The sequence below is a fragment of the Streptomyces sp. NPDC050560 genome (assembly GCF_044457285.1).
Lineage (GTDB): Bacteria > Actinomycetota > Actinomycetes > Streptomycetales > Streptomycetaceae > Streptomyces.
In genome coordinates, this window is record NZ_JBITGT010000009.1 from 279832 (window position 1) to 334918 (window position 55087).

Below are 55087 nucleotides of genomic sequence, written 5' to 3' on the forward strand. Positions count from 1 at the left end.
CCAGTCCGGCATGTGGTACGCGCAGGCGCTCGACCCGCTGAGCCCCGCGCAGAACACCGCGGAATGCCTGGAGATGGACGGGCCGCTCGACCCCGGTGTCTTCGGGGCCGCGCTGCGGCGGGTGGCCGAGGAGGCCGAGACGCTGCGGGTGCGGTTCGAGGACACCCCGGGGGGCCCGCGCCAGTACGTCGTGCCGGGCGCCGCCGCGCCGCTCACGGTGCTCGACCTGCGGGATTCCCGTGACCCGGCCGCCGAGGCCGACGCGTGGATGCGCCAGGACCTGGCGCTGCCCCGGGACCTGACGTCGGGTCAGCTCGTCGGGCAGGCGCTGCTGCGGACCGCGGACGAGCGGTGGCTGTGGTACCAGCGTGTCCACCATCTGGCCATCGACGGCTTCGGCTACTCGCTGCTCGTGCGCCGCACCGCCGAGGTGTACTCGGCGCTCGTACGGGGTCGGGAGCCGGGCCCGAGCGGCTTCGGGACGCTCGCCGAACTGGTCGCGCAGGACGCCGAGTACCGTGCCTCCGACGCGTTCGCGGCCGACCGGGAGCACTGGTCGCGGCTGCTCGCCGACCGGCCCGGGGCGCCGCACCTCGCCGGGCGCGGCGCACTGCCCTCCCGTACGTTCCTGCGCCGCACTGCGTACCTCGGCCCCCGTACCACCGAGGCCCTGCGGGAGCTGGCCGGGCGGTTGCGCGCCACCTGGCCCGAGGTGCTGGTCGCCGCGCAGGCCCTCTACACCTCACGGGCCGCGGGGCGCCGCGACGTGGTGCTCGGGCTGCCGATGATGGGCCGCATGGGGTCGGCGGCGCTGCGGGTGCCTGGCATGGTGATGAACGTGCTGCCGCTGCGGCTCGACGTGCGCCCCGGCGCGACCTTCGCCCGGCTGGTGCGGCAGGTGGTGCTCGGCGTCCGCGAGGTCCGCCGCCACCAGCGGTACCGCTACGAGGACATCCGCCGTGACCTGGGGCTCCTCGGCGAGCACCGCGCCCTGGTGGGGCCGCTCGTCAACACCATGCCCTTCGACTACGGGGCGGACTTCGCGGGCGTCCCTGCCAGGGCCCGCAACCTGTCGGCGGGTCCCGTGGAGGATCTGACCGTCAACGTCTACGACCGCGCCGACGGCCGGGGGCTGCGCGTCGACCACGACGGCAACCCGGCGCTGTACTCCGCGGACGACCTCGCCGCGCACCAGGAACGCTTCCTGCACCTGCTCGGGCGGCTCGCCGACGGCGACCCCGGGGCGCCGCTGGCCGCCCTCGGCATCGCCACCCCGGACGAACGGGCGCTGGTCGTCGGGGAGTTCAACCGCACCGGGCGCGAGCTGCCGCACACCACGCTGGTCGGCCCGATCGAGTCACGCGCCGCCCGCAGCCCCGGGGCGCCCGCCGTGGTGTGGGGCGACACCACCCTCACGTACCGGGAGCTGAGCGACCGCGCCAACCGCCTCGCCCGGCACCTCGCGACGCTCGGCGCGGGGCCAGGCGCGGTGGTGGCGGTGTCGGTGCCCAGGTCGGCCGACCTGGTGGTGGCGCTGCTCGCGGTGGTCAAGTCGGGCGCCGCCTATCTGCCCCTCGACCCCGACTACCCGGCGGAGCGCCTTGCGTACATGCTCGGTGACGCCGCCCCGGTGTGCGCCGTCACCGACCGCACGGGCCGGCTCCCCGACACCGCGGGCGTGCCGCTTGTGGTGCTCGACGGGCTCGACGTCAGCGCCTGTCTGCGGGTCGACCCGCCGCGCGCGCTCACCCCCGCGCACCCGGCGTACGTCATCTACACCTCGGGTTCGACGGGGCGACCCAAGGGGGTCGTCGTCTCGCACGGGGCGATCGACAACCGGCTGCGCTGGATGCAGGACCGGTACGGACTGGAGCCGGGGGAACGGGTGTTGCAGAAGACCCCGTCGTCGTTCGACGTGTCGGTGTGGGAGTTCTTCTGGCCGCTGCGGGTGGGCGCCACCCTGGTCGTGGCGGAGCCCGGCGGCCACCGCGACCCCGACTACCTGGTCCGGGTGATCCGCGAACAGGCCGTGACCGTCTGCCACTTCGTGCCGTCGATGCTCCAGGTGTTCCTGGCCGCCGAGGGCGTGGCCGGGTGCACGGGTCTGCTGCGGGTGTTCTGTAGCGGCGAGGCGCTGCCGCGCGAGACCGCGACCGCCTTCGCGCGCGCCCTGCCGGGGGTGGAGCTGCACAACCTCTACGGGCCGACCGAGGCCGCCGTCGACGTCACCCACCACACCTGCGCGGCGGACGGCACGGGCCCGGTGCCGATCGGGCGGCCGGTGTGGAACACCCGTCTCCATGTGCTGGACGCGGCGCTCCAGCCGTGCCCGCCCGGTGTCGCGGGCGAGCTGTACCTCGCGGGCCGCCAGCTCGCCGACGGGTATCTGGGCCGCCCCGAACTGACCGCGGCCCGCTTTGTCGCCGACCCGTTCGGCCCGCCGGGCTCGCGCATGTACCGCACGGGCGACCTGGCCAGGTGGACGCGGGACGGCGAGGTGGAGTACCTGGGACGTACCGACTTCCAGGTCAAGCTGCGCGGCCAGCGCATCGAACTCGGCGAGGTCGAGGCGGCGTTGGCGGCGTGCGCCGGGGTCGAGGGGGCGTGCGCGGTGGTCCGCGAGGACGGCGGGCAGCAGCGCCTCGTCGGGTATGTCACGGGCGGCGCCGACCCGGCGGCGATACGGACCGCGGTGGCCGGGGAACTGCCCGAGCACATGGTGCCCGCTGCGGTGGTGGCGCTCGGAGAGTTCCCGCTGAGCCCCAGCGGCAAGCTGGACCGTGGGGCGCTGCCCGCCCCGGTGTTCGCGGGCTCCGGCGCCGGGCGCGCCCCTGCCCCCCGCGAGGCGGCGCTCGCCCGGCTCTTCGCCGACGTGCTCGGCGTGCCGGGGGCAGGCCCCGACGACTCCTTCTTCGACCTCGGCGGCACCTCGCTGCTCGCGGTGCGTCTGGTGGCGCGGGTGCGCGAGGAGACGGGCGCGGAGCTGACCATAGGCTCCCTCTTCGAGTCGCCGACACCGGCCGCCCTCGCCGCGCGGACGCGGGGCACGGGCCCCGGCGGGGCGGACGCGCTCGACGTGGTGCTGCCGCTGCGCCGCGGCGGGCGTGCGGTGCCGCTGTTCGTGTTCCACCCGGCGGGCGGCATCGCCTGGTGCTACGCGGGCCTCACGGCCAGGCTCGGCCCGGGGCAGCCGGTGTACGGACTCCAGGCACGGGGCCTGGTGCGTGACGAGCCGCTGCCCGCGACCCTGGAGGAGGAGGCCGCCGACTATGTGGCGCGGCTACGCGCGCTGCGTCCGCACGGCCCCTACCGGCTGGCGGGCTGGTCGGTGGGCGGGGTGCTGGCGCACCATGCGGCCGTCCTGCTCCAGGAGGCGGGCGAGGAGGTCGACCTGCTGGCACTGCTCGACGCCTTCCCCTCCGAGCAGTGGCGGGAGCGGCCCGCGCCCGAGGAGGGCGACGCGCTCACCGCGGTCCTCAGGATGGCGGGCTTCGAGCGGACCGTGGAGGAGGACCGCGCCGGAGTCCTCAGAACGCTGCGCGCCGCGGGCAGTCCGCTCGCCGGGCTGCCGGAGCGCACCCTCTCCCGGATCGTCGACATCGTGCCCAACCACGCCCGGGTGATGCGCGAGCACCGTCACCGGGTGTTCCGCGGCGACATGCTCTTCTTCACCGCCGCGGCGCCGCGCGCCGAGGACTGGCTCACCCGGGAGGCGTGGCACGCCCATGTGCGCGGGGAGGTCGTCAACCACGATCTGGACTGCACCCACCCGGCGATGCTGCGCGACGCCAACCTCGACCGGATCGCCGCCGTACTGGCAGCCAGGCTCGGGGAGTTGGACGGATGACGGCGGGTCAGGGCCCCTTCGAACCGGACCCGGCGGGCGGCGACGGGGCGGACGGCGGCACCCATCTGGTGCTGGTGAACGCGGCGGGCCTGCTCTCCCTGTGGCCGGTGTGGCGGGCGGTGCCCGACGGCTGGACGGTCCGCTCGGGGCCCGCGCCGTACGACACGTGCGCGGCGGCGGTGGGATCGGCCCCTGGGGTGTGAACCCGGTGAACCACGTCGTCGTCCCCGGAGCGCGCCAGGACAGCGGGCAGCCGACGGACACCGCCCCTCCCCGCCCGCTCCCGGCCGCCGTGGCGGGTCGTGCCCGACTGCCCGCTCGTACCGGTGCGTTGTGGCGAGTGCCACACAGGAGAGCCCGGAAAAGTTAGGTAAGGCTAAGCTAAGTTGACGTTGTTCGCGCCTCACTCCGAGACGCCTGGAGCCAAGGAGACTGACGAGACATGACCTCACCCACCCGCTCCCCCCACCGGATCATCGCGACCGCCGTCGCCCTCGCCGCGGGCACCGCGCTCGTCCTGACCGGCACCGCGACGGCGAACGCGACACCGAGAACGCAGGCCGACGTGTCGGTGCCGGTCACCGCGGGCCTCTACCAGTCGTCGTACTCCGCGCGGAACGACGTCCTGTGGGCCACCGCCTCGGCCGGCCGTGGCGCGGAGGCCACCTCCTCGCTCCTGAAGCTCGACCCGAAGACGCTCAAGGTCGAGGACGCGTACACCCCGCCCGTGACCGACCCGGACACCGGCGCCCTCGAATCCGTCTACGGCGTGGCCGTGGACGACGAGCACAACACGGTGTGGACCACCAACACCACCGACGACTCGGTGGCCGTCTACAGCCAGAAGACCGGCGCGCACCTGGCCACGCTGCCGGACGTGGCGCACGCCCGCGAGGTCGTCGTCGACGAGGTCCACAACACCGCGTGGGCCAGCGGTTTCGGCGACGGCACGATCGTCGGCTTCGACACGAAGACGTTCAAGGAGAAGAAGCGCGTCACGGTCGACGACTCGCAGCCCACGGGGCTCGCCGTCAACCGCCTCACCGGCACCGTCTACGCGACCGACCTGGGCGGCGACCGGATCATCGCCCTGTCGCCCTGGTCCAAGAGCCCGCGCCTCATCCCGACCGGCGAAGGACCGATCTCCATCGCGCTGTCCGCGACCGGTCTTACCGCCTACACCGCCGACCAGTCCGGCGGCACCCTCTCCGAGGTCAACCTGCTGACCGGCAAGGTCGCCAGGACCGTCCCCACCGGCGAGGGCCCGCTCTCCGTCGCCACCGACGCGGGCTCGGGACGGGTCCTGGTCGCCAACCGCACCGCCGCCACCGTCTCCGTGGTCGACCCCTGGAAGGGCAAGGTCGTCAAGACCATCACCACCGGCGCCAACCCCAACCACGTGGAGACCGCGCACGGCGTCGCGTACATCGCCGCCAAGTCCGCGGCCGGTCCCGCCGGCGAGGACACCATCCAGCGTGTCAACCTCCGCTGACACTCCCCACACCGCCGCCCCAGGCCCCTCCCCGGCCCTGGGGCGGCTCCCGTCTCGGCGGCACACCCCCGGCCGCGCCGGGCGCACCGCGCACCGGGGCCCGCACCCTCACCCTTCGGGGAGCCGTGGCGGTGCGGGCCGCAGCCCGTCGAGGGTGAGGTCGAGAAGGCGTTCCGCCTGGTCACGCTGCTCGGGCCGCGCAGAGGTGAGGGCGATGCCGGCGAGGGCGGCGAACATGTCGGCCGCCCGGATGTCGGAGCGCAGGGCACCGGCGGCCGTGCCCGCCGCCATCAGCGTCGAGATGGCGTCCTGGATCATGTCGCGGCTGTGGCCGTAGGGGTCGCCCCCCGAGGCGACGACGGCCCGCAGGGCGTCCGCCATGCCGAGCTTGGCGGTGGCGTAGTCGACGAAACGGCCCATCCAGGCCCGCAGCGCCTCCCGTGGCGGCAGCGCCGCCAGCAGGTCGGGCACGGCGTCGCACAGCCGCGCCACCTCGTTGCGGTAGGCCGCCTCGATCAGGATCTCGCGGGTCGGGAAGTTGCGGTAGAGCGTGCCGGTTCCCACGCCCGCCTCCCGCGCGATCCGTTCGAAGTGGGCGTCAAGGCCCTCGTCGCTGAACACCCGCACCGCGGCGGCCAGGATCTTCTCCCGGTTGCGCCGCGCGTCGGCCCTCAGCGGGCGTTCCGTCTCCCGTGCCATCGAACGGCTCGCTCCCTCGTCCCCGTTTGCTAAGTGGAGGCGCACCCACTTACGGTGGGGTCAACCGGCGGCGCCTCCACTTCCACTGTAGACGGCCGACGCGCTGCGCCCTTTTTCACTTTCGGAGGATCTCATGTCGGGAATCGAAGGCAAGGTCGTCGTGATCACGGGGGCCAGTAGCGGGATCGGCGAGGCGACCGCGCTGCTGCTGGCCGGGCGGGGCGCGAAGGTGGTGCTCGGCGCGCGTCGCCCTGAGCGCCTTGAGGCGCTGGCCGCCCGTATCGGGGAGGCGGGCGGCGAGGCCGTCCACGCGCGCACGGACGTGCGGCGCAGGGCGGACCTGTCGCGCCTGGTCGGGCTGGCCCGCGAGCGGTACGGCAGGGTCGACGTCCTCGTCAGCAACGCCGGGGTCGGGCTGATCTCCCCGCTCGACGAACTGCGGGTCGAGGACTGGGAGGAGATGATCGACGTCAATCTCAAGGGGGTCCTGTACGGAATCGCCGCGGCGCTGCCCGTCTTCCGGGAGCAGGGCTCCGGGCACTTCGTGCACACCGTGTCGACGGCGGGGCTGCGCGTGGTGCCGAGCCAGGCGGTGTACGCCGGGACCAAGAACGCGGTCCGCACGCTCTCCGAGGGCCTGCGCCAGGAGGCCGGTGACAGCCTGCGCGTCACGGTCGTCTCGCCGGGTGTCACCCGCACGGAGTTCACGGACGCCATGGCTCCGGAGATGAAGGCCCAGATCCTCGACAGCATGGGCGACATCGCGATGCCGCCCGAGGCGGTCGCCCGCGCCATCGCCTTCGCCGTCGAGCAGCCGTCGGGCGTCGACGTGGGCGACATCGTCGTCCGGCCCACGGCGCAGGGCTGAGCCGTGGCCGCGGGGCCGTCGGCAGGTGGTGCGGGGCGCCCGCTTCAGGCGGTGAACACGGCGTTGCGGCGCAGTTGTGCCGCACACCAACGGAAGTGCCCGTCCCGCTCGTCGAGGCCGAAGAGGTCGTACGTGGTCAGGGCGTACGCGGCCCGGTAGGCGGTGAGAGTCGTCGGCGGGTACGCGAGTTCCCTGGCGAAGAGCGCGGTGAGTTCCGCGGTGTGCTCCTCGGCGTACGGCCCGTACATGTCCCAGACGGCGGCGGTGACGGCGGCCTCGAAGGCGGGGTCGCCCGCGGTCGTGCAGAAGCCGAAGTCGAGCACCGCGACGGGCCGTCCCGACGTGTCGACATGGATGTTGGGCGGGACGAGGTCCCCGTGGACCGCCGTCACCGGAGCGTCGGGGAGTGCGCGCAGCGCCCTGCGCGTGCGGGCGACCCCCGCCTCGAAATCGGGCACGCGGGCGGCCAGGGCGGTGCCGTGCCGGGCCGCCGCCCGGCCGACCAGGGCGGCGAGCGCGTCGCGGAAGCAGTCGTGGTCCCGCCACAGCGGACGGTCGTCGCCCTGGACGGTCAGCCGGCGCATGGCGTCGGTGCCGGGCACGGAGGCCAGGCCCCGCAGGACGCCAAGGAGCGCGTCGCTGTGCCGGGTGGGCAGTTCCCGCTCGTGGTCCGTGTGCGCGAAGTCGCCCCCCATCGGCTGTCCCGGCAGCTCACGCTCGTACGTGACCAGGACGCCCCCGTGGTCCTCGACGTCGAGGATCTCCGGGGTGGCGAAGGGCAGCGGGTGCCGCGCCAGGTCCGCGTACACCCGGCGGGTCAGATCGAGGTCGGCAGGCGGCCGACCGCTCCAGACCTTGGCGGCCCGCCCCTCCCCGAGCCCGTAGACGACGCCTTCGACACCGGCGCCGATACGGCGGACCCCCGTATGCCCGCGTCCGGCGAAGTACGCGGGCCAGGGGTCGGAGGGCGGTGTTTTCTCCTCCGGGATGTTCTCCATCCGCGTATTAGACCAGCGGCCGCGGCGGTGCCCACCACGGTTTTCCCGGCGGCCCGTGGTGCGCCGCGTACGGCCGGGGAATCGTGATCGGGTGCTCGTCCTCTCCCGGGTCAGAAGCCCTGGTCGGTGGGGCGGATCACGATCTCGTTGATGGCGCGGCGGCGCGGGCTGGTGGCGATGTAGGCGACCGCGTCGGCGATGTCCTCGGGGTGGAGCTTCTCGACACCGTCGAAGCGCTGGTTCTCCACCTCCTGGGCGTGTTCCTGCTGGTGGCCGAAGAGTTCGGTGTCCACCGCGCCCGGTTCGACAACGGAGAAGCGCAGGTTGTGGGCCGCGTACTCCTGGCGCCACGCCTCGGTGGCGGCGGTGACGCCGAACTTGGTGGCGTTGTAGACCGCGACCGTCGGGGCGGCGTAACGGCCGGCCACCGAACTGATGTTGATCACATCGGCGACCCGGCGTTCCGCGCTCCCCGCGGCGTCGAGCAGATGCGGCAGGGCGGCCTTGACCACGTACATCACGCCCTTGACGTTGACGTCGACCATCTGGTCCCACTCGTCGAGGCGGGCCCGCAGCGAGTCGCCGTTGAGCATGACGCCCGCGGCGTTCACCACGATGTCGAGGCGGCCGAGGCGCTCGACGATCTCGGCCACCGCGGCAGCGGCGGCGTCCGCATCTGTGACATCGGCGGAGACGACCAGCGCCCGGCCGCCCTGGTCGGCGACGAGGTCCGCCAACTCCTCCACCCGCTCCTTGCGCCGGGCGACGAGCGCGACGGTCGCGCCCTCCTCGGCGAGCCTGAGGGCCGTCGCCCGGCCGATGCCGCTGCTGGCGCCGGTGACGAGCGCCACAGTGGACTGCAATGTACTGGCCATATCTCTGCCCTCCTCGGGCATAGTCGCTGCTCACCCTCAATGTGTGAAGGCTCTTACTTTCCTTAATGTAAGAGGGCTCTAGCAGTAAGTCAAACGTCGACGCCGGGTGGACGATGGGAGGTGGCCGGGCCGCCGTGGCAGGATGTAAGATGTCTCTTACATTGAGGGAGAGGGGACGCAGCCGTGCCGAAGCGCAGCACGTACCACCACGGCGATCTGAAGGCCACCCTGGTCTCGACCGCGCTACGGCTGATCGCCGAAGAGGGGATCGCCGCGCTCTCCGTGGCGGAGGTGGCCCGTCGCGCCGGTGTGAGCACCGCGGCTCCCTACCGCCACTTCGCCAGTAAACAGGCGCTGCTCATCGCCTGCGCCATCGCCGCGGCGGGGACCCTCACCGAGCAGATGACGCGCGCCCAGGAAGAGTTGCCACACCACGAGGACGGGTCGGCCGATCCCGTCGAGGCCACGGCGGTGTCGGCGGCCGCCTACGCCCGGTTCGCCGCCGAGAACGGCTCGGGGCTCGACCTGATCTTCGCCCCCGAGTTGCAGAACGCCGGGGACACGGACCTGCTGCAAGCCGGGCGCGGCGTGATGGACGCCCTTCTCCCCTCGGCGCTTGAGGTCACGGGCGGGCACGCGCGCGACGCGCTTGAGCTGCTTGAGCGGCAGATCGCCGCGGCCCACGGCTACGCCGCGCTGCTGCGCAGCGGCTTCCTCAGCCGCCGCCACCCGACGATCGACGACGTCGCCTCCCACGCGGCGGCCATCGCCAGGAGCCTGGCCCGTGAAGCACGGCAGGCTGCACGGGCGGACCGGCAGGGCTGACACTACGGGGCGGTTGACACCACGGGACGGTTGCCTTCGGGCCGCACCCCTGTCGCGCCCGCGAGTTCCGGTAGCCCGCGTTGCCCCTCCGCGCCGGGCTCCGCGCCTGCCCTTATGCCCGCGGGTCCGTCCCCTCGGCCGGTGCCGTGCCGCCCTCCTCCGACCCCTCGTCCACCGCGTAGCCGGGTACGGAGGGCCAGCGCACGGTCAGGACGACCGACTCCTCCTCCGCGATCCAGGAGTGGTCGACCCCGCGCCCCCACACCACGTAGTCGCCCTGGTGCGCCAGGAGGACGCTGCGGCCGGGGAGTTCGACGCGGAAGCGGCCGCTGACGAGGACGAGCAGGGCCGTACGCTCCTCGCCCTCCACCCACCGTGCCCGCGTGTCGCCGCGCGGGTGGACACCCCACTTGACCTCCACGGCCGCGCTGTGGCGCGGATCTCCCGGGTCCTTGAAGTGGCCGAGGAGCCACCCCCGGTCGAGTGCCGCGTCCCGGCCCGCGTTGCCCACGTACACGCTGTCGTCCACGGGCGGGACTCTAGAGGGTCGACCGGGGGATCTGCGCGAGGGCGCGACGCCCGCCGTGCCCCGGTGGGGGGCGTGTGCGGTGGCGGGGGTCGCGCCCTGGTGGGCTGAAGGGCCGGGCGGCCGTGTCTAGTTCTCGACCTCGTACTGGCCCGTCACGCGGAAGTACCGCAGCGCCTCGGGGGAGCCGTCGTCGAGGGCCGCGTTGGCGGCGGCGCGCAGGGCGGGGGTGATGTCCGGGTCGGCGAGCATGCGGGCGATGTAGACGGCGTCGTCCTCCGCCTGGGCGAGCCGGTACCCGGTCTGCCGGAAGGCCCGTGCCGCTTCCGGGGTGTTGGCGTCGAGAGCTTCGTTGACCCCCGCGATGACCGCCCTGTCACCGGCCTGCGTCGCCAGATAGAGCAGACGGGAGATCGCGACCCGGTCGTCCTCGAACTGGGCCTTCGCGTACCCCGTCTCCAGGAACGCCCGCGCCGCTTCCGGGGTGTTGGCGTCAAGGGCTTCGTTGACCCCCGCGATGACGGCTCTGTCACCCGCCTGCGTCGCCAGATGGAGCAGACGGAAGAGTGCGACCCGGTCGTCCTCGAACTGGGCTGCCGTGAAACCGGTCTTCAGGAACGTACGCATGTCCTCCACGGTGCCGTCGAGGGCCCTGTTGGCCTCCCGGACGACCGCCACACCGTCGTTCTCCGCGAGGATGTCGGCTATCGCGGCGCGCAGTTCGGCCTCCGTCATCTCGTCCACCGGCTTGTCGGACGACGCCGCAGCCGAGGCCGCGGCCCTGGGCGGTGCCGAGGGGCCGGCGGCGAACGCCGGGGCGCTGAGCAGCAGCGCGGGCGTGAGTGCGGTGGCGGCGACGAACAGCGCGGCGCGGGTCGGTCTCATGAGTGTGTGCCTCCAGGGGCGTACAGCGGGCGAGACGGCTCTCACCTCTCGTGCACCAGAAATACATACTTTATCCACAGGGTGGCCCTGTTCCCACCCTCAACTCTCCCCACCCGCGCCCCGCGACACCCTGCGGCACCTCGGAAGACTCCGGCGGGGCCGGCTCAGGAGCGGGCCGCCGTGGCGGGCGACGCCCCTTCAGGAGCCGGGGCCCGAGCGGGAGCCGACACGGGGACGGCCGGGGCTGCGGGGGTACGGTCGGCGGTGGTGGCGCCCTCCTCGGCCGCGCCGCCCGCCGCTCCCCAGGAGATGTCGGGCAGCCGTATCTCGTAGCCGAGGCGTCGGCTCAGGGAGCGGCACACCGGGACCAGCAGGGCGACGGCGAGCACCGCCAGCGCCTCGGTGGCCACACCGCGCGGCGCGAGGAACGCGGCGGCGGCGAGGATGGCGGCCGCCAGGCCCAGTTGGGCCCCGACACCGGCCAGTTGGACACCGAGCGGCCTGCGTGCCTCCTCTTCCTGTCCCCCGTCGGCCGCCGACGTCAGCAGCGCCGGGTCCACGAAGCCGAGCCCGTCGCGGGAAGGCCGGGGGCGGCAGCTATAGCGCAGGGCGCTGGATATCAGCTCCGCCAGCGCGCGCCGGGTGGCCTGCGCCTTCTCGCGGTCGTCCTCGGCGAAGTTCAGCTCATGGTTTCCGCGGAGGATGTTGCGCACCAGGAGGTCCGTCAGCTCCGCCGAGGCGCGCGACGATCGCGCCCCCGCCTCGCGCGACTCGTGCCGTGCCTGGTCGCGCAGGGCGCGGCAGAGGCGGTTGAGCGCGTACGCGCGCGCTTCGAGTCTGGTCTTCTTGCCCGTGACACCCTCGCCGAGCAGCAGGGTCTCGACGGCGGCCACGGCACGCATCGCCGCGGTGCCGGAGGCGTCGGAGCGGCGGACACCCCAGTCGTCGAGGATCGCGGGCAGCGCGGAGGGCAGTATGAGCGCCACCGTCGCGAGGAACCAGACGCCCATCTCCGCGGGCTCCGGGCCCGACCGCGTCTCCAGTCGACAGACGGCCGCGATGATGGCCGCCACCACGCTCCCTACCGGAACCGACAGCAGCAGCGACGCGAAGGTACCGCCCACGGTCCGCCACCGTATCCGCTCGGCCAGGCTCTCGCGGTCCGGCAGATGCCGCGGTGCGACGCCGGCTTCCGACAGCGCCGCCAGCACGCGCCCGGCACGGCGGGCCGCGCGTCGGCGGCCGATGAGCCTCAGCAGGGGCATCCTGCCGACGATGCTCCCGGGCACCCTCGACCGTGTCGTCCCCAGGGCATACACCATCACCCCGGCGAGCGCCCAGCACTCGAACCAGAGGGACGCCACCGTCAGAAACTCGGTCCTGGTCATGGCGCACACTCTGCCAGCCACCACTGACAATCCGCCCTGACCTGGGGCGATCCCGCCCCCACGGCACCGCCGGGTGCAACACCCCGGGATCGCCGCCGTTTTGCTCCGGGCCGCCTCACGGCCCCGGCCCGGCTATGTGACGGTGAACTGGCACCAGACGGTCTTCGTGTACGGGGTTTTGGAGTACACCCCCCAGTGGTCCGACAGCGCCTGCACGATCAGCAGTCCGCGCCCCGAGTCCGCGAGCGGTTTCGCCTCCGGCGCGGCGCCGGGGGTCGCGGGGCGCGCCTCGGGGCAGGCGTCGGTGACCTCGATACGCAGCGTGCGGGCGTCGTCGAGCAGCACCATTCCCAGGCGGAAGTCCCGCCCGGGAACCCGCCCGTGCGTGACCGCGTTGGCGGCCAGTTCCCCGACGAGGTGACCTGCGGTCCGCGAGGGCCGCGCGTCGTGGGGCCAGCCCCAGACGGCGAGTTGCCGCACGGCGAGATGCCGCACGAGACGGGCCGCTTTGCGGGTGCCGGGCAGTTGGACGGTGAAGGTTCCTTCGGAATCGGTGAGCATGGCGTCGCTGCGTCCTGTGAAGGCAGTGGGGGGAGGTGCAATCTCCGTGTTCATGCGACTCAGCGTCGCCCGAGATGAGTACCTTCCTGCGACGGAGCGCAAGTACCTGGCGAGAATGTACGGGCTCGCAAGGATTCTGTACTGGTGGGAAAGCGCAACGCCTTGCCTCTTTCCGGCGTTGAGTCAGGAACGACAGGAGGAGGTGCCATGGGAATGGGAGGACCAATCCCGCCCACATGGGACGACGATGAGGACGTGTCGCCGGTGCTCCGTATGGCGGGCAGAATCATCAAGACATGGCGCGACCGGGCGGGACTCACTCAGTCTCAGCTCGGTGATCGGATCGGCTACAGCTACGAGCAGGTTGCTTCCGTCGAACAGGGGCGCCGGGCCCCGAAGGAGGACTTTCTGACCGCTGCGGACGACGTTCTGCGGGCCGAGGGAACGATCAGTGCCCTGACGGAGGATGTGGACAAGGCCAAGTATCCGAAGAAGGTCCGCGACCTTGCCAAATGGGAGGGACGCTCCGTGGAGATCCGCGCCTATACCAACACCACTCTCAACGGCCTTCTGCAAACACCGGACTACGCGCGGGCCGTACTTGAGGCTCGAATGCCCCGTTACGAAGACGCGGAAGTGGAGAACCTGTTGGCCATGCGCATGGCCAGACAGCGGATCATCGACCCGGCCAAGGCCACGCCGATCTTCCACTTCGTGCAGGACGAGATGTCGTTGCGGCACCTCATCGGCGGAAGAGACGTCATGCGGGCACAGCTCGAACACGTGCTGGAGGTGGTGCGCCTCAAGAACGTGGACGTCCAAGTCCTCCCCATGACCATCGAAGACCATCCTGGGCTGGATGGCCCTTTCAAACTCATGCGTCTGCAAGGCGGCGACGTCCTGGCGTACAACGAAGTCCAACGCACTCACCGACTGGTCTCCGATCTCTATGAGATCCGCATGCTGGAGATCTGCTACGGGGCGATCCGGAGCAACGCTCTCCCCGTGAAAGAGTCAGTAGCCTTGATCGAGAATGTCGTTGCAGACCTCTGAGGCAGCTCCCCGACGCACAGGCAGGCAGACGATGATCACCGACCAACAGCTCGACTGGCACAAGAGCAGCCACAGCGGCGGGGAAGGCGCGGACTGCGTAGAGGTGGCCCACACCCCCGTGACCACCCGCGTCCGCGACTCCAAGAACCGGTGCGGTTCCCAACTCGCCTTTCACGCCCACCCCTGGCACACCTTCCTCCGGCACCTGAAGCCCTGAGGCAGTCACGCCGGGCGGGGGGTTTCACGTCAGGCCCGACAGGATCACGTCGATGGCCCGGGAGAGCGTCCGCGGAGGCGTCCTCATCGTCGCCGTTACCTGGGCCAGGCCCCGGATCAGCAGGTACACCTCCTCCACCGTCGCCGAAGGCCGTACCACCCCGGCCTGCTGCGCCCTGCGCAACGCCTCGCCGACCGCGTCCTTGAGGCGGTCCGAGGCGGCGGTGGCGCTCGTCGGCAGGCCCTGGCCGTCCGAAAGCCTCGCGGCGAGCGTCAGTTTCGTGGCGCCCGTCTCGATCATCGTCCGTACGAGCGTGCGCCAGGCCGTGGCCGGGTCGGTCTCGGCGGCCAGGGTGTGGGCCCGCTCGGTGAGCTGGTCGAAATGGCGCAGCAGCGCGGCCTCGATCAGTTCTTCCTTGGTCGGGAAGTGCCGGAAGACCGTCGCGATGCCGACACCGGCCCGCCGGGCCACCTCCTCGGTCGAACCGGCCGCGCCCTGCGCGCCGAAGACCGCCTCCGCCTCGGCCAGGATGCGCTCCCGGTTCTCGCGTGCGTCCTGTCGCATCCCGGACAGCAGCCCCCTTCTTCCCGTTCGGCTCCGGCACCGACTTTAACCGAAGTCCGGACTTCGTTACGCTGAACGGAGTCCAGACTTCGTTTGTTCAGGGGGAAGCCATGCCGTCACGACCGTCCGCACCCGCCGACGTCGTCCGCGCCGTCGCCGCCGGGGTCAGCCGCCTCGTCAGCGCCGACCTCACCGAGCGGGAACGGGAGGACCAGCTCGACCGGCTCGCCGGCTACTACGCCGAGCGGACCGATGTCAGGCACCCCTTCGCGCCCACCGGGGACACCCCGCTGCGCACCCGCGCCGAGCTGCGCGGGCACTTCGCGGACGCGCCGGGCGCGGCGCGCGGGGTCGAGCGGTTCGAGCCCGTGGGGCAGGTGCACGAGACCGGGGACCCGGAGGTCGTCGTGTACGAGTTCCGCTATGTGGGGTCGGCGGGCGGCGCCCCGTTCTCCGTACCGTGTGTGTTCGTGGTGCGGGTGCGGGACGGGCTGATCGTCGAGTCGCGCGACTACGGCGACCATGTGGGCATGGCGCGCGCCTTCGGCAGGCTCGGCGACCTGGCCGCCGCGCTGGCGGCCGACTCCGCGTCGGCGCGGTCGCGTTGAGACGGTTGCCGGGGTGCGGGCGTCGGCACCGGGGGGCCGTCAGTGCTCGTGCCGGACGGCGTCGCCGGGGGGCCTGCGGAGTCCGGCCACCAGGAGGGTGACCACGTCCTCGGCCTCGGCCCGCCAGTCGGGGCGGTCGCGGGCCGCGCCGATACCGTGCAGCGCCATCATGACGGCACCGGCGCCCACGTCGTCGCGGACGGTGCCGTCCGCCACGGCGGCCGCGACCAGGTCCCCGACGGTGCGCTCCAGCGCCCTGCTGCCCTCGGCGAGGGCGTCGGAGCCGGCGGCCATCAGTGCGGCCAGCGTCCTGGCGAGGCCCTGGTGGGCGTGCATGTGGTCGACCATGCCCCGCAGGAACGCCGCAAGCGCCTCGTCGGGAGGCAGCGTGTCCCGCAGCCGTCCCGCGCGGTCGCGCAGGGTGGCGATCTCCTCGTCGTAGACCGCCGCGGCCAGCGCCTCCCGGGTGGGGAAGTGGCGGTACAGGGTGCCCGTGCCGACACCGGCCAGGCGGGCGAAGTCGTCGAAGCGCAGGTCGTAGTCGCCGGTCTCGAAGACCTCCCGGGCCGTGGCGATCAGGGCGTCGCGGTTGCGCCGGGCGTCGGCGCGCAGCGGCTTTGCGGCGGTCATGCACTACCTCCCGTTGACAAACGGAAACCATCTCCATATTTTTGGCAAGTGGAGACGATCTCCAGTTCCACAGTATCGCAGAGAGGTGTGCCATCAAGATCCTGATGTTCGGCCGCGGCGTGATCGCCACCGTGTACGGCTGGGCCCTGGAACGGGCCGGGCACGACGTCGAGTTCTATGTACGCCCGGGCCGCGCGGCGGCGTACGGGGAGGCGGTGGGCCTCGATCTGCTCGACACGCGCCGCCGGGTGCGGGGGCGGCGCGTCGTGGAGAAGTGGCCGGTGCGCTTCCGGGAGGAGTTGGAGGCCGGACACGGCTACGACCTGATCGTGCTGAGCGTGCAGCACCACCGGCTCGCCGCGGCGGCCGAGTTCCTGGCGCCGCACGTGGGCGCGGCCACTGTGCTGGTCTTCGGCAACGTGTGGGACGAGCCCCTGGACGCGGTCGGCGCCCTCCCCCGCGACCAGGTCGCCTGGGGCTTTCCGCAGGCGGGCGGCGGCTTCGGCGAGGACGGGGTGCTCCATGGGGCCGTGCTGCCCTCGGTCGTCTTCGGCACCTTCGGGCGGCCCCCGACCGAGCACGAGCGCGCGGTGCGCCGGGTGTTCCGCGAGGCCGGGTTCCGGCCGCGGGAGCAGCGCGACTTCCGCGGCTGGCTGTGGCTCCACTTCGTGGCGGGGGCCGGTCTGAACTCGCGGGGGCTGCGGCGGGGGTCGTTGGCCACGCTGGCGGGGGCGAGGGGCGACCTGCGCGAGGCGCTGCTGACCGGCCGTGAGCTGCTGCCGCTCGTCGCGGCGCGCGGGGTGGACCTACGGCGCCATCGGGCCAGTGTGCTCGCGTTCCACGCGCCCGCCTGGCTGACCGCCCCCGCCCTGGCCTGGCTGACCGTGCACTTCGCCCCGGTGCGGACGCTGTTCGCGGCGCAGTCCGACCCCGGGGCGGAGGAGCCCCGTGAGATCTGCCGGGACACCCTGGCGGAGGCGCGGCGGCGGGGCGTGCCGGTGCCCCGGCTTGAGGCGGCGGAACGGCACTTCGCCCGCTGAGAACAGGCCGACCGCTCCCCCTTCACTGAGCACTGCCTGACCACTCCCCTCCGCGGAAAACGGCCGAGCACTCCCCCTGCCCCTCCTCTCCCCCGGTCGCACCGGGTTCGTTCGGCGGGGCTCAGTCAAGCCGGGCCGCCACCGCCGCGCTGTCCCTGACGTGGGTGACGGCAGCGGTTCCTCAACTCTCCTCGTCCGACAGGGAACCCAGCAGGATCGCCAGCAGTTCGTCCGGGGCGTCCCGCATGATGTTGTGGCGGGAGTCCAGGGGGTGCACGTGCCAGGCCGGGTCGTCCTTCAGCCGACGGTACGTGGGCTCGAACGGCGAACCGGTGGGCCAGTCGGTGGCGTAGACGTAGTCGCGGCGGCGGAACCGGCCGGGATCACCGGTCAGCCGCACCGGCTGGGTGAGCGAGGCGAGCGGGTGGGGGGTGGCGCGCGGGTCGAAGAACGGGAGCGGTCTGACGCCGTGTCCCGTCTCGTCGACGTCCTGGTACCAGGCGCGCTGCTCGTCGTTGGTCATCCGCCAGCAGGAGTCGCCGTCGGCGGGCACGAACGCGTCGAGGTAGACCAGTGAGTCGACGCGTTCGGGCACCCGGTCGGCGACCGCGCTGATCACCGTGCCGCCGTAGCTGTGGCCGACCAGTACCGCGTTCTCGATGCGTTCGGTGGTCAGATGGGCGACGACGTCCTGGATGTGGGTGTCCAGGTTGACTCCGGCGTGCCGCAGGTGTGCGCGTTCGCCGAGCCCGGTCAGGGTGAGCGGGCGGGCGTCGTGTCCGTGTCGGCGCAGCCGCTCGCACACGTCGTCGAAGCACCAGCCGCCGTGGCAGGCGCCGGGGATGAGGACGAAGGTGGCCATGTCAGTCTCTCCTGGGTGCGTCGGCGGTGGTGGTTCGCCGGTAGTCGTCGGTGATCCTGGCGAGTTCCGGTCCTGACCGTATGTGCCAGGTGCGCTGCATTCCGCGGCCCGCGTCCACGATCGCCGCCGTGGCGGTACGCCGTGCCTGTTCGTAGCGGGCGAGGCCGCCCGGCAGGTCGCGGAAGAGTTCGTCGGCGAGCACGCGGGCGTCGATGACCGCCTGGGACGCGCCGTTGGCGCCGACCGGGTACATGGGGTGGGCGGCGTCGCCGAGCAGGGTGACCCGGCCGGTGCCCCAGTCCGGCAGCGGGTCGCGGTCGACCATGGGGTATTCGAGGAGCCGCGTGTGGTGCCCGATGAGGGCGGGCACGTCCAGCCAGCCCAGGTCCCAGTCCCCGAAGTGGGCCAGCACCTCGTCGACGTCGCCCGGCTGGTTCCCGTTGGCGTCGCCCGGCAGCGGGCCGCCAGGGGCGGTCTGCACCTGGGCCACCCAGTTCACCGTGGTGGGGCCGATCGGGTAGGCGATCAGTTCCGTGCCCGGGGCGCCGCGTGCGATCACCATGGACCGGCCGGTCAGGAACGGCCCGGTCTCGGTGACCCCGCGCCACATCCGCACCCCGGACCAGAGCAGCGGGTCGGGGCCCGGGTGCAGCGCGCGGCGCACCGCCGAGTGGAGCCCGTCGGCGCCGATGAGCGCGTCGCCGGTCAGCTCCCCGCCGGGCACCCGGACCACGACCCGGCCGGGGTCCTGGTCGAAGCCGAGCAGGGGGGTGCCGGTGCGTACCGCGTCGGGGCCGAGCCGGTCGCGTACCGCGTCCAGCAGGAGCAGTTGCAGTTTGCCGCGGTGGAGGGAGTACTGCGGCCATGCGTACCCGGCGGCCAGGCCGCGCGGCTCGGTGTGGAGGATGGCGCCGGTGCGGTCGCAGTACACGTTCTCCGCGGTGGCGACGCCGATCCGGGCCAGGTCCTCGCCGAGGCCGAGGTCGATCAGCTCGCGTACGGCGTGCGGCTGGACGTTGATCCCGACGCCGAGCGGCCGCAGGTCGCGCACGCTCTCCAGCACCGTCGAGGCGATACCGGCGGAGTGCAGGGCCAGGGCCGCGGTCAGGCCGCCGATCCCGGCCCCCGCGATGATCACGGTCACCGTGCGCCCCGCGGTTCCGCCCGGTCACCCGCGCCGGTCCTGGGGCAGTGGGCCCGCCACCGGGCCCCGGCCCCGACCGCCGGGCAGTCGTCGGCGCCGTCCGGGGCCGGTCCTTCGAGGTCGTCGAGGGTACGGACCGGTTCCCGGTCGGCGGTGGTCGGTGCGCTCATGGCGGGCTCCTCTCTCCTGGCACCCTCCACTCTGCGCCGATCCGATCTAGAAGGCCAAGAAATAGTTGGTCTAGTGACTAGAATTTCTGGTTATGGAACTGCGTCAGTTGGAGTACTTCGTCATGGTGGCCGAGGAGCGCAACTTCACCCGCGCCGCGGACAGGGCGCACGTGGCCCAGCCCGGGGTGAGCGCACAGATCCGCCGACTGGAGAGGGAACTCGGCCAGGAACTGCTCGACCGGTCGGCGCGCACGGTCCGGCTGACCGAGGTAGGCGCGGCCGTACTGCCCTACGCACGGGCCGCGCTGGCCGCGGTGGCGGGCGCGCGGGAGGCGGTGGCCGAGTTCACCGGGCTGCTGCGCGGGCATGTCGCGGTCGGCACGGTGACCTCGCACGAGGTGGATCTGCCCGGCCTGCTGGCCGGTTTCCACCGCGACCACCCGGCCGTCGAGATCACCCTGTCCGAGGGCAACTCCGACGACCTGCTCGCCGGTCTGCGCAGCGGCGACCTGGACGCGGCGATCGTCAGCGTGGGCGCGGACCGGCCGGACGGCGTCGGCCTTGAGGTGATCACCGACCAGTCGATCGTGGCCGCGGTCTCCCCGGACCACGAACTGGCCGCGCACGACACCATGCCGCTGGACACGCTGCGCGGCCGGAATCTGATCAGCCTGCCGCGCGGCACCGGGCTGCGCGCCCGGCTCGACGAGGCGTGCGCCGCTGCCGGGTTCGCACCGAGGATCGCGTTCGAGGCCAGCGACCCGAACCACCTGGTCCAACTGGCCGCGCACGGCCTGGGAGCGGCGATCCTGCCCGGCGACTTCGCCGCGGCCAGGGCCGACCGGCTGCACTCGATCGCCATCCACCAGCCGCCGCTGCGTGGCCGACTGGTGTTCGGCTGGCGCGAGTCGGGGCCGGGCAACCCGGCGGGGCGGGCCTTTGTGCACCGCGCCAGGCAGGTGCTGTTCCGGCGGTAGCGGTGCACGGGCGTCGCTGGCGTCGGCGACCGGCTCGCCCAGTCGACCGGGTCCTTGGGCCTCGACCGATCCGGCACCTGACCCCCCGGTTCCCACGCGGCGCACACCCCCTCACCGGGGCGCGTATGCCTAGAGCCAAGTCGTTCCCAGCCAGACGAGCGCCCCCGCCGCCGCGAGCAGGGCGATGTTGAGGCCGATCAGACGGGCCTCGCCGCGGGAGAGGTGGAGGGTGATGCCGCCCACCTGGATCAGGGCGAGGCCGACCGCCGCCGCGACGGCGAGCCGGGCGGCGATGCCGGTCAGGGGCGGCAGTACGAGCCCCGCGGCGCCCAGGATCTCCAGGGTGCCGATGAGGCGGACGGCGGGCAGCGGGACGCGGTCGACCCAGCCCATCATGGGGCGCAGCGCCTCCCGGTCCTGGAGGACCTTCTTGCCTCCGGCGTACCCGTAGAACACCGCGGTCAGCGCGGCGACGATCCAGTATGCGACGGTCACAGGGGCCCCCAGCTCGATGGTTACCATCCGTAAGTGGGCTCATGATGGGTCACCGCGAAGAGGCTTACAAAAGGCACACGGATGTGCGTGAGACACCGGGGGACGGCATGTGGCGGTACCGGCACACCTGCATGATCCGGGGCGACGAGGGGCGGACCGTACGCGCCGTGCTCGACCGGATCTGCGACAAGTGGACGCTGCTGATCGTGGCGACCCTCGACCGCGAGCGGCTGCGCTTCGGCGATCTCCAGCGGCAGATCCCCGGCATCTCGCAGCGGATGCTGACGCTGACCCTGCGCAAGCTGGAGCGCGACGGACTGGTGTCGAGGACGGCGTACGCGGAGGTGCCGCCGAGGGTCGAGTACGCGCTGACGGAGACCGGGCGCAGCCTCATCCCGCCCGCGCTCGCCCTGGCCGACTGGGCACTTGAGCACATCGCGGACATCGAGGCCAGCAGGGCCGCCTACGGCGAACGCAAGAAGTGAGAGAGCCAGCCGGAGCCACCACCCGGCGCCCGAGCCGCCCCCACCACCTCCGCCGCCCCTCGCCCGCAGCCACACCCAACACGCCCGCCACGCCCACCGCCTCCGCCTCCGCCTCCGCCGAGCAGCACACACCGCCGACAGCCACGTCCGCAGACCGCCAGCACCGTGCGCCACCGCCCGCCCGCATGGCCGTATGACCTCGACGACCACACCCGCCAAGGCCCCCGGCCAGAACCCCTCCCCCGCCTCCGCGCCGACACCCCGGGCCCCCTTCCGGCCGCACGCCCCTGCCCGCCGCGCTCGCCGAGCCCGGAGTGGTGGAGGTGCACAGCAGGAACATCGAGTGCGGCGGACGGCTGACGCCCGGTTAGCTGACTGCCAGCCACATGGGGGGGCGGGTGCGTCGGAGTGGGTGAACACGGTCGACGGGTGCGGGAGTTGCCTGGCCCCGGCGCCTCACCGTGTGTGAAGCTCTCACCATGAGCGTTCCTCCCGATGACCTCAAGGCCAGGCTCCAGACCGACCGCCCCCACTCCGCCCGCGTGTGGAACTTCCTGCTCGGAGGCAAGGACAACTACCCGCCCGACTCCGAGATCGGGGAGATGATCCTCAAGACCTTCCCCGAGTTCACCGCCGTGGCGCGGCTCCAGCGGCACTTCCTCGCCCGCGCCGTGCGCTATCTGGTGGGCACCGTCGGCATCCGGCAACTGCTCGATGTCGGTACGGGCCTGCCCACCGCCGACAACACCCACGAACTGGCGCAGCGCATCGCGCCCGAGAGCCGGATCGTCTACGTCGACAACGACCCGCTGGTGCTCACTCATGCGCGGGCGCTGCTCAAGAGCGCCCCCGAGGGGGCCTGCGCGTATGTGGACGCCGATGTGCGCGACCCCGGGCGGATCATCGAAGAGGCGAAGAAGACCCTGGACTTCAGCCGGCCCATCGGGCTGACCATGGTGGCGATCATGGGGCAGATCTCCGACGAGGAGGACCCCACCGGGATCGTGGACACCCTGGTGTCGGCGCTGCCGTCCGGAAGCTATCTGGCGCTGAGCGACGGCACCGACACCAACGAGCGGCTGAAGGCGGCGGTCGCGGCCTACAACAGCGAGTCGGTGAACACCTACCATCTGCGCTCCCTCGACCGGATCGGCGAGTACTTCCACGGGCTCGAACTCGTCGAGCCGGGAGTGGTGCCCACCGCCGAGTGGCGGCCCGACCTCTCCACGTCCATCGAGGTCGCGGGCGGCGGGCACGCCGGGAGCGGGGTGGCGCGCAAGCCGTAGCCTGTGGGCAGGCCCGCCGCGACGGCGCGGCCGCCGACGAGGCCGCGGTGACGGCCGGGGAGCGGGGAGCCGATGCCACCGACCTTCGTCCTGGTCCACGGGGCCTTCGCCAACTCGTTCTCCTTCGCGCCGCTCCAGGCGGAGTTGGGCCTGCTCGGGCACCGCTCGGCCGCCGTCGACCTGCCGGGCCACGGGTTCACGGCCACCTACCCGCGCGCCTACCAGGCCCCGCAGGACGCCGCAGGGCTCGCCGCGGCGCCCGGCGCGATCAGGGGTGTCACGCTCGACGACAACGCCGCGTACCTCGTCGGGGTGCTGGAGCGGGCGAAGCGCAACGGCCCGGTGATCCTGGTGTCGCACAGCCGCGGCGGCATCACGGCGACCGCCGCGGCCAACGCACGGCCCGACCTCATCGACCGCCTCGTGTACGTCTCGTCCTGGTGCCCGGTCGACCTGGACGCCGCGGCCTACTACGCGGAGCCGGAGATGGCCGGTGTCGACCCCGCCTCACTGGCCCTCGCCGCGGTCGGCAACCCGGCCGAACTCGGCCTGCTGCGGGTCAACTTCCGCACCGCGGACCCGAAGGCGCTCGCCGCGCTCAAGGCCGCCTTCCTCGCCGACGGCACCGACGACGAGTTCCTGGCGTTCCTGAGCACCCTCCAGCCCGACGAGAACACCGACGCCGGTACGGCGGCCCACCGCGCCCAGGCCGCCACCTGGGGCCGCATCCCGAGGACGTACGTACGCCTCACCGACGACGCGAGCCTGCCACCGGCCCTCCAGGACCGCCTGATCCGCGAGGGCGACGCCCTGACCCCGCAGAACCCGTACGACGTCCACACCCTCCCCGGCAGCCATCTCAAGTGGCTGATCTCCCCGGGCCCCGCGGCCCGCCTGCTGGGCGGCCTCGCCGCCGGCTGAGGCTCGCCGCCGCGGCGTGGTGTACGGAGCCGTGAACCACCGGCGGCCACAAGGGACCTGACGAGGCGTCAGCTCGCAATCAACGGGCCGGGACCCATAAGATCCGCCGAATGATCATAAGACAACGAGCGGTGGCGGTGCTGTGCGCGCTGTTCGCCGTTCTGAGCGTCGGACTGCCTTCGGGGGCGTACGCCGCCGATGGTGAACCCGCCGACAAGCCCGCCCCCAAGGTCGACCTCGTGCTGGATGTCAGCGGCTCCATGAGCGCCCGCGACATCGACGGCGGAAGCCGGATGGCCGCCGCGAAGCAGGCGTTCAACGAGGTGCTGGACGCCACCCCCGAGGACGTCGAACTCGGCATCCGCACACTCGGCGCCAACTACCCGGGCGACGACCGCAAGACGGGCTGCAAGGACACCGAACGGCTCTACCCCGTGGGCCCGTTGGACCGCACCGACGCGAAGGCCGCCGTCGCCACGCTCGCGCCGACCGGGTGGACCCCGATCGGACCCGCGCTCCAGCAGGCCGCCGACGACCTGAAGGGCGGCGAAGGCTCCCGCCGTATCGTGCTGATCAGCGACGGCGAGGACACCTGCCCGCCGCTCGACCCCTGCGAGGTGGCGCGGCAGCTCGCCGCCAAGGGCATCCACCTGGTCATCGACACCCTGGGCCTGGTGCCCGACGCCAAGACCCGCGACCAGCTCATCTGCATCGCGGAGGCCACCGGCGGCACCTACACCTCCGTCCGGCACCGTGAGGAACTGTCGGACCGCGTAGGCCAGTTGGTCGACCGCACCGCCGACCCCGTCGCCACCCCGACCGGGGTCGACGGCGCCGCCGACTGCGCGAGCGCGCCCGAGCTGAAGCCCGGCCTCTACAGCGACCGGGAGAGCTTCGGGCAGCACCGCTGGTACAAGGTGAGCCTGGAGGGCGGCAAGGAGCTGCGCGCGGCCGTCAGCGTGTCCGCCGACCGGCCGGTGAACAAGGATTACGGCGTGCTGCTGCGGGCCATGACCAGGTCGGGGCGGGAGATCGTACGCGGCTCGGAGGCCGGTGACGGCCGCACCGACGTGATCTCCACCGGGCTGCGCTACCCGAAGCCCGAGGCCGACGACGACGAGGACGACGCGCCCGAGACGGTCTGCCTCCAGGTCAGCAACTCCTACTCGGCCCCGGCGTCCGTGAAGACCACACCGGGCCTGCCCGTCGAGCTGACCGTCGACGTGGTGGACGGCCCCGACGCCGCCTCCGACGTGGCCGCGTTCGGCCTCGGGCGCGGCTGGTGGCTGCTGGGGACGCTGGCGGCGGCCGGGCTCGTGCTCGGGCTGCTGCTCGGCCTCCTCTCGCGGCTCGGCACGCCGGGCCCGGGGCGCGGCGGCTTCCAGGGAAGGGACCACTGATGCGGATCATGCACAGGGCCGCGGCCGCCGCGGGCACCCTGCTCGCCCTGGGGGCGCTGCTGTGGGGCGCCTCCTGGCCCGCCGCCGCGGACGACGCGTCGCCCTCGCCCTCGGACTCGGCGTCGTCGTCCGACGACGCCCCCACCGAGGCGGGCACCTCGTTCCGCACCGCCACGGCCATCCCCGACGGGCAGACGGCCACCGCGAGCGCGTCCTCGGGCGACTACCTGTACTGGTCGTTCCCGGCCGACCAGGGCCAGCGGCCCACGGTGCGCGCCGAGGTGAAGGTGCCGTCCGCGGTCGCCGGCTCCACCTGGCAGATCGACGTCTACGACGGGCTGCGCCGCCGCCAGTCGTGCATGTACGGGGCGGGGACGCGGAAGGTGGCGGAGGGCGCCACGTCCGTCTCGCTCGCGTGCACGCTGCGGCCGGTGCGCGGCTGGGCCGAGCCCTGGGCCAACGACCCGCTGCCGGGCACGTATTACGTCCGGCTGACCGCGGTGGACGCCCCGCCGTCGGCGCTGGGGCTCCCGGTGGACGCCTCGGTGTCGGTGGCGGGGCACCCGGCGGGCGGCGCGCACGCCGTCGGCGGCCATGTCGAGCCGCTGGCGGCGAGCGCCCTCGCGTCCGGTGAGCGCAAGCCGGAGGACGGCTGGTCCTCGGGCCTGGCCACCGACCGCTGGGCCTGGACCGCGGGCGGCGGCGCGCTCGCCGCGCTGACCGGGGTGGGCGGCTTCCGGTTCGCGAGGCGACGCGGCTGACCGCCCGAACGGCACTCATACAAGAGTGAATTGACGGTACGTCAGGGGCTCGGAGCTGCGCTGCTCCGGGCCCCTCGGCGTGTCCGCGGCGCGCGGCGGGCGGGCCGGTGGAGCCGGTCAGTCGCCGCGCAGGGCCGCCGCCGGGCCACCCTCCCCCTCGACCTTGGCGCGGCCCGCCCGTACCGCCTCGGCGAGGGTGGTCTCGCCCGCGGTGAGGGCGACCGCGGTGGGGCTGTCCAGGATCACGCGTGCGTCGGGCGCCCCGGGCGCAGGGCCCTCGGCGTAGACCCGGGGGTCGGGCGGCAGCCACAGGTGGAAGGCGCCGTACGCGCCGAACGCGCCCTCGTCGAGGCGGACTTCGACGAGCCCCGAGCCGCCCTCGGCGGCCAGCCGCTCCCGCAGCGGCAGCGCCAGCCAGTGGGCGCGCACGGCGTCCGTGGGGCGGGGCTCGGCCAACTCGCGCGAACCCCACGCGTAGAGCGCGGTGAGCACCGGCAGCAGCGCCTGGCCGCGGTCCGTCAGCTCGTACACCGACGCGGCGGCGGGCGGGGGCAGCCGCCTGCGCGAGACGACGCCGTCGCGCTCCATGTCCCTGAGCCGGGAGGCGAGCACATCCGTGCTGACGCCCGGCAGATCGGCGTGGAGGTCGGTGTAACGGCGGGGCCCGGCGAGGAGTTCCCTGACGACGAGCAGGGTCCAGCGGTCCCCTACGGCGTCCAGCGCGCGGGCCGCGCCGCAGTACTGGTCGTAGCGGCGGCGCTCCGCGCGGTGTGTCGACTGACGTGGCATGAGTCGCAGTCTAGACACATCGTTGGACTTTCCAAGTGCCAGCTTGGTAAAACCAAGTGGGACGCGTGAGGCGCACGTGTCACAGGGGCGAAGGCCCGCGTGTTCGCACGGATCTGGAGGCACAGCGCATGGAGTTCCGGCAGTCGAGCAAGCTGAGCGACGTCTGCTACGAGATCCGGGGGCCCGTCATCGAGCAGGCGGACGCGCTGGAGGAGGCCGGGCACAGCGTGCTGCGGCTGAACACCGGCAATCCGGCGCTGTTCGGCTTCGAGGCGCCCGAGGAGATCGTCCAGGACATGATCCGGATGCTGCCGAACGCGCACGGCTACACCGACTCGCGCGGGGTGCTGTCCGCACGGCGCGCCGTGGCGCAGCGCTACCAGACGCTCGGCCTCCCCGTGGACGTGGACGACGTCTTCCTCGGCAACGGCGTGTCGGAGCTGGTCTCCATGGCGGTGCAGGCGCTGCTGGAGGACGGCGACGAGATCCTGGTGCCGGCCCCCGACTTCCCGCTGTGGACGGCGGTGACCAGGCTCGCGGGCGGCAAGGCGGTGCACTACCTGTGCGACGAGGGCGCCGACTGGTACCCGGACCTCGCCGACCTGGAGTCGAAGATCACCTCGCGGACCAAGGCCGTGGTGATCATCAACCCCAACAACCCCACAGGCGCCGTCTACCCGAAGGAGATCGTCGAGGGCATCCTCGACCTCGCCCGCCGCCACCAGCTCATGGTGTTCGCCGACGAGATCTACGACCAGATCCTCTACGACGGCGCCGTCCACCACTGCGCCGCCGCGCTCGCCCCCGACCTGGTGGTGCTGACGTTCTGCGGGCTCTCGAAGACGTACCGGGTCGCGGGCTTCCGCTCCGGCTGGCTGGTCGTCACGGGACCGCGGCAGCACGCGCGCGACTATCTGGAGGGCCTGTCGATGCTGGCCTCGATGCGCCTGTGCCCGAACGCGCCCGCGCAGTACGCCATCCAGGCGGCCCTCGGCGGCAGGCAGTCCATCCACGAGCTGACCGCGCCGGGCGGCAGGCTGCACGAGCAGCGCGACCGCGCCTGGGAGCGGCTGAACGAGATCCCCGGGGTGTCGTGCGTGAAGCCCCGCGGCGCGCTGTACGCGTTCCCCCGGATCGACCCGGCCGTGCACCCGATCCACGACGACGAGAGGTTCGTCCTCGACCTGCTGCTCAGGGAGAAGATCCAGGTGGTGCAGGGCACGGGCTTCAACTGGCCACGCCCCGACCACTTCCGCATCCTCACCCTGCCCCGGGTGGACGACCTCGACGCGGCCATCAGCAGGATCGGGCGTTTCCTCTCCGGGTACCGGCAGTAGCCCGACCGGCAGCGCCCCCGTGCGCCCCTGCCGGTGTCGTGGGACGACGGATGCGACGCTTGGTGCGGCCGGGCCCCGGGTCCGGTGTGCGGCTCGACGGAAGGACGGGTTTCATGGGCGATCTGCTGCTCGTACGGCACGGGGAGACCGAGTGGTCCCGCTCGGGACGGCACACGAGCTGGACCGACCTCCCCCTCACCGCGGACGGCCGGGAGCGCGCCGAGTCGCTCGCGCCGATGCTCGCGGAACACCGGATCGCGGCCTGCTTCACCAGCCCGATGCTGCGCGCCCGGGAGACCGCGGCGCTCGTCGGTCTTGCGCGGGCGCGCGTGGACCCCGATCTCACCGAGTGGGACTACGGCGCCTACGAGGGGGTCACCACCGCCGAGATCCACCGCACCAGGCCCGGCTGGTTCCTCTTCACCGACGGGGTGGCACCCGGGCCGCCGGGGCACCCCGGGGAGAGCCCCGAGGAGGTCGGGGCCCGCGCCGACCGGATGCTCGGCCGGGTGGACGCCGCGCTCGCGGACGGCGACGGCGATGTCGTCCTGGTGGCGCACGGGCACTTCCTGCGGGTGCTCACGGCCCGCAGACTCGGCCTCCCGCCGTCCGGTGGCGCCCTGTTCCAGCTCGGCACCGGCACGGTGTCCCGCCTCAGCACCGAGCACGGGCGGCCGGTCGTCGCGGACTGGAATGTCAGACCGTCCGCATAGCCTTACGGGTCCTGTGGGCGGCGATCGACGGAAGGTGGGCGGATGGCGCGGGGGCCGACGGCCGCGCAGCGGCGTCTCGTGGAGGCGGCGGAGCCGGGGACGGGACGGCTGCGCGGCGCGGAGGCGCAACTCGCCGCGCTGGTCAGGCTGAAGCTGGCGTTCCGGCACCCCAGGCCCCCGCACGACGTCTTCCTGACACCCGCGGGGCAGCGGATACGGGAGGCTGCGGGCGAGGCGGGTGAGCCAAGTGAGGCAGGCGCGGCGGGTGCGGCGGGTGCGGCGGGTGCGGCCACCGATGCCGCCGCCGGGGCCGGGGCCGGTGCGGCGGGCGGCGGGGTGTTCGCGGCGCGGCTCGGCGGCGCGGACGATCCCGGCGGCGGGCCCGGCCGGGCGCGTCAGGTGCGCAGCGCGTGGCAGGGCCTCGTGGAGCTGCGCCGTATGACACACCCGGACGGCGCCACCGACCGGCCCTGCGGCTGGGAGCGCGCGCACCTCCCCGAGGCGGCGGCGCTCGCCCTGGAGGCGGCGGGCTGCGAGCCCGCGGGGCCGGGCACCGAGGGCTACCGGGTCACCACCACGGCCCAGCCCGAGGCCGTCGCCGTGCACACCACAGACCCGGCGGCGCTGCGCGGCTGCGCCGCGGCGCTGGCGGCCGCGGGCTGGCAGCCGGGCGAGCACACCGACCGGCGCATCGGGCGGCGGTATCTGCTGGCGTCGCCGCGGCGGGCCTGAGGAGGCGGGGTGCGGGGCGGCCGGGTCTCATACCGGCCGCCCCGGGCGGCCGCCGGGGGGTGGGACACACCCCCGGGCGGCCCCCTCCGGACCCGGGCCGTCCCCCGGGAGCCGGAAGTCTCAACGCCCGTACCGGGACAGGCGTTCGGGGCCGGGCCCCGGCTCAGGCGAGTTCCGCGAGGCGGCGGGCCTCGCGGCGGGTGGCCGCCGCAATCTCCGACTCGTCCACGCGCGACAGCACACCGTCCGCCACCACCGGGCGCCCGCCGACGAGGGACAGCGTCACCGGCGCCGGGGCGCCGAAGACGAGCGCGGTGACCGGGTCGGCGATGGAGGCGTGCGCCACCGTGTCCATGCGCCACAGCACGAGGTCGGCCTGCTTGCCCGGTTCGAGCGACCCGATGTGCCGCTGCCTGCCCAGCACCCTGGCGCCGCCCGCGGTGCCCAGGCGCAGCGCCTGACGGGCGGTCAGGGCGCGTTCGCGGTGCGGGCCGAGGCGGTTCACCAGCAGGGCGTTGCGCAGTTCCGTGTGGAGTTCGCCCGCCTCGTTGGAGGCCGTACCGTCCACGCCGAGGCCGACGGGCACCCCGCGGGCGAGCAGGTCGGGCACCCGGGCGATGCCCGCGGCGAGCCTGGCGTTGGACGAGGGGCAGTGGGCGACGCCGGTACCGGTGCGGGCGAAGGCGTCGATATCGGAGTCGTTCATATGGACGCAGTGCGCCATCCACACGTCCTCGCCGAGCCAGCCCGTGGAGGAGAAGTAGTCGGTGGGGCCCATGTCGAACTTCTCGTGGCAGAACTTCTCCTCCTCCACCGTCTCCGAGCCGTGGGTGTGCAGCCGCACCCCCTTGCTCCTGGCCAACTCCGCGCCCTGCCTGAGGAGTTCGGTGGAGACGGAGAACGGGGAGCAGGGCGCCACCGCGACCTGGACCATGGCGTCGGGCGCGGGGTCGTGGTGCCGGTCGACGGTCTCGGCGGTGGCCGCGAGCGCGTCGTCGAGGGACTCCACCGCGAAGTCGGGCGGCAGCCCGCCGTCGGACTCGCCGAGGTCCATGGAGCCGCGGGCCAGCGTGAGCCTGACGCCGGTCGCGGCGGCCGAGTCGATGATCGCGCCGGACAGGTCGCCGGTGCCGCGCGGGTAGATGTAGTGGTGGTCGGCGGCGGTGGTGACGCCGCCACGGGCCATCATCGCGAGGGAGCCCTGGGCGGCGGCCCGCACCATGGGCTCGTCGATGCGCGCCCACACCGGGTAGAGGGCCACGAGCCAGTCGAAGAGGTTGCTGTCCGTGGCGCGGCCCCGGGTGATCCACTGGTAGAAGTGGTGGTGGGTGTTGACCAGTCCTGGGGTCGCGAGGTGCCCGGTGGCGTCGACGCGCCGCTCGACACCCGCGAGGCCCCCGGGGGCGGGCCCGGGCCCGACGGACTCGATGAGGCCGTCCGCGACGACGACATGTCCCTCGGCGTACTCGGTGTCGGCGGCGTCCACGGTCGCGACGGCGCAGTGCTCGATGACGGTGCGCCGGGCGGGGGCTGCTGCCATGGCGGGTTCCTTCTTTCCAAGCGGGCGGGCGGTGCCGGTGCGCACGGGCGGCGCGCGGGGCGCCGGGGCTGCCGGTCAGAGGTTGGTCATGTCCACGGGGATGCGGGCGTCGGCGCCCTCCCGCAGCACGGTCGCCTCGATGAGCCCGTAGGGGCGGTCGGCGGCGAGGTACACCTCGTTGTCGTTCTCCAGGCCGAAGGGTTCGAGGTCCACCAGGAAGTGGTGCTTGTTGGGGAGCGAGAAGCGGATCTCGTCGACCTCGGGGCGGGCGTCGACGACCCGGGCGCCCATCTCGTACAGGGTCTGCTGGAGCGAGAGCGAGTAGGTGTCGGCGAACGCGGCGAGCAGATGGCCGCGTACGAGCCGGTACGACTCCTCCCAGTCGGGCTCGCCCACCGCCGCGCCCGGCCAGCCGTAGCGCCAGCAGGCGGTCACCTCGGTGGCCAGCACCCGGTCCCTGGTCTCGGGGAGTGTGGTGTACGGGTCCTTGACGTAGCCCCAGAACTCGGAGTCGGTGGAGTTCAGCACCACCAGGTCCCTGAGCCCGCCGACGATCTCCCAGCCGGCGCCGTCGAAGGTGACCTGGGCGGTGCGGGTCTCCCGGCCCGCGCGGACGAAGGAGTGCCTGACGTCGTCGGCCGCCGAGGACTCGATGCGGTCCCAGGCGTACTCCTCGATCCTGATGCGGGCGCGGTGTATCGACTCCTGGGAGGTGACGAAGTGCCGGGCGAGCGCCATGCCGAACTGCTCGGGCGAGTCGATGCCGTGCTTCTTGGCGAAAGCGAACACGGTGTTCTTGGTGGTGTCGGTGGTGAGGACGCTGGCGTTGGAGCCGGAGTAGTGGACGTCGTCCATGTCGCCGGAGAGCGCCACCGAGACGTTGAGGTCCCTGATGTGGTGGACACCGCCGTCGCGGGTGATGCGCACGACGCGGTTCTCCGACTTGCCGTACTGGTTCTGCCCGAGCAGTGCGGGCCGCCCTGCGGGGGCGGCGGCCGGGGTGCGGGACGTGTCGGTCATGCCTGCTAGCTCCCTCGGTATACGGAGTAGCCGAACGGGTTGAGCAGCAGCGGTACGTGGTAGTGCTCGCCGGGTGTCACGGCGAAGACCACCGCGACCTCGGGGAAGAACACGCCGCTGTCCCTGGTGCGGGGGGCGTCCTGCTGTCTCTCGGACGGCGGGCCGCCGGGCGCGGCCTGGGTGGTGGTCGGGGGGTTCGCGCCGGTGGCGGCGCGGTCGTCCGCCGCGGGTGTCCGGGCGGCGAGATAGGCGTCCGTGGCGAATTCGAGGCGGACGTGGGTGGTCCCCGCGGGCGGCGCCGGGAGGTCGGCGCAGCGGCCGTCGGCGTCGGTGGCGCGGGCGCCGAGCCGCGTCCAGTCGGTGCCGTCCGCGCGGGCCGAGAGGGTCACGGGCACCCCGGCCGCGGGACGGCCCGCGCTGGTGTCCAGGACATGGGTGGAGACCGTGGCGTGGGCGGTCACTTCGGGGCCTCCTCGGCGGTGGGGGTGTCGTCGCCCAGGAGCCGGGCGAGCCTGAGGCGGTTGATCCTGCCGAGTTCGACGCGTACCGCCTCCCGCTCCCGCTCCGGGGTGTTCCCGAGGCGCGCGGTGAGGGCGGTGAGCATGTCGGCGGCGCTCAGCCCCGTGGCGCAGATCAGGAAGACATGGCCGAACCTCTCCTGGTAGGCCAGGTTCAGCTCCAGCATGCGCGCCCTGAGGTGCTCGGGCGCGCCCGCCATGCCGCGCTGCTCGCGGGCGGAGGCCGGGTCGCCCGGGGTGGGGCGGCCGATCGGGGGGTGGGCGGCCATGGCCTGGTCGAGGCCGGGGTCCGTGAGGGCCGCCGTGGCCGTGTCGCTCGCCGCGTACACGTCCGTGCTGCCCGGGTACGGGCGGCCGTCGCGGACGGCGGCGATCCACGCGTCGGCGGCGCAGACCTCCCGCAGTGCGCTCGCCGCCCGTGGCCCGTCCAGCGCGTTGAACGCGTCGAGGCCGGTGGGGGCGGTGTCCTCTGGGTCGCCCATGGCACGCCTTCCTGGCCGTAAGCGGGTTCGGGGATGCGCACAGGAAATACCCTGGAGCGAGCATCGTCAACAGTTTGTTGAAATTTCGGCCGGACTCCGCCGCCGTCACCACGGCGGGCGGGCGCCCCACCGGGGGCTTCGACCGCTCGCGCGCCGCGGGGGCGGCGTTACTCCCCTTCGGGGGACTTCTCCCGGTTGAGGTAGTTGTAGATCGTGAAGCGGCTGACGCCGAGGGCCGATGCCACCGTCTCCACGCCGTGGCGCACGGAGAAGGCGCCGCGGGCCTCCAGGGTGCGTACGACCTCCTGCTTGGTCCTGCGGTCGAGATCGGCGAGGGGCCGCCCGTGGCCGCGGGCCAGGGACTCCAGGATGCGGTCGAGGGACTCGCCGAGCCTGGGCAGCCGCACCGCGACCGCCGCCCTGCCCTCCCAGCGCAGCACCACGTCGTCCGCCGCGGCCCGCGCGGGGTCGAGGAGTTCGCCGCCCACCGCGTCGACCAGGGGTCTGACCGCGCGCACGAAGTCGTCGTCGGGCACCTCGGCGCGGCCGCTCAACGCTCCCCCTCCCCGCCGCCCGCGGGCCGCTCCCCGGTACCGGCGCCGCCGGGGCCGACGACGCTGACCTGGAGGGAGACCCGGGTGGCCCCGGCGTCGATGGTGCGGCGCAGCACATCGGCCACGGCCGTGAGCACGGCGGACTCCTCGCCCTCCGCGGTGTTGCCGAACGGCCCCACGTCGACCGCGTCGAGCCGGGCGCCCGCGATGACCTCACGGGCGACGAGCGCGTGCCCCGGGGGCTCGTCGAGGTCGAAGGGCTCCGTCGTGAACTCGACTCTCAATCGCACTGTTCTCCCCAGGCTTCCGCTCCGCCAGGCGTGCGCCGACCGCCCCGCCATTGCGCGACGACCCTAACGAAAAGCGGCGGCACGGGAGGGCGGCGCGGCTGGCGCGGGGGCGCGGTCATCGCCCGTAGAACGCATGGACGGCGTCCAGGAGCCCGGCGGGGGGACGGTCGTGGTAGAGGCCGCCGCGGGCGGGCTTCAGACCCGCGGAGCGCGCGAGGTCGACCCGCAGCTCGCAGAACTTCAGCCCCGCGGCGACGGAGTCGATCAGCGGCACGCCGTCCACGTCGTGCAGCCCCTGCGCGGCGAGGAACACATTGAGCGGGCCCTCGCCCGGGATGACGGCGCGCGCCCCGTCGGCGATCGCCTCGCGGGCCGCCGCCCTGACGGCCCCGATCAGCGGCTGCGGGTCCTCGTACCCGGCCGTGACGTCGCCAAGCGAGGCGTCGATGCCGACCACGGGGCCGAGGAGGCGGCCGAGCCCGTACAGCTCGGCGTTGCGCCTGAGCTGGGGGCGCAGCTCCTCGATGAAGCTCACGATGCCGACGCGGGGCGCGAGCGACGCCGCGACGAGCAGCGACGCCTGGCCGTAGCCGATCACGGGGATGGACAACAGGGCGCGGATGTCCTCCAGCGCGATGTCGGGGATGGTCGCGAGGAACACCGCGTCGTAGCCCTCGGCCTCGGCCCTGAGCGCCCCCTCGACGAACTGCTGTGCGTGGCACCGCTGGAGGTAGGAGTACCTGATGTGGTCGCCCGGGTAGCCGGCGGGATACGACCCCGGGCGCAGGCCGTGCAGCACGACCTCGGTGCCGGGCCGCACGACCGCGGCGGCGTGCTCCGCGAGCAACGCGGCGTAGCCGGGGACGTCCTCAAGGACGGTGAAGCTCTGGTGCCAGATGCGCATGGGTGCGCTCTCCTCCCGTTCGTGGCTGCTCGTTCACGGCCGCCCGCCACGAGGTGCGGCCCCCTTGACAAGGGGCGGCGCCCCATCGCAGGCTCTTTCCGTAAAGCAGAATGGAACTTCCGAGATACGGAAGGAGCGCCGCCGCTGTCATGGGATACGCCGATCAGCGCTTCAATGTGAACCTGTCGATCCTCTTCACCGAGCTGCCGCTTCTCGACCGCCCGGCGGCCGCCGCTGCGGCGGGCTTCACTGCCGTGGAGCTGTGGTGGCCCTGGGTCGACGCGCCCGTCCCCGGGCGCTCCGACCTCGACGCCCTGCGCGGCGCGATCGAGGACGCGGGCGTGCGGCTCGTGGGGCTCAACTTCTACGCGGGGCAGTTGCCGGGGCCCGACCGCGGCGCCCTGTCCCTGCCCGGCGAGGAGTCCGAGCGGTTCCGCGCCAACGTCGACGTGGCCGTGGACTTCGCCGACTCGCTCGGCTGCCGCGCGCTCAACGCGCTCTACGGCAACCGGGTCGAGGGCGTGGACCCCGCGGAGCAGGACGCGCTCGCGCTGGAGAACCTCGGGCTCGCGGCGCGCGCCGCGGACCGGATCGGCGCCACCCTGCTGATCGAGGCGCTGAACAGGCCCGAGTCCCCGTTGTGCCCCATCGTCAGCGCGCCGGGCGCGATCGAGGTCGTGGACAAGGTGAACGCGGCGACCGGGCTCGGCAACGCCCGCTTCCTGATGGACCTGTACCACCTCTCCATGAACGGCGAGGACCTGCCCGCGGTCATCGACAGGTACACCGGCCGCACCGGCCATGTGCAGATCGCCGACGACCCGGGGCGCGGCGCCCCCGGCACCGGCTCGCTCCCGCTCGAAGCGCTGCTCGACCGGCTCGCCGCCGCGGGCTACGAGGGCTGGGTCGGCCTGGAGTACAAGCCGGGCGACCGGCCGAGCGCCGACGCCTTCGACTGGCTCCCCCGCGAGGCCCGCGCGGCCCGCTGACCGGCCCACCCGCTCCCCTCCTCCCCCACGCGTGCACCGTGCTTGCGTGCACCTTCCCCAGGCAGACTTCCCCGGCACCCCGAGAGGCTCACGCACCATGACCGACACCACCCCAGGCACCCTGCCCCGCATAGCGTGGATCGGCCTCGGCATCATGGGCTCCCCGATGTCCGAGAACCTGATCAAGGCCGGGTACCCGGTGACCGGCTTCACCCTCGAACCCGACAAGCTCGGGCGGCTCGCCGACGCCGGTGGCACCGCCGCCGAGTCCGTCGCCGACGCGGTGCGCGACGCCGACGTCATCATCACCATGGTCCCCGCCTCGCCCCAGGTCGAGGCCGTGGCCTACGGCGACGACGGCATCCTGGCCCACGCCCGTCCTGGCGCGCTGCTCATCGACATGTCGTCGATCACCCCCGGCACCTCGGTCGGCCTCGCGAAGGCCGCCGCCGAGAAGGGTGTACGGGTGCTCGACGCCCCGGTGTCGGGCGGCGAGGCCGGCGCCGTGGAGGCGGTGCTCTCCATCATGGTCGGCGGGGAGCGGGCCGACTTCGACGCCGCCCTGCCGATCTTCGAGACGCTGGGCAGGACCGTCGTGCTGTGCGGGCCGCACGGCTCGGGCCAGACCGTGAAGGCCGCCAACCAGCTCATCGTCGCCGTCAACATCCAGGCGTGCGCCGAGGCCGTGGTGTTCCTGGAGAAGTCCGGGGTCGACCTGCCCGCCGCGCTCGACGTGCTGAACGGCGGTCTCGCCGGGTCCACCGTGCTGACCCGCAAGAAGGACAACTTCCTGCGGCGGGACTTCGCGCCCGGCTTCAGGATCGACCTGCACCACAAGGACATGGGGATCGTCACCGACGCGGCACGCGCGGTGGGGGCCGCGCTCCCGGTGGGCGGCCTCGTCGCACAGCTCGTGGCCTCGCTGCGGGCCCAGGGCGACGGCGGGCTCGACCACTCCGCGCTGCTGCGGTCCGTGGAACGCCTCTCGGCGCACGGCGAAGCGGCGGCCTGACCCCGCCCGCGGCCCGGGCCCGTACGGCGTCCCGGGCCGCGAACCCCGGCTTCCGGGCCGTGGCGGCGCCGACACTCTGTCCTGTCGCGCCCAGGCGCCGCCACGGCCCGGAACACCCACTCCCCGCCCCGCGGGCGCCCGCGGTACGCTGCCCGGCCTGTGTGTGTCCGGCGGACGCAGGGAGAAACCGTGAGCGTGGGCCCCGTCACCAGTGCCACCGTGTACGAGCCCGTCCCGTTCTGGGCCAAGGTGCCGCACGGTGTCTGGCTGCGTGAGGCCACCTCCGTGGCCGTCGACTCCGCGGACCGCGTCTACGTGTTCAACCGCGGCAACATGCCGGTGGTCGTCTTCGACCGGGCCGGAAACGCCGTCGACATGTGGGGCAACGAGACCCCCTTCGACGGCACCGAGCTGTTCGAGGACCCGTACGGCGCCATGATGCCGCGCTGGCGCGGCTGCCGCTTCGTGCGGCCGCACGCGGTGACCGTGGACCACGAGGACCGGCTGTGGCTGGTCGACGACGTCGGCAACCGCATCGTGCGCACCGACCGCGCGGGCACCACCCTGCTCACCCTCGGCAGCGGGCGGCCGAGCCCCTTCCAGAGCGGCGAGGCGTTCAACCGGCCCACCGACGTGGCCGTGCACCCGCGCACCGGGGACGTCTTCGTCACCGACGGGTACGGCAACTCCCGGGTGCACCGCTTCCGCGCTGACGGCACCCCCGTGCTCTCCTGGGGCCGCCCCGGCAGCGACCCCGGCGAGTTCAGCCTGCCGCACGGCATCGCGCTGCTCGACGACGACACCGTCCTCGTCTGCGACCGGGAGAACCACCGGGTGCAGACGTTCTCGCTCGACGGGGAGTTCCGCGACACCTGGCACGCGCACAAGGCGGCGGCGGTGTGCGTGGACCGGCACGGGTACGCGTACGTGGCGGAGCAGGGCCCGCCGCCCGTGCAGCACGGGGTGCCCGGCATCGGGCACAAGATCCGGGTCCATGACCCCGAGGGCCGTGAAGTCCTCCGGTTCGGCGCGCAGTTGCCGGGCGAGGCGCCCGACAGGTTCAACTGGCTGCACGGTGTCGCGGTGGACTCGGAGGGCAGTGTGTACGCCGCCGAGGTGTCCTACGTGGAGGTCGGCAGCAAGCTGACACCGCCCCGCGAGCTGGTGAGCCTGCGCAAGTGGCGGCGGGTGCGCGACTGACGCGCACCCGCCGCGTGCGGCCGTACCGTCAGGCGGTCTTCAGCGGCCGGATCGAGGTCGGCGCGTGCCACGGCTCGGTGGCGGTCTCCTCGAACTCGGTGACGTCGGCGATGCTGTTGCTGCCGCTCATGGAGATGTTGGTGACACGCTCCAAAACGGCCTCCACCACCACCGGCACCCGGTGGTGGTCGGCGAGCTTCTTCGCCTCCTCGAACGCGGCGCCGAGTTCCGTCGGTTCCGTGACCCTGATGGCCTTGCAGCCCAGGCCCTCGGCGACCTTCACATGGTCGACGCCGTAGACGCCGAGTTCCGGCGCGTTGATGTTCTCGAACTCCAGGTTGACCTGGAAGTCGATGTCGAGGGCGCGCTGCGCCTGCCGGATCAGGCCCAGGTAGGCGTTGTTGACCAGCACGTGGACGTACGGGATGCGGTGCTGGGCGCCGACCGCCAACTCCTCCATGAGGAACTGGAAGTCGTAGTCCCCGCTGAGCGCCACCACCCGGGCGTCGGGGTCGGCCTTGGCGACGCCGAGCGCGGCGGGCACCGTCCAGCCGAGGGGGCCCGCCTGGCCGCAGTTGATCCAGTGCCGTGGGCGGTGCACATGGAGCATCTGGGCGCCCGCGATCTGGGAGAGCCCGATGGTGGAGACATAGCGGGTCTCGGGTCCGAACGCCTTGTTCATCTCCTCGTAGACCCGCTGGGGCTTGAGGGGGACGTCGTCGAAGTGGGTGCGGCGCTGGAGCGTGGCGCGGCGCTCCTGGGCGGCGGCGGCCCAGTCGGAGCGGTCGGGCAGCGCGCCCCCGGCGGCGAGTTCGCGGCCTGCCGCGACGAGGAGTTCGAGCGCGGCGCGGGCGTCGGAGGCGATGCCGTAGTCGGGCGCGAAGATCCTGCCGAGCTGGGTGGGCTCGATGTCGATGTGCACGAAGGTGCGGCCCCTGGTGTAGACGTCGAGGCGGCCGGTGTGGCGGTTGGCCCAGCGGTTGCCGATGCCGAGGACGAAGTCGGACTCCAGGAAGGTGGCGTTGCCGTAGCGGTGGGAGGTCTGGAGGCCCACCATGCCCGCGTTCAGCTCGTGCTCGTCGGGGATGGCGCCCCAGCCCATCAGCGTCGGCACCACCGGGACCCCGGTCAACTCGGCGAACTCGACGAGGAGTTCGGCCGCGTCCGCGTTGATGACACCGCCGCCGGCGACGATCAGCGGGCGCTCGGCGGCGTTCAGCAGGGTCAGCGCCCTGTCGATCTGGGCCCGGCTCGCGGCGGGCCTGTACACCGGCAGCGGGGTGTAGGTGTCGGGGTCGAACTCGATCTCGGTGGTCTGCACATCGAGGGGGAGGTCGATCAGCACGGGGCCCGGGCGGCCCGAGCGCATCAGGTGAAACGCCTGCTGGAAGACGCCGGGCACCTGCGCGGCCTCCAGCACGGTCACGGCCATCTTGGTGACGGGTCCCGCGATGGCGGCGATGTCGACGGCCTGGAAGTCCTCCTTGTGGATCACGGCGGTCGGTGCCTGGCCCGTGATGCACAGGATCGGGATGGAGTCGCCCGAGGCGGAGTAGAGGCCGGTGATCATGTCGGTGCCCGCGGGGCCCGACGTGCCGACACAGACGCCGATGTTGCCCGGGTGGGTCCTGGTGTAGCCCTCGGCCATGTGCGAGGCGCCCTCGACATGGCGTGCGAGGGTGTGGTCGATGCCGCCCGCGGCCTTGAGCTGGGCGTAGAACGGGTTGATCGCGGCGCCCGGGACGCCGAACGCGTCCGTGATCCCCTCCCGCTTGAGGATCTCGACTGCCGCGCGGGCAGCGGTCATACGAGCCATCGGTACTCCTGCCTCGCCTGAGGCCGTGCCCGGCGGACACGGCCCGGTGGATTCGCGCTCCCGTCGCGCCCCGCGGTGAGCCCGTCGCTGACATTGCCGCGCGCTTCCCGCCACGTTCCGTAATTCCGTAATACGGAAAGCGCGTTTTGCATTATGGAAACAATGTAGGAGGGGGTGACGACGGGCGTCAAGGTGCGGGCGCGGCGGCGGCCCCCCGCGGGCGGCGGGCGCGCCAAAACCGCCGGAGCCGCGCCCGGCTGTGCGGGCGCGGCTCCGGCGGGTGCGGTGGTGGGTCAGGGGCGCTTCGTGCCGTAGCGCTCGCGCAGTTCGACCTTGCGGACCTTGCCGCTCACCGTCATCGGGAAGGACTCCACGATCTGGAGGCGGGAGGGGATCTTGAAGTGGGCGAGGCGGTCGCGGCAGTACGCGCGCAGCTCCTCAAGGTCCGGCGGGTCCTCGGGGTCGCGCGGGACCACGCAGGCCATGACCTCCTCGCCGAGGCGCTCGTGGGGCACGCCCACCACCTGGACGTCGGCGACCTTCGGGTGCGCGTAGAGGAACTCCTCTATCTCCCGGGGGGAGATGTTCTCGCCGCCGCGGATGATCATGTCCTTGATGCGGCCGACGATCGCGACATAGCCGTCCTCGCGCATCACCGCGAGGTCGCCCGTGTGCATCCAGCGGGCCGCGTCGACGACCTCGGCGGTCTTCTCCGGCTCGTCCCAGTAGCCCAGCATCACGCTGTAGCCGCGGGTGCACAGTTCCCCGCTCCCGCCGCGCGGCACGGTGTGCCCGGTGGCCGGGTCGACCACCTTGACCTCTATGTGCGGCAGCGCCCGGCCGACGGTGCCCGTGCGCCTGTCCAGGTCGTCGGAGCGGCGGGTCTGGGTGGACACGGGCGAGGTCTCGGTCATGCCGTAGCAGATGGACACCTCCGCCATGTGCATCTCCGCGACCACCCGCTTCATCACCTCGACCGGGCACGGCGAGCCCGCCATGATGCCGGTCCGCAGCGACGAGAGGTCGTAGGTGGCGAAGTCCGGCAGGTTCAGCTCGGCGATGAACATGGTGGGCACCCCGTACAGCGAGGTGCAGCGCTCGCGCTCGACCGCGTGCAGCGCGGCCACCGGCTCGAAGGTGCGGGACGGGATGACGATGCACGCGCCGTGCGAGGTGGCGCCGAGGTTGCCCATCACCATGCCGAAGCAGTGGTAGAAGGGCACCGGGAGACAGACCCGGTCGCGCTCCGTGTAGCCGACCGTACGGCCCACCCAGTAGCCGTTGTTGAGGATGTTGTGGTGGGAGAGGGTGGCGCCCTTGGGGAAGCCGGTGGTGCCCGAGGTGTACTGCAGGTTGATCGGGTCGTCGGGTTCGAGCTGCGCCTCGCGGGCGGCCAGTTCCGCCTCGTCCACGCCGTCGCCCGCCTCGGCCAGCGCGTCGAAGCTCTCCTCTCCGATGTAGACCGCCTCGCCGAGGTCGGGGCAGTCGCCGCGCACCTGCTCCACCAGCGCCCGGTAGTCGCTGGTCTTGTGGCGTGGTGTGGAGATCAGCAGCCGGGCGCCCGACTGCCGCAGCACGAACTGGAGTTCATGCGCCCGATAGGCCGGGTTGATGTTGACGAGGACGGCGCCCGCCCGCGCCGCCGCGTACTGCGTGAACACCCACTCGGGGCAATTGACGGCCCAGATGCCGATCCTGTCGCCCTTGCGGATGCCGCGCGCCAGCAGCCCCCGCGCCAGCCTGCGCACCTCATGGTCGAACGAGGCGTAGCTCCAGCGGCGCTTCGAGGGCACGTCGACGAGCGCGTCCCTGCGGCCGTACGCGGTGACCGCGCGGTCCAGGTTCGCCCCGACGGTGTCGCCCAGAAGCGGCGTGGAACTGGTGCCGTGCGCATAGCTGAGCGCGGTCACGTGACATCCTCCTCGCGGTACTCGTCGGGGGCGCCCGCCGCGGTGCGCTCCCTCAGCTCGATCCGGCGGATCTTGCCCGACACGGTCTTCGGCAGCTCCGCGAACTCGATCCTGCGCACCCGCTTGTACGGGGCGAGGACGGCGCGGGAGTGCGCGAAGAGCTGCTTGGCGGTGTCCGCGTCCGGGGTGTGCCCCTCGGCGAGCACGATGTACGCCTTCGGCACCGCGAGCCGTACCGGGTCGGGCGCGGGCACCACCGCGGCCTCGGCGACGGCCGGGTGCTCAAGGAGGGCGCTCTCCAGCTCGAAGGGGCTGATCTTGTAGTCGCTCGCCTTGAACACGTCGTCGCTGCGGCCGACGTACGTGAGGTACCCCTCGGCGTCGCGGGAGCCGATGTCGCCCGTGCGGTAGTAGCCGCCCGCCATGGCGGCGGCGGTGTGGCCGGGGTCGCCGTGGTAGCCGGTCATGAGGCCGACGGGGCGCTCGGTGAGGTCGAGGCAGATCTCGCCCTCGTCGACGCCCGGCTCGCCGGTGACGGGGTCGAGCAGTTCGACCCGGAAGCCGGGGCTCGGGCGGCCCATGGAGCCGGACTTGAGGGGCAGGCCAGGGGGGTTGCAGATCTGCACGGAGGTCTCGGTCTGCCCGAAGCCGTCCCTGACGGTGACGCCCCAGCCGCGCCGCACCTGCTCGATGACCTCGGGGTTCAGCGGCTCGCCCGCGGCGACGGCCTCCCGCGGCGGGGTGGCGAGCTGGCCCAGGTCGGCCTGGATCAGCATCCGCCACACGGTCGGGGGCGCGCAGAACGTGGTGACGCCCGCCTGGTCCATCTCGCGCATCAGCCGGGCCGCGTCGAAGCGGGTGTAGTTGTGGATGAAGACGGTGGCCTCGGCGTTCCACGGCGCGAACAGGGTGGACCAGGCGTGCTTGGCCCAGCCGGGCGAGGCGATGTTCAGATGGACGTCGCCCGGGCGCAGCCCGATCCAGTACATCGTGGACAGATGGCCCACCGGATAGGACAGATGGGTGTGCTCGACCAGCTTGGGGCGTGCGGTGGTGCCGGAGGTGAAGTACAGCATCAGGGGGTCGTCGGCGCGGGTCGGGCCCTGTGCGGAGAACTCGGCGTGGCCGCCCTGCCCCTCGCCGTAGCCGCGCTCGTACGCGTCCTCGTACGGCAGCCAGTCCGCGCCCGCGCCCGCGCCGACGGCGATACGGGTGTAGCCGCCGGGCACCTCGTCGAACTTGGCGGCGTCCGCGCCCCGTACGACCGCGTGCCTGACGTCGCCGCGCTCCACCCGGTCACGCAGGTCGAGCGGTCCGAGCAGCGGGGTGGCGGGGATGACGACGGCGCGCAGCTTCATCGCGGCGAGCGCGGTCTCCCACAGCTCGGTCTGGTTGCCGAGCATCACCAGGACCCGGTCGCCGGGGCGTACGCCGCGCTCGCGCAGCATCCTGGCGACCCGGTCGGAGCGCTCCGCCATGCGCGCGAACGACGTCCTGCGCGCGGTGCCGTCCTCCTCGGCGATGTGCAGCGCGGTGGCGTCGTTGCCGCGGGCGATCTCGTCGAACCAGTCGAGGGCCCAGTTGAAGTGCGCGGGGCGCGGCCAGACGAACTCCCGGCACGCCGCCTCGTGGTCGGTGCGGTGCCGCAGCAACAGGTCCCGGGCGGCGCGGAACTGCCGGTTCTGACTCTGCTCGGACATGGTGCCTCCCTCGCCGCGGCCGTGGCGGCCATTGCTTACCATCGTTGTTCTGTGATGCAGGTCTCACTACCCCCGAACGGGGGTGGGTTTCCGGGAAATCCCGGGGAAGGGGCGCGTGTATGGCGGCTGAACCGGCTGTCGGGGCGGAGATCAGATCAGCGCTGCTGCGGATGAGGCGGACGTCGGGGTTACCCGTCGCGTTCGGGGGCCCCGTCGACGCGGCAGGCAGACGGGTGCGGATCGGCGAGCTGAGCGGCAACACCACGGACGCGATCACCTCGCTCGCGGTCTCCACGGGCAACGGCCTCGGCGGGAAGGCGGTCGCGCTGTCGCGGCCGTGCGCGGTGACGGACTACCAGGGCGCGCGCACCATCACGCACGAGTACGACAGGGCGGTCGCCGCGGAGGGCCTGAAGTCGGTGCTCGCGGTCCCGGTCGTCGTACGGCGCCGGGTGCGCGCGGTGCTGTACGGGGCGCTGCGCACGGCGGAGCCGCTGGGCGAACGCATGCTGGACGAGGCGGTGTCGGCGGCGCGTGACGTCGAGCAGTCGATCGTGGCGCGCGAGGAGGCGGGGGCGGTGCTCGCCGGGATGGCGGGCCCCGAGCCGGGGGAGGCGCGCGGCGACGGCGCCTGGGAGCGGGTGCGGGAGGCGCACGGCGCGCTGCGGACGCTGGCGGCGCGCGTGGGCGACCCAGCGCTGCGGGACGAACTCCTCGACGTGTGCGACCGGCTGGTGACGGCGGCGGGCAACGAGGCGGCGCCGGCCGGGCTCGCGCCGAGGGAGATCGACGTGCTGGCGTGTGTGGCGTCGGGGGCCACGAACGCCGGGGCCGCCGAGCGTCTGGGGCTGCGCCCCGAGACGGTGAAGGCGTATCTGCGCTCCGCCATGCGGCGGCTCGGGGCGCACACCAGGCTGGAGGCGGTGCACAGGGCGCGCAGCGCGGGGCTGCTGCCCTGAGGGGCGCCGCCGCCTGGGCCCCCGGTGGCCCGCTCAGGCTGCTGCGGGACCCCGGTGGGCCGCGGCGAGTTCCGCCGCCAGGCGGGTCATCACCGTGCGGTTGGCCCGGCGCATGGTGGCGCGGACCACGGGGGACAGCAGCCGGTCGGGCAGCGGCGTCCTGGACCAGGCGTAGGTGAAGGAGACCCTGCTGCCGCCGCCGGGCAGGGGCTCGACCGTGTAGGTGCCGTGGGCGTCGCGGCGGCCGCCCGCGCTGACGTTGTGCTCGACGATGCGGTGCGGTGCCTCGGCCTCGACGACCTCCACGGTGGCCTCGGTGCGGGTGCCGCCGAGCGAGGCGGTGACGACGGCGCGCGAGCCGACGCCGCGGGGCGGCCCCTCGTAGCGCCAGCCGGTCAGGTAGTGGTCGGTGAAGCGCTCGTGGTGCGCCATGACGTCGAGGAAGTCGTAGACCTCCCCGGGCGGTTGCGGCACGTCGACGGACACGGTGACTGGTCTCATGTACCACACGGTACATCGGGCGTGTACCAATTGGTACGCTCCGGTGGTGACGGAGAGGGACACCACAGGGACCGCGGGCGGCGCGCGGGACGGGGCGCGGGACGGGGCGCGTGATCGCCGCGCCGAACTGCTCGCGGCCGCCGTCGACCATGTCGCCGAGCACGGCATCGGGGAGCTGAGCCTGCGCGCGCTGGGCGCGGCGATCGGGACGAGCCACCGCATGCTGGTCCATCACTTCGGCTCGCGCGAGCGGCTGTTCGTCGAGATCGTCAGGGAGTCGGAGCGGCGCCAGCGCGAGGTGCTCGCGCGGCTGCGCGCCGAGCCGGGGCTCGCGCCCGCCGACGCCGCCAGACGGCTGTGGGCGCGGCTCACCGAGCCCCGGCTCGCCGGGCAGGAGCGGCTCTTCTTCGAGATCTGCGGGCAGGCCCTGCGGGGCCGCCCCGAGGCGGTGCCGGTCCTCGAAGGTCTGGTCGCCGACTGGGTGGAACCGCTCGCCGCCGCGGAGGCCGCCGGGGGCGTGGCGCCCGCCGCGGCCCGCACCCGCGCCCGGCTGGCGGTCGCGGCCGTACGGGGCCTGCTGCTCGACCTGCTGGCCACCGGCGACCGTGCCGCCGTGGACGCGGCCATGGAGGAGTTCATCGGGCTCTACTACGGGCCCGGGGCCGCGGGGTAGGGGGGACGGCTACTGCCCGGGCCGCTCTCCGGGCCGCGGAATCCGCTCGCGCAGGGCCCGCTTGTCCGGCTTGCCCACGGCGTTGACCGGCGGCGCGTCGATGAAGGTGAGGGAGGCGGGGGCGGAGGCGGCGCCCAGTTGGGCGACGAGGAGCGCGGTGAGTTCCGTCGGGTCGGGGTGGTGGCCCGCGCGGGGGACGACGAAGGCGTGCGCGGCCTCCCCCGTGTGATCGTCGGGGACCCCGACGACGTACGCCTGGTCGACGCCCGGGTGGGAGGCGAGCACGCGCTCCATGCCGCCCGCGTAGTGCACGATCGCGTTGATGATGATCACGTCGCGGGCGCGCCCGGTGAGCCGGATGAGGCCCCCCGCGTCGACGCTGCCGAGGTCGCGGGTGCGTATCCAGCCGTCGCGCAGCACTTCCCCTGTCTCCTCCTGGTCGCCCCAGTAGCCGCGGAAGGCGCCGGGCGCGCGGACCCACAACTCGCCCTCGGTACCGGGGGGCAGCGTGTCGCCCTGCTCGTCGCGGACGGTGACGTCCACGGTGTCCATCACCCGCCCCACGGAGTCGAACGGCGCCGCACCGCCCTCGGGGGCGGCCAGCTCCCGCGGTGTCAGCAGCGCGAGCATCCCGGTCTCGGTCTGCCCGTAGCCCTGGTGGACGGCGGGGCCGATCAGCTCGGTGGCCTCGGCGAAGCGGTGCGGGGGCAGCGGGGAGCCGGCGACCAGCAGGACCCGCAGGCTCGACGTGTCCACGGGCCTGGTGCGCAGGGTGTCGAGGACCTGGTGGAGCCGGGGCACCGTCATCAGGCAGGCGGTGACGCGGTGGCGCTCGAAGACCTCGGGGAAGCTCGGCGGCGGGTCGGGGATGACGGCGGTGCCGCCGCCGAGGAGGCAGAGCCCGAGGTGTTCGAAGATGACGGCGCTCGTGAGGGTGCCGAAGAGGAGGTAGCGCCCGTAGTGGGCGGCGAGCGCGCGGGTGCGGGGCGTCCATTCCGAGGGCGCCCAGGACCAGTGCCGTGACATGGCGCCGTAGGTGATCTCGCAGCCCTTGGGGCGGCCGGTGCTGCCGCTGGTGAGGTGGATCATGGCGACGGACTCCGGGTCGCCCGCGGGGGTGAGTTCCGCGGGCTCGGGGTGCGGGTCGAGGAGGTCGTGGCCGAATTCGAGTACGGGCCGCTCCCCCGCGGCCGCGACCAGCTCCGGGCGTTCGGCGGCGCCGTCGGTGAGGACCGCGTCCACCCCTGTGTCGCCGTCGGCGGCGGCGCCCCCGCCGGAAAGCACCAGGCCGAGGTGGGCGGGGGTGAGCCCGGGGCGCAGTCCGATCACCCGGCAGCCCAGGGTGTGGGCCGCGATCTGCACGGCGAAGGTCCGCGGCGACACGTCGGCCGCGAGCGCGACGGTGCTGCCGCGGCCGAGCCCCGCGGCGGCGAGCGCGGCGGCGAACCTGCCGGTCAGACGGAGGACTTCGGCTCTGGTCACCGTCGTCGAGCGGTACTCGAAGGCGGGCTCGTCGGGGGCGGCACGCAGGGCCTCGATGAACGGTCCCGGAAATACCGATGCGGTCGGGTTGTCCACTTCGTCTCCACTCGGCAGGGCGGGGGTCACGGGGCGAAGGTCGAAATTCGGCCGTCGCCGGGAATTCATCCGCTGACGGGCTCCACTTCGGCATGGCCGGGCACGGCTTTGGGGAGCTTGTACCCCACGGGGAACGGCGCGCATCGCCAGCACACGGAACATGAGTCTATTTACCAAGAGACACCATGACGGTGTGACGTATATCACAAAAACTTATCATGGTGCCATGCTTTAAGTATCAAGTAACGTGCTGTTGTCCCCCACAGACGAACGGGAGAATCGATGTCCGAGTCCGAGAATGGGCAGGTTGATTACCTCATCCTGGGCGCTGGACCCGCAGGGCTACAGGCCGGATATTGCCTACAGAAAAGTGGACGTTCCTATCTGATCGTGGAGCGTGGTGAGGCACCGGGGACATTCTTCACCAAGTACCCGCGGCATCGGACGCTGATATCGAGCAACAAGGTCCACACCGGCTGGGACGACCCGGAACTGAAGCTCAGGACCGACTGGAACTCCCTGCTCTCCGACGACGGCCCGCTGTTCACCACGTACACGCCCCGCTACTTCCCCCCGGCCGACGTCCTCGTGCGCTACCTTGCCGACTTCGCCGCGGCGCACGGTCTGAACACCCGCTTCGACACCCGTATCGAGCGCATCACCAGGCCCGTGCCCGGCGGCCCCTTCATCGCCCGTGACCAGCACGGGAACGAGTTCACCGCCAAGCGGGTCATCGCCGCCACCGGGGTCACGCTCCCGCACCTGCCCGACATCGAGGGCATCGAGACCGCGGAGCTGTACACCGACGTCACCGTCGACCCGGAGGACTTCACCGACCAGCGGGTCCTCATCATCGGCCGCGGCAACTCCGCCTTCGAGACCGCCGACAACCTGATCGAGACGGCGGCCGTCATCCACGTGGCGGGCCCCGGATCACTGAAGCTGGCCTGGCAGAGCCATTTCGTGGGGCATCTGCGCGCGGTCAACAACAATTTCCTCGACACCTATCAGCTCAAGTCGCAGAACGCCCTGCTGGACGGCTCCGTTCTCAAGGTGGAGAAAAAGGAGCATGGCTATGTGGCGAGTGTGTCGTTCGACCGTGTGAACGAAATCGTCAAGGACATACCGTACGACCGGGTCATCGTGGCCACCGGATTCCGTTTCGACGCCTCCTTTTTCTCCGAGGAATGCAGTCCTGAACTCACCATCATGGACCGTTTCCCGGCGCAGACAGACGCCTGGGAATCCGTGAACGTACCCGATCTCTATTTCGCGGGAACGATCACGCAGGTGCGCGACTTCAAGAAGTCGACCAGCGGTTTCATCCATGGGTTCCGCTATGGGGTGCGATCGCTGTGCCGCATCCTGGAGAACCGCTACCACGGGGTGCCGTGGCCCTCCCGTGAGCTGCCGCCGACCCCCGAGGCCGCCACCGACGCCGTCATCGAGCGGGTCAACCGCAGCTCGGCGCTGTGGCAGCAGTTCGGCTTCATCGGCGACACCCTGCTCGTCGGGAACGACGGCAGCCTGCGCTACTGCGAGGAAGTGGCCGTCGCGCACGCGCACGCGGGCGTCGCCGACGGCAGCACTTTCCCCGGGGTGCGCGAGTACTACACCGTCACCCTCGAATACGGCGCGGACCACGATCTCATCAACCCGTTCGACGTTTCCGTGCGACGCGTGGGACAAGAGGAGACCACTGGTCTCGACGGGCGTTATCTGCACCCCGTGGTACGGCAGTTCGCTCCCGGTAAGACGGAGCCGATCGCCGAGCACCACATCACGGAAAACCTGGAGAACGAATGGGACAGCGAGAACGTGCACCGCGCGCCGCTGCACGCCTTCTTCTCCGCGCAACTGCCCGTGGCCGACCCCGCGGGCGCCAGGTGACCGTGGAACCCGCAGGGCCGCACGACCGGGCCCGCGGCCTCCTCCCGCCCGCGTACTACGACTTCTACGCGGGCGGCGCGGGCGAGGAGCGGGCGCTGACCGAGAACGAGCGCGCCTTCGACCGGCTCGCCCTGCTGCCGAGGGTGCTGCGGGGCGCCGCCACCCGGGACACCTCGGTGGCGCTGCTCGGCGACCGGCTGTCGTTCCCGGTGTTCGTGTCCCCGACCGCGTTCCACCGGCTCGCCCACCCGGAGGGCGAGTTGGCGACCGCGCGCGCCGTGGCCGCCGCCGGGACCGTACTGACCACGGGCGTCGCCGCGACCTGCGCGGTCGCCGAGGTCGCCGCGGCGGCGCGGAAGACGGACCCGGGCGCCGCGCTCTGGTTCCAGCTCTACCTCCAGCCCGAGCACCGGGTCACCGCGGAGCTTGCGCACCGGGCGGAGCACGCGGGCTGCTCCGCGCTCGTGGTCACCGTCGACTCCCCCGTCTTCGGCCGCCACACCCGCGACCTGCGCAACGGCTTCACCGACCTGCCGCCCGGCTACGCCGCGCAGAACATGCGCGGCCTGCCCGGCGGCCCCCCTGACGAGCCGCGCCCCATCGCCATGTCGCCCGCCCAGTCCTGGGACGACGTGCGGCGGCTGCGCGACAGCAGCGGGCTGCCCCTCGTACTGAAGGGCATCCTGCACCCCGAGGACGCGAGGACCGCCGTCGCCGAGGGCGCCGACGCGATCCTGGTCTCCAACCACGGGGGCCGCCAACTCGACGCCGCCCCGGCCGCCCTGGACGCGCTGCCCGCCGTCGCCGCCGCCGTCGCGGGGCGCGTACCCGTACTGCTCGACGGCGGGGTGCGGCGCGGCAGCGACGTCGCCGTCGCGCTCGCCCTCGGCGCCACCGCCGTGGGCGTCGGCCGCCCCGTGCTGTGGGGCCTCGCGGCGGACGGCGAGGACGGTGTACGGGACGTGCTCGCGCGGCTGCGCGACGACTTCGACCACACACTGGCGCTGTGCGGGGGCGCGAGCCCCGGGGACCTCACCCGCGACCAGGTCGTGCCGCGCCGCGCCCCTCTCACAGGAGCCGCCCCATGGTGACCCGGCACACCAGGAACACCGCGCTCGCCTCCGCGGCCGGCGCCCTCGCGCTGTCCGCCCCGCTGTGGCTGCCACGGTCCGTGGTCGCCCTGCGGATGAAGGTGTTCGCGCGGGTCAACGGCGACGACGCCCTCACCTTTCCCAACGACACCGTGGGCCCCGAGCGCTTCCAGGAGGTCTACGGCCACCCCGCCGCCGACGGGCGCAGCAAGGGCGCCGCGCTCTCCGACCTCTTCTGGTACTGGCTCTCCCCCGGGCCCGACGTCCACCAGGAGCACCTGGAGCCCGGCGAACGCTACGACGAGGTGGCACGCACCACCCTCGCCATCATCTCCGGCTCCTCCGCCGAGCTGTACGAGACCGCGACCCGCTGCGCGGCGAAGGTCCTCGACGAGGCCGCGACCGGCCGCGTCACCCTGGTACGGCTGCGCGACCTGATGATGCCGGTGTGGGCCGAGTTCTTCTACACGCTGGTGTTCAGGGAGCCCTGCCCGCCGCGGGCCCGCCGCCTCATCACCGGGCACGCCGAGGACGTCGTCAACGCCCTCAAGTGCACCCGCCCCAGGAACATGCGGCGCAGGGCCCGCCTCACCCGCTACCTCGCGGCCCGGCTCGCCGCCGGGGACGTACCGCACAGGCTGCCGGGGCGCCTGTCGGAGCGCGACCGGGTCTTCTACCTCCAGGGCACCTTCTTCAACACCGCCGTGGTGCAGATGTCCGAGGCCATGGCGCACCTGCTGCTCGTGCTCGCCCAGCACCCGGGCATCCAGCAGCGGGTCGCCGCGGCGCCGGACGACGACCGGCTGCTCGGCAACGTCATGAACGAGACGTTCCGGCTCTTCCCGCTCTTCGGTGTGGCGCACCGGATCACCACCTCGGAGATCGAGCCCGGCGACGGCACCGTCATCCCCGAGGGCTCGGTGCTCTGCTTCAGCTACCCCGACTACCACGCCACCGGCTACCAGGACCCCGACACCTTCGACCCCGACCGCTGGGACGCCCTCTCCGCCAAGGACGCCCACCACATCCCCTTCGGCGTCGCCACCAACCGGCCCTGTCCCGCCTGGCGTCTCGCGCCGCTGGCGATGCGCGCCGTCACCCGCGAGGTGCTGCGCCGCTTCCGTCTGGAGTCCGGTGTCTCGCACACCCGCTCCATCCCGCACCGCGCCCCCTGTCTGCTGGTCGCGCGCGAACGCCCGCTGCCGCCGCGGGTGTCGGCCGCCGCCCGCGGTCTGCTGCGGCTGCGGGACGCCTTCGAGGACGCGGGCCGCGGCACCCTCCAACTCGGCTTCGGCACCTGGATGGTGCTCGACGCCCGCAGGAGGCGCCAGGCGGCGTCCTACTTCGAGACCCATGACACCGAGGGCCGCCCGCTGGACGGCGGGGGCGCCCCGGCCGGCTGCCCCTACGCGGGCGCCTCCAGGACGTAACCGCACACCCCGCGCCCATATCCGGCGGCCCCGCCCCGGCCGCCGGGCTCCCAGGACTCCTCGCAGAGCGGTAGGTCACCCCCATGTCCGCCACCGAACTCGGCCCCGCCTTCTTCCTCTCCGTCGTCGTCATCCTCCTCGTCTGCCAACTCGTGGGCAGGCTCCTGCGGTTCGCGGGACAGCCGCCCGTGGTCGGCGAGATGGTCGCCGGGGTCGTCCTCGGCCCCTCGGTCCTCGGTCTCGCCGCGCCCGGCGTCGAAAAATGGCTGTTCCCCGAGGAACTGCGGCCCATCCTCTATGTCGTCGGCCAGGTCGGCCTGGTCATCTTCATGTTCCTGGCCGGGTACGAGTTCCACACCGGCCGGATCAAACGCGTGCTGCGGCCCGCGCTGACCGTGTCAGCCGTCGGCAGCCTGGCCCCGCTCGCGCTGGGGGTGGGCCTGACCTGCCTGCTGAGGAACAGCGACAACATGTTCCCCGAGGGGGTCTCGCTGACGGTGTCCGCGCTGTTCGTCGGGGTGACCCTCGCCATCACCGCGTTCCCCATGCTGGCCCGCATCATCACGGAGCGCGGCCTGACCGGCACCCGCTTCGGCTCCCTGTCGCTGGCGGCGGGGGCGCTCGACGACGCGGTCGCCTGGGTGCTGCTCGCCGCCGTGCTCAGTATCGCGGGCGCGAGCCTGAGCACCTTCCTGCTGGCGCTGCTGGGCTCCGTCGGGCTCGTCGTGTTGCTGGTCATGCTGACCCGGATACGTCGGCACGCGGAACGGCTCGCCGAGAGGGCGCGTCCTGACGCCGTCCTGCTCGGCGTGGTCGTCGTGCTGTTCCTCGCCGCCTGGTACACCGACCGCATCGGCCTGTACGCGGTGTTCGGCGCCTTCAGCCTCGGTGTGGTCTTCCCCCGTACGCCGCCGGTGGCGCGTGCCGTCGAGTCCATCGCGCCGATCAGCCGCATCGTGTTCCTGCCGCTGTTCTTCACGTACTCGGGGCTCAACACCGACATCGGGCTGCTGTCCGACCCCGGGGTGCTGCTCTTCGCGGCGTGCTGTGTGGTCCTCGCCATCGTCGGCAAGTTCGGCGGCTGCTGGGGCGCGGCGCGTGTCGCCGGGGAGAGCCCCGGTGTGGCGCTGCGGGTGGGCACGCTGATGAACGCGCGCGGCCTGATGCAGCTCATCGCCATCAACGTCGGCCTGTCCGCGGGCATCACCACCCCCGCGATGTTCACGGTGCTGGTGCTGGTGGCGCTGGTGACCACGGTGATGGCGAGCCCGCTGCTCACCCTGTGGGACCGCCTCGACCGCAGGCGCGGTGTGTCCGACGCGGAGTCGCTCGGTGTGGAGGAGGCGGAGGGCGGGGCGGCGGGTCCCGGGAGGCCGGACGGGACGGAGCCGCAGACCGCGGGCGCCGCCGTCTGAGGCACCCGCCGCCACCGCGCCCCGCCCGTCGCACGTGGCGGGCGGGGCGCGGTCGTCAGGGGGTGAGGGTCACTTCCGCCCGGCCGCCGGGGCCCGCGGTGACGGTGCAGGTGAACAGCTTGGTCGACGTGTCGTAGGCGACGGTGCCCGCGCTCCCGGTGGCGGCGCTGACGGCGGGTCTCCTGGGCGCGTGGCCGTGCAGGGTCACGGGGCCCTCGCCGTCGGCGAAGGCGACGGTGGCGTGCACGGACCCGTCGTCGGCCAGGTGCGCCAGCCGCCGGCTCCCGTGCGCGACGAACTTCCCCGCGTCGCCGAGGAAGGCGATACCGGACGGGCCCACCGGGGCGACGACCCAGTAGGTGCCGTCGGTGACGGTGGCGCGCACGCTGCCGCCCGCGGCGACAAGACGGCCGGTGCCCGCGTAGTAGTCGTAGGCGTAGGCGGGTCCCGTCAGGCCCAGTTCCGCGAGCGTGAACGTGGCGGTCTGGGAGGGTCCCGTGGGCGCGGTGCCCCGGGTGACGCCGAGCCAGTCGACGTTGGGGCCGCCCGAGCCGGTGGCGGTGGCGCGTACGGTGTTCGCGCCCTGTGCGAGGGTGACCTTCATGCCGGTGACCGTCCAGGACGTCCACCAGCCGGTCGAGGGGAACGCCAGGGTGCGGGCGGCGCCGCCGTTGACCGTGACCGCGAGCGGCCGGTCGGTGAAGGAGGCGTTGGCGTAGCGGAACTGGAGCGTGTAGGTGCCCGCCGCCGGTGCCCGCAGCGTCCACTCGACGTAGTCGCCCGAGTCGTTCTGGAAGTCCGCGTAGCCGCTGCCGCCGTATCCGGACTGGTCGGAGCCGACCACCGGGCCCGAGAGCGTCGCGTCCTCGGCCTGGTGGACCTCGCCCGGCGCGGGGGTGCGGCGGGCGTAGGCGAAGACGTAGCGGTAGGTGAGGCCGGGGTGTGCCGCGCGGGTGGTGGCGACCATCGCCGGTGTCCTCCCGGCCGCGTCGGCGACGTAGGTGGCGTCGGTGGGCACGATCGGCACGTCAGGTTTGACGATGACGCCGTCGGGCCGCGCCACTTGGGCGAGGTTCTTGGCGTTCACCTTGCCGAGCGCGTCCCCGACGCCGACGGGGCCCGCCGACAGGTTGGCGAGCAGCAGGTTGTTGATCTCGTCGCTGAGGAAGACGTCGGCCCACGGCCACACCCCGAGCGCGCCCGCGAACTGGGAGTCGTAGAGGAAGTCGTCCCACTTCGGCCGGTCGAAGCGGTCGTCGCTGACCCTGATGGTCGTCAGGTGGGGATAGCGGGTGCTCTGGAGGTAGTCGCGCGGCAGCGCCATGCAGTACTGGAGGTCGATGCCGTCGGCCCTGGAACTGGCGGCCATGTTGTCGAAGAACGCGTCCGCGTCGGTGAGGTTCTCGGCGGGCTGGGCGTGGCTGCACAGCCAGTCCTGCTCGTAGACGGCGACGCCGCTGTCGCGCAGGTGGTCCATGGTCTCCCGCCAGAACGCGGCGGAGGTGATGACGTTGCCGGAGAAGTCGTACGTGCCGTGGTACGGGCTCGACTCGTCCATCCAGCGGGCGTGGGTGACCAGCGGCATCCCCAACTGCTGCTGGAACGCGGCAAGGCCGTTCGGGAACAGCTCCTTGTCCGCCTCGTAGAGGTAGGTGCCGTCCGGCAGGTCGTCCCACTCGGCGCGGGGGCCCTTGGGATACCACCAACTGTCGAGCTGCATGTACCCCATCGTGATCTGCTGCGCCGCCCACTCGTCGCGGACGGCGAGCAGGGTGCCGGTGTACCCCTTCGACTCGTCGTAGGCGTAGTAGTAGTCGGCGCCGTTGTCGGTCCAGTAGCCGAGGGTGCTGAGGATCACCCCGGTGTCGTTGGCGGGCCTGGTCTTGCCTGCGAGCGTGGTCAGCGCGGTGCCCCACGCGCGGTAGGCGGAGCCGACGCCGTCCCTGGTCGTCAGGATCGTGCGGCGGGTGTAACCGGCCGGCAGGGTGGCGATCGAGCCGAGCACACCGGCCGCGATCGAGCCGTCCGCGCCCTCGGTGGTACTGGCCTCCTGGAAGTGGTCGGCGGCCGAGACGATGAAGGTGTTGCCCGCGTCGTCGAAGCTCGCCCAGGGGCTGTCCGAGGCGTTCGCGAAGGTGTTGAACTGGGCTCTTCCGAAGCAGCCGCTGTGGCTGAGCCGGTGCGGGAGCCCGGGGTGGGCGGTGAGGGTCGGGAAGGGCGAGGCGTTGGGCGCGGCCTTGACGTAGGTGTCGGTGAAGACGACGGCCGACGCGCTGTCGTAGACGCGGATGCCGCCCTTCCGCGCACCGGACTTGAAGGCGAATGTGACGTCGGAGTACGGGCCGAGGGCGTCCGTGCCGGACCGGGTGGCGATGTCGGTGGCCGCGCCGACCGAGCCGCCGAAGGTCCAGCCCAGCACGCTCGCGGTCACCTGCCAGGCGCCCGACGTCTGCACGGTCGCGTGCAG

At 72.9% G+C, this 55087-nt stretch carries 54 protein-coding genes (2 of these 54 running past the window's edge); 27 read left to right on the top strand and 27 right to left on the bottom strand.

What is annotated here, in order from left to right; all coding sequences use genetic code 11:
- From ACIBIW_RS22515 to ACIBIW_RS22525, 3 genes are all read left to right on the top strand, one after another.
- Nucleotides 1–3847, top strand: the 3' portion of a protein-coding gene (locus tag ACIBIW_RS22515) for an amino acid adenylation domain-containing protein (protein ID WP_399338742.1). The gene continues 74 nt to the left of window position 1, outside the view; only the last 3847 of its 3921 coding nucleotides appear in the window; its start codon lies beyond the left edge, outside the window; it ends in the stop codon at nt 3845–3847.
- The gene (locus tag ACIBIW_RS22520; protein ID WP_399338743.1) at nt 3844–4050 is read left to right on the top strand and encodes an MbtH family NRPS accessory protein; all 207 of its coding nucleotides are present in this window, start codon (nt 3844–3846) and stop codon (nt 4048–4050) included. The genes ACIBIW_RS22515 and ACIBIW_RS22520 overlap by 4 nt, the downstream gene beginning before the upstream one ends.
- A 239-nt stretch (nt 4051–4289) precedes the next feature.
- Entirely contained in the window at nt 4290–5339 is a 1050-nt protein-coding gene (locus ACIBIW_RS22525; protein WP_399338744.1) for a YncE family protein, read from the top strand.
- A 108-nt stretch (nt 5340–5447) separates the two neighbouring features.
- On the opposite strand, the gene ACIBIW_RS22530 is transcribed toward ACIBIW_RS22525, so the two are convergent.
- Nucleotides 5448–6038: a TetR/AcrR family transcriptional regulator gene (locus tag ACIBIW_RS22530; protein ID WP_399338746.1), complete on the bottom strand. Its 591-nt coding sequence runs from the start codon at nt 6036–6038 to the stop codon at nt 5448–5450.
- A gap of 133 nt (nt 6039–6171) precedes the next feature.
- On the opposite strand from ACIBIW_RS22530, the gene ACIBIW_RS22535 reads away from it, so the two are divergent.
- A complete protein-coding gene (locus ACIBIW_RS22535) occupies nt 6172–6906 on the top strand; it encodes an SDR family oxidoreductase (RefSeq protein ID WP_399338747.1) in 735 nt (244 codons plus the stop codon).
- Between the two features lie 44 nt (nt 6907–6950).
- Here the strand turns inward: ACIBIW_RS22535 and ACIBIW_RS22540 are convergent, their stop codons facing one another.
- Together ACIBIW_RS22540 and ACIBIW_RS22545 are read right to left on the bottom strand one after the other, a co-directional pair.
- Complete coding sequence (locus tag ACIBIW_RS22540; protein WP_399338748.1) at nt 6951–7904, bottom strand: phosphotransferase family protein; 954 nt, start codon at nt 7902–7904, stop codon at nt 6951–6953.
- A 110-nt stretch (nt 7905–8014) separates the two neighbouring features.
- Nucleotides 8015–8779 (bottom strand): SDR family oxidoreductase, encoded by a 765-nt coding sequence (locus ACIBIW_RS22545; RefSeq protein ID WP_399338749.1) that lies wholly within the window; start codon nt 8777–8779, stop codon nt 8015–8017.
- Nucleotides 8780–8962: 183 nt separating this feature from the next.
- On the opposite strand from ACIBIW_RS22545, the gene ACIBIW_RS22550 reads away from it, so the two are divergent.
- The gene (locus tag ACIBIW_RS22550) at nt 8963–9604 is read left to right on the top strand and encodes a TetR/AcrR family transcriptional regulator (RefSeq protein ID WP_399338750.1); all 642 of its coding nucleotides are present in this window, start codon (nt 8963–8965) and stop codon (nt 9602–9604) included.
- A 112-nt stretch (nt 9605–9716) separates the two neighbouring features.
- Here ACIBIW_RS22550 and ACIBIW_RS22555 read toward each other — a convergent pair whose 3' ends face one another.
- From ACIBIW_RS22555 to ACIBIW_RS22570, 4 genes are all read right to left on the bottom strand, one after another.
- The gene (locus ACIBIW_RS22555) at nt 9717–10133 is read right to left on the bottom strand and encodes a signal peptidase I (protein WP_399338751.1); all 417 of its coding nucleotides are present in this window, start codon (nt 10131–10133) and stop codon (nt 9717–9719) included.
- Nucleotides 10134–10259: 126 nt separating this feature from the next.
- The gene (locus ACIBIW_RS22560) at nt 10260–11015 is read right to left on the bottom strand and encodes an ALF repeat-containing protein (protein ID WP_399338752.1); all 756 of its coding nucleotides are present in this window, start codon (nt 11013–11015) and stop codon (nt 10260–10262) included.
- A 164-nt stretch (nt 11016–11179) separates the two neighbouring features.
- On the bottom strand, nt 11180–12403 hold the full coding sequence (locus ACIBIW_RS22565) for a hypothetical protein (RefSeq protein WP_399338753.1): 1224 nt from the start codon (nt 12401–12403) through the stop codon (nt 11180–11182).
- A 132-nt stretch (nt 12404–12535) separates the two neighbouring features.
- Nucleotides 12536–13018, bottom strand: coding sequence for an ATP-binding protein (locus ACIBIW_RS22570; protein WP_399338754.1), 483 nt, complete (start codon nt 13016–13018; stop codon nt 12536–12538).
- 90 nt (nt 13019–13108) lie between these two features.
- Between ACIBIW_RS22570 and ACIBIW_RS22575 the strand changes: the two genes are divergently transcribed.
- Complete coding sequence (locus tag ACIBIW_RS22575; RefSeq protein ID WP_399338755.1) at nt 13109–14017, top strand: helix-turn-helix domain-containing protein; 909 nt, start codon at nt 13109–13111, stop codon at nt 14015–14017.
- Nucleotides 14018–14048: 31 nt separating this feature from the next.
- Nucleotides 14049–14234, top strand: a complete 186-nt coding sequence (locus ACIBIW_RS22580) for a DUF397 domain-containing protein (protein ID WP_399338756.1) — start codon at nt 14049–14051, stop codon at nt 14232–14234.
- 24 nt (nt 14235–14258) lie between these two features.
- Here the strand turns inward: ACIBIW_RS22580 and ACIBIW_RS22585 are convergent, their stop codons facing one another.
- Nucleotides 14259–14798, bottom strand: a complete 540-nt coding sequence (locus tag ACIBIW_RS22585; RefSeq protein WP_399338757.1) for a TetR/AcrR family transcriptional regulator — start codon at nt 14796–14798, stop codon at nt 14259–14261.
- A 110-nt stretch (nt 14799–14908) separates the two neighbouring features.
- Between ACIBIW_RS22585 and ACIBIW_RS22590 the strand changes: the two genes are divergently transcribed.
- Nucleotides 14909–15406, top strand: coding sequence for a nuclear transport factor 2 family protein (locus ACIBIW_RS22590; RefSeq protein WP_399338758.1), 498 nt, complete (start codon nt 14909–14911; stop codon nt 15404–15406).
- A 39-nt stretch (nt 15407–15445) separates the two neighbouring features.
- Here the strand turns inward: ACIBIW_RS22590 and ACIBIW_RS22595 are convergent, their stop codons facing one another.
- Nucleotides 15446–16036 (bottom strand): TetR/AcrR family transcriptional regulator, encoded by a 591-nt coding sequence (locus ACIBIW_RS22595; protein ID WP_399338759.1) that lies wholly within the window; start codon nt 16034–16036, stop codon nt 15446–15448.
- 104 nt (nt 16037–16140) lie between these two features.
- On the opposite strand from ACIBIW_RS22595, the gene ACIBIW_RS22600 reads away from it, so the two are divergent.
- Nucleotides 16141–17076: a ketopantoate reductase family protein gene (locus tag ACIBIW_RS22600; protein ID WP_399338760.1), complete on the top strand. Its 936-nt coding sequence runs from the start codon at nt 16141–16143 to the stop codon at nt 17074–17076.
- Nucleotides 17077–17257: 181 nt separating this feature from the next.
- On the opposite strand, the gene ACIBIW_RS22605 is transcribed toward ACIBIW_RS22600, so the two are convergent.
- From ACIBIW_RS22605 to ACIBIW_RS22615, 3 genes are read right to left on the bottom strand one after another with little or no spacing between them, the layout of a single operon-like run.
- Nucleotides 17258–17938: an alpha/beta fold hydrolase gene (locus tag ACIBIW_RS22605; protein WP_399338761.1), complete on the bottom strand. Its 681-nt coding sequence runs from the start codon at nt 17936–17938 to the stop codon at nt 17258–17260.
- Nucleotide 17939: 1 nt separating this feature from the next.
- On the bottom strand, nt 17940–19082 hold the full coding sequence (locus tag ACIBIW_RS22610) for an FAD-dependent monooxygenase (RefSeq protein ID WP_399338762.1): 1143 nt from the start codon (nt 19080–19082) through the stop codon (nt 17940–17942).
- Nucleotides 19079–19252, bottom strand: a complete 174-nt coding sequence (locus tag ACIBIW_RS22615) for a hypothetical protein (RefSeq protein ID WP_399338763.1) — start codon at nt 19250–19252, stop codon at nt 19079–19081. The genes ACIBIW_RS22610 and ACIBIW_RS22615 overlap by 4 nt, the downstream gene beginning before the upstream one ends.
- A 92-nt stretch (nt 19253–19344) precedes the next feature.
- Between ACIBIW_RS22615 and ACIBIW_RS22620 the strand changes: the two genes are divergently transcribed.
- Nucleotides 19345–20229 carry a LysR family transcriptional regulator gene (locus ACIBIW_RS22620; protein WP_399338765.1) on the top strand — a complete coding sequence of 295 codons (885 nt, stop codon included), beginning with the start codon at nt 19345–19347 and terminating at the stop codon, nt 20227–20229.
- Nucleotides 20230–20358: 129 nt separating this feature from the next.
- Here ACIBIW_RS22620 and ACIBIW_RS22625 read toward each other — a convergent pair whose 3' ends face one another.
- Nucleotides 20359–20724 carry a DoxX family protein gene (locus ACIBIW_RS22625; RefSeq protein WP_399338766.1) on the bottom strand — a complete coding sequence of 122 codons (366 nt, stop codon included), beginning with the start codon at nt 20722–20724 and terminating at the stop codon, nt 20359–20361.
- Between the two features lie 107 nt (nt 20725–20831).
- Between ACIBIW_RS22625 and ACIBIW_RS22630 the strand changes: the two genes are divergently transcribed.
- The 5 genes from ACIBIW_RS22630 (at nt 20832) to ACIBIW_RS22650 (ending at nt 25577) form a co-directional block, all read left to right on the top strand.
- Entirely contained in the window at nt 20832–21209 is a 378-nt protein-coding gene (locus ACIBIW_RS22630) for a winged helix-turn-helix transcriptional regulator (protein WP_399338886.1), read from the top strand.
- A 479-nt stretch (nt 21210–21688) separates the two neighbouring features.
- A complete protein-coding gene (locus ACIBIW_RS22635; protein ID WP_399338767.1) occupies nt 21689–22495 on the top strand; it encodes an SAM-dependent methyltransferase in 807 nt (268 codons plus the stop codon).
- 72 nt (nt 22496–22567) lie between these two features.
- Nucleotides 22568–23416: an alpha/beta fold hydrolase gene (locus tag ACIBIW_RS22640; protein WP_399338768.1), complete on the top strand. Its 849-nt coding sequence runs from the start codon at nt 22568–22570 to the stop codon at nt 23414–23416.
- A 110-nt stretch (nt 23417–23526) separates the two neighbouring features.
- A complete protein-coding gene (locus ACIBIW_RS22645) occupies nt 23527–24816 on the top strand; it encodes a VWA domain-containing protein (protein ID WP_399338769.1) in 1290 nt (429 codons plus the stop codon).
- Complete coding sequence (locus ACIBIW_RS22650) at nt 24816–25577, top strand: hypothetical protein (protein WP_399338770.1); 762 nt, start codon at nt 24816–24818, stop codon at nt 25575–25577. The genes ACIBIW_RS22645 and ACIBIW_RS22650 overlap by 1 nt, the downstream gene beginning before the upstream one ends.
- Before the next feature lie 117 nt (nt 25578–25694).
- Here the strand turns inward: ACIBIW_RS22650 and ACIBIW_RS22655 are convergent, their stop codons facing one another.
- Nucleotides 25695–26366: a winged helix-turn-helix transcriptional regulator gene (locus tag ACIBIW_RS22655; protein ID WP_399338771.1), complete on the bottom strand. Its 672-nt coding sequence runs from the start codon at nt 26364–26366 to the stop codon at nt 25695–25697.
- Between the two features lie 128 nt (nt 26367–26494).
- Here ACIBIW_RS22655 and ACIBIW_RS22660 point away from each other — a divergent pair, with 128 nt between their 5' ends.
- The 3 genes from ACIBIW_RS22660 to ACIBIW_RS22670 all read left to right on the top strand — a co-directional run bounded on the left by ACIBIW_RS22660 (nt 26495) and on the right by ACIBIW_RS22670 (nt 29148).
- Nucleotides 26495–27703 (top strand): pyridoxal phosphate-dependent aminotransferase, encoded by a 1209-nt coding sequence (locus ACIBIW_RS22660; RefSeq protein ID WP_399338772.1) that lies wholly within the window; start codon nt 26495–26497, stop codon nt 27701–27703.
- A 113-nt stretch (nt 27704–27816) separates the two neighbouring features.
- Nucleotides 27817–28416 carry a histidine phosphatase family protein gene (locus ACIBIW_RS22665; RefSeq protein ID WP_399338773.1) on the top strand — a complete coding sequence of 200 codons (600 nt, stop codon included), beginning with the start codon at nt 27817–27819 and terminating at the stop codon, nt 28414–28416.
- Nucleotides 28417–28458: 42 nt separating this feature from the next.
- Complete coding sequence (locus ACIBIW_RS22670) at nt 28459–29148, top strand: hypothetical protein (RefSeq protein ID WP_399338774.1); 690 nt, start codon at nt 28459–28461, stop codon at nt 29146–29148.
- A gap of 163 nt (nt 29149–29311) precedes the next feature.
- Here ACIBIW_RS22670 and ACIBIW_RS22675 read toward each other — a convergent pair whose 3' ends face one another.
- The 7 genes from ACIBIW_RS22675 to ACIBIW_RS22705 all read right to left on the bottom strand — a co-directional run bounded on the left by ACIBIW_RS22675 (nt 29312) and on the right by ACIBIW_RS22705 (nt 34456).
- Nucleotides 29312–30688 carry an 8-oxoguanine deaminase gene (locus ACIBIW_RS22675; protein ID WP_399338775.1) on the bottom strand — a complete coding sequence of 459 codons (1377 nt, stop codon included), beginning with the start codon at nt 30686–30688 and terminating at the stop codon, nt 29312–29314.
- Nucleotides 30689–30763: 75 nt separating this feature from the next.
- The gene (gene pucL, locus ACIBIW_RS22680) at nt 30764–31708 is read right to left on the bottom strand and encodes a factor-independent urate hydroxylase (RefSeq protein ID WP_399338776.1); all 945 of its coding nucleotides are present in this window, start codon (nt 31706–31708) and stop codon (nt 30764–30766) included.
- A 5-nt stretch (nt 31709–31713) separates the two neighbouring features.
- Nucleotides 31714–32169 carry a hydroxyisourate hydrolase gene (locus ACIBIW_RS22685; RefSeq protein ID WP_399338777.1) on the bottom strand — a complete coding sequence of 152 codons (456 nt, stop codon included), beginning with the start codon at nt 32167–32169 and terminating at the stop codon, nt 31714–31716.
- Nucleotides 32166–32708 (bottom strand): 2-oxo-4-hydroxy-4-carboxy-5-ureidoimidazoline decarboxylase, encoded by a 543-nt coding sequence (gene uraD, locus ACIBIW_RS22690; protein ID WP_399338778.1) that lies wholly within the window; start codon nt 32706–32708, stop codon nt 32166–32168. The genes ACIBIW_RS22685 and uraD overlap by 4 nt, the downstream gene beginning before the upstream one ends.
- Before the next feature lie 167 nt (nt 32709–32875).
- Nucleotides 32876–33262, bottom strand: coding sequence for a helix-turn-helix domain-containing protein (locus ACIBIW_RS22695; protein ID WP_399338779.1), 387 nt, complete (start codon nt 33260–33262; stop codon nt 32876–32878).
- The gene (locus ACIBIW_RS22700) at nt 33259–33552 is read right to left on the bottom strand and encodes a hypothetical protein (protein ID WP_399338780.1); all 294 of its coding nucleotides are present in this window, start codon (nt 33550–33552) and stop codon (nt 33259–33261) included. The genes ACIBIW_RS22695 and ACIBIW_RS22700 overlap by 4 nt, the downstream gene beginning before the upstream one ends.
- 115 nt (nt 33553–33667) lie before the next feature.
- Entirely contained in the window at nt 33668–34456 is a 789-nt protein-coding gene (locus ACIBIW_RS22705) for an aspartate/glutamate racemase family protein (RefSeq protein ID WP_399338781.1), read from the bottom strand.
- 149 nt (nt 34457–34605) lie between these two features.
- Here ACIBIW_RS22705 and ACIBIW_RS22710 point away from each other — a divergent pair, with 149 nt between their 5' ends.
- The 3 genes from ACIBIW_RS22710 to ACIBIW_RS22720 all read left to right on the top strand — a co-directional run bounded on the left by ACIBIW_RS22710 (nt 34606) and on the right by ACIBIW_RS22720 (nt 37657).
- Nucleotides 34606–35445, top strand: a complete 840-nt coding sequence (locus ACIBIW_RS22710; RefSeq protein ID WP_399338782.1) for a TIM barrel protein — start codon at nt 34606–34608, stop codon at nt 35443–35445.
- Between the two features lie 97 nt (nt 35446–35542).
- The gene (locus tag ACIBIW_RS22715) at nt 35543–36457 is read left to right on the top strand and encodes a 2-hydroxy-3-oxopropionate reductase (protein ID WP_399338783.1); all 915 of its coding nucleotides are present in this window, start codon (nt 35543–35545) and stop codon (nt 36455–36457) included.
- Between the two features lie 189 nt (nt 36458–36646).
- Nucleotides 36647–37657: a peptidyl-alpha-hydroxyglycine alpha-amidating lyase family protein gene (locus ACIBIW_RS22720; RefSeq protein ID WP_399338784.1), complete on the top strand. Its 1011-nt coding sequence runs from the start codon at nt 36647–36649 to the stop codon at nt 37655–37657.
- A gap of 28 nt (nt 37658–37685) precedes the next feature.
- Here the strand turns inward: ACIBIW_RS22720 and gcl are convergent, their stop codons facing one another.
- The 3 genes from gcl to ACIBIW_RS22735 all read right to left on the bottom strand — a co-directional run bounded on the left by gcl (nt 37686) and on the right by ACIBIW_RS22735 (nt 43083).
- The gene (gcl, locus tag ACIBIW_RS22725) at nt 37686–39473 is read right to left on the bottom strand and encodes a glyoxylate carboligase (RefSeq protein ID WP_399338785.1); all 1788 of its coding nucleotides are present in this window, start codon (nt 39471–39473) and stop codon (nt 37686–37688) included.
- Nucleotides 39474–39766: 293 nt separating this feature from the next.
- Nucleotides 39767–41383, bottom strand: a complete 1617-nt coding sequence (locus ACIBIW_RS22730) for an AMP-binding protein (protein WP_399338786.1) — start codon at nt 41381–41383, stop codon at nt 39767–39769.
- Nucleotides 41380–43083, bottom strand: a complete 1704-nt coding sequence (locus tag ACIBIW_RS22735) for an AMP-binding protein (protein ID WP_399338787.1) — start codon at nt 43081–43083, stop codon at nt 41380–41382. The genes ACIBIW_RS22730 and ACIBIW_RS22735 overlap by 4 nt, the downstream gene beginning before the upstream one ends.
- 119 nt (nt 43084–43202) lie before the next feature.
- Here ACIBIW_RS22735 and ACIBIW_RS22740 point away from each other — a divergent pair, with 119 nt between their 5' ends.
- Entirely contained in the window at nt 43203–44042 is an 840-nt protein-coding gene (locus ACIBIW_RS22740; RefSeq protein ID WP_399338788.1) for a response regulator transcription factor, read from the top strand.
- Between the two features lie 33 nt (nt 44043–44075).
- On the opposite strand, the gene ACIBIW_RS22745 is transcribed toward ACIBIW_RS22740, so the two are convergent.
- The gene (locus ACIBIW_RS22745) at nt 44076–44543 is read right to left on the bottom strand and encodes an SRPBCC family protein (RefSeq protein WP_399338789.1); all 468 of its coding nucleotides are present in this window, start codon (nt 44541–44543) and stop codon (nt 44076–44078) included.
- A gap of 46 nt (nt 44544–44589) precedes the next feature.
- Here ACIBIW_RS22745 and ACIBIW_RS22750 point away from each other — a divergent pair, with 46 nt between their 5' ends.
- Complete coding sequence (locus ACIBIW_RS22750; RefSeq protein ID WP_399338790.1) at nt 44590–45216, top strand: TetR/AcrR family transcriptional regulator; 627 nt, start codon at nt 44590–44592, stop codon at nt 45214–45216.
- Nucleotides 45217–45225: 9 nt separating this feature from the next.
- Here the strand turns inward: ACIBIW_RS22750 and ACIBIW_RS22755 are convergent, their stop codons facing one another.
- The gene (locus ACIBIW_RS22755; RefSeq protein WP_399338791.1) at nt 45226–46794 is read right to left on the bottom strand and encodes an AMP-binding protein; all 1569 of its coding nucleotides are present in this window, start codon (nt 46792–46794) and stop codon (nt 45226–45228) included.
- 282 nt (nt 46795–47076) lie between these two features.
- Here ACIBIW_RS22755 and ACIBIW_RS22760 point away from each other — a divergent pair, with 282 nt between their 5' ends.
- From ACIBIW_RS22760 to ACIBIW_RS22775, 4 genes are all read left to right on the top strand, one after another.
- Complete coding sequence (locus tag ACIBIW_RS22760; RefSeq protein WP_399338792.1) at nt 47077–48684, top strand: NAD(P)-binding domain-containing protein; 1608 nt, start codon at nt 47077–47079, stop codon at nt 48682–48684.
- 2 nt (nt 48685–48686) lie between these two features.
- On the top strand, nt 48687–49775 hold the full coding sequence (locus ACIBIW_RS22765) for an alpha-hydroxy acid oxidase (protein WP_399338793.1): 1089 nt from the start codon (nt 48687–48689) through the stop codon (nt 49773–49775).
- Nucleotides 49769–51205, top strand: a complete 1437-nt coding sequence (locus tag ACIBIW_RS22770; RefSeq protein WP_399338794.1) for a cytochrome P450 — start codon at nt 49769–49771, stop codon at nt 51203–51205. Before ACIBIW_RS22765 ends, ACIBIW_RS22770 begins: the two co-directional genes overlap by 7 nt.
- Nucleotides 51206–51288: 83 nt before the next feature.
- Nucleotides 51289–52620, top strand: a complete 1332-nt coding sequence (locus tag ACIBIW_RS22775; protein WP_399338795.1) for a cation:proton antiporter — start codon at nt 51289–51291, stop codon at nt 52618–52620.
- A 55-nt stretch (nt 52621–52675) separates the two neighbouring features.
- On the opposite strand, the gene ACIBIW_RS22780 is transcribed toward ACIBIW_RS22775, so the two are convergent.
- Nucleotides 52676–55087, bottom strand: the 3' portion of a protein-coding gene (locus ACIBIW_RS22780; RefSeq protein WP_399338796.1) for a carbohydrate-binding protein. The gene runs 120 nt beyond the window's last position; 2412 of the gene's 2532 nt are visible here — the last part of the coding sequence; its start codon lies beyond the right edge, outside the window; it ends in the stop codon at nt 52676–52678.

Excerpts from the sequence above, each read along its gene's own strand:
- ACIBIW_RS22520 (WP_399338743.1), top strand. The coding sequence starts at position 3,844 with ATGACGGCGGGTCAGGGCCCCTTCGAACCGGACCCGGCGGGCGGCGAC.
- ACIBIW_RS22525 (WP_399338744.1), top strand. The coding sequence starts at position 4,290 with ATGACCTCACCCACCCGCTCCCCCCACCGGATCATCGCGACCGCCGTC.
- ACIBIW_RS22530 (WP_399338746.1), bottom strand. The coding sequence starts at position 6,038 with ATGGCACGGGAGACGGAACGCCCGCTGAGGGCCGACGCGCGGCGCAAC.
- ACIBIW_RS22535 (WP_399338747.1), top strand. The coding sequence starts at position 6,172 with ATGTCGGGAATCGAAGGCAAGGTCGTCGTGATCACGGGGGCCAGTAGC.
- ACIBIW_RS22540 (WP_399338748.1), bottom strand. The coding sequence starts at position 7,904 with ATGGAGAACATCCCGGAGGAGAAAACACCGCCCTCCGACCCCTGGCCC.
- ACIBIW_RS22545 (WP_399338749.1), bottom strand. The coding sequence starts at position 8,779 with ATGGCCAGTACATTGCAGTCCACTGTGGCGCTCGTCACCGGCGCCAGC.
- ACIBIW_RS22560 (WP_399338752.1), bottom strand. The coding sequence starts at position 11,015 with ATGAGACCGACCCGCGCCGCGCTGTTCGTCGCCGCCACCGCACTCACG.
- ACIBIW_RS22565 (WP_399338753.1), bottom strand. The coding sequence starts at position 12,403 with ATGACCAGGACCGAGTTTCTGACGGTGGCGTCCCTCTGGTTCGAGTGC.
- ACIBIW_RS22570 (WP_399338754.1), bottom strand. The coding sequence starts at position 13,018 with ATGAACACGGAGATTGCACCTCCCCCCACTGCCTTCACAGGACGCAGC.
- ACIBIW_RS22580 (WP_399338756.1), top strand. The coding sequence starts at position 14,049 with ATGATCACCGACCAACAGCTCGACTGGCACAAGAGCAGCCACAGCGGC.
- ACIBIW_RS22585 (WP_399338757.1), bottom strand. The coding sequence starts at position 14,798 with ATGCGACAGGACGCACGCGAGAACCGGGAGCGCATCCTGGCCGAGGCG.
- ACIBIW_RS22590 (WP_399338758.1), top strand. The coding sequence starts at position 14,909 with ATGCCGTCACGACCGTCCGCACCCGCCGACGTCGTCCGCGCCGTCGCC.
- ACIBIW_RS22595 (WP_399338759.1), bottom strand. The coding sequence starts at position 16,036 with ATGACCGCCGCAAAGCCGCTGCGCGCCGACGCCCGGCGCAACCGCGAC.
- ACIBIW_RS22600 (WP_399338760.1), top strand. The coding sequence starts at position 16,141 with ATGTTCGGCCGCGGCGTGATCGCCACCGTGTACGGCTGGGCCCTGGAA.
- ACIBIW_RS22605 (WP_399338761.1), bottom strand. The coding sequence starts at position 17,938 with ATGGCCACCTTCGTCCTCATCCCCGGCGCCTGCCACGGCGGCTGGTGC.
- ACIBIW_RS22615 (WP_399338763.1), bottom strand. The coding sequence starts at position 19,252 with ATGAGCGCACCGACCACCGCCGACCGGGAACCGGTCCGTACCCTCGAC.
- ACIBIW_RS22620 (WP_399338765.1), top strand. The coding sequence starts at position 19,345 with ATGGAACTGCGTCAGTTGGAGTACTTCGTCATGGTGGCCGAGGAGCGC.
- ACIBIW_RS22630 (WP_399338886.1), top strand. The coding sequence starts at position 20,832 with ATGTGGCGGTACCGGCACACCTGCATGATCCGGGGCGACGAGGGGCGG.
- ACIBIW_RS22635 (WP_399338767.1), top strand. The coding sequence starts at position 21,689 with ATGAGCGTTCCTCCCGATGACCTCAAGGCCAGGCTCCAGACCGACCGC.
- ACIBIW_RS22640 (WP_399338768.1), top strand. The coding sequence starts at position 22,568 with ATGCCACCGACCTTCGTCCTGGTCCACGGGGCCTTCGCCAACTCGTTC.
- ACIBIW_RS22645 (WP_399338769.1), top strand. The coding sequence starts at position 23,527 with ATGATCATAAGACAACGAGCGGTGGCGGTGCTGTGCGCGCTGTTCGCC.
- ACIBIW_RS22650 (WP_399338770.1), top strand. The coding sequence starts at position 24,816 with ATGCGGATCATGCACAGGGCCGCGGCCGCCGCGGGCACCCTGCTCGCC.
- ACIBIW_RS22655 (WP_399338771.1), bottom strand. The coding sequence starts at position 26,366 with ATGCCACGTCAGTCGACACACCGCGCGGAGCGCCGCCGCTACGACCAG.
- ACIBIW_RS22660 (WP_399338772.1), top strand. The coding sequence starts at position 26,495 with ATGGAGTTCCGGCAGTCGAGCAAGCTGAGCGACGTCTGCTACGAGATC.
- ACIBIW_RS22665 (WP_399338773.1), top strand. The coding sequence starts at position 27,817 with ATGGGCGATCTGCTGCTCGTACGGCACGGGGAGACCGAGTGGTCCCGC.
- ACIBIW_RS22670 (WP_399338774.1), top strand. The coding sequence starts at position 28,459 with ATGGCGCGGGGGCCGACGGCCGCGCAGCGGCGTCTCGTGGAGGCGGCG.
- ACIBIW_RS22675 (WP_399338775.1), bottom strand. The coding sequence starts at position 30,688 with ATGGCAGCAGCCCCCGCCCGGCGCACCGTCATCGAGCACTGCGCCGTC.
- pucL (WP_399338776.1), bottom strand. The coding sequence starts at position 31,708 with ATGACCGACACGTCCCGCACCCCGGCCGCCGCCCCCGCAGGGCGGCCC.
- uraD (WP_399338778.1), bottom strand. The coding sequence starts at position 32,708 with ATGGGCGACCCAGAGGACACCGCCCCCACCGGCCTCGACGCGTTCAAC.
- ACIBIW_RS22705 (WP_399338781.1), bottom strand. The coding sequence starts at position 34,456 with ATGCGCATCTGGCACCAGAGCTTCACCGTCCTTGAGGACGTCCCCGGC.
- ACIBIW_RS22710 (WP_399338782.1), top strand. The coding sequence starts at position 34,606 with ATGGGATACGCCGATCAGCGCTTCAATGTGAACCTGTCGATCCTCTTC.
- ACIBIW_RS22715 (WP_399338783.1), top strand. The coding sequence starts at position 35,543 with ATGACCGACACCACCCCAGGCACCCTGCCCCGCATAGCGTGGATCGGC.
- gcl (WP_399338785.1), bottom strand. The coding sequence starts at position 39,473 with ATGGCTCGTATGACCGCTGCCCGCGCGGCAGTCGAGATCCTCAAGCGG.
- ACIBIW_RS22735 (WP_399338787.1), bottom strand. The coding sequence starts at position 43,083 with ATGTCCGAGCAGAGTCAGAACCGGCAGTTCCGCGCCGCCCGGGACCTG.
- ACIBIW_RS22740 (WP_399338788.1), top strand. The coding sequence starts at position 43,203 with ATGGCGGCTGAACCGGCTGTCGGGGCGGAGATCAGATCAGCGCTGCTG.
- ACIBIW_RS22745 (WP_399338789.1), bottom strand. The coding sequence starts at position 44,543 with ATGAGACCAGTCACCGTGTCCGTCGACGTGCCGCAACCGCCCGGGGAG.
- ACIBIW_RS22760 (WP_399338792.1), top strand. The coding sequence starts at position 47,077 with ATGTCCGAGTCCGAGAATGGGCAGGTTGATTACCTCATCCTGGGCGCT.
- ACIBIW_RS22770 (WP_399338794.1), top strand. The coding sequence starts at position 49,769 with ATGGTGACCCGGCACACCAGGAACACCGCGCTCGCCTCCGCGGCCGGC.
- ACIBIW_RS22775 (WP_399338795.1), top strand. The coding sequence starts at position 51,289 with ATGTCCGCCACCGAACTCGGCCCCGCCTTCTTCCTCTCCGTCGTCGTC.